Source organism: Sphaerisporangium sp. B11E5, from assembly GCF_039871875.1.
Taxonomy (GTDB): domain Bacteria; phylum Actinomycetota; class Actinomycetes; order Streptosporangiales; family Streptosporangiaceae; genus Sphaerisporangium.
This window is the reverse complement of the sequence record NZ_JBDPMD010000048.1, coordinates 1-57671: the sequence shown is the minus strand read 5'-3', so window position 1 is coordinate 57671 and position 57671 is coordinate 1. Positions and strand designations below refer to the sequence as shown.

The window sequence follows — 57671 nt, the reverse complement described above, 5'->3', positions numbered from 1 at the left end:
CATGGTGTACGCCGACGTGGACGGCAACATCGGCTACCAGGCGCCCGGCCGCATCCCGATCCGGTCGAGGGGCGACGGCACGTGGCCCGCCAAGGGCTGGACCGGCGAGGCCGAGTGGACCGGTTTCATCCCCTTCGACGAGCTGCCGACGGCGTACAACCCGCCCGAGGGGTACATCGTCACCGCCAACAACGCGGCCACCGGCCCCGGGTACGACCACTTCCTCACCGCCGACTGGGCGTACGGCCACCGCTCCGAGCGCATCGGGCAGCGGCTGCGCCAGGCCATCGCCGGCGGGAAGATGACGGCGGCCACCATGGGGGACATCCAGATGGACTCCGCCAACACCTTCGCCCCCACGCTGGTGCCGCACCTGCTGCGCGCCGGGGTCCCGGACGGCGGCGAGATCCAGAAGCTGCTGGGCGCCTGGGACTTCTCGCAGGGCCGCGACTCGGCCGCCGCGGCGTACTTCAACGCCGTGTGGCGCCACCTGCTGCGGCGCACGTTCGACGACGAGCTGCCCGAGAGCGGGCGCCCCGGCGGCGGCGACCGGTGGTACGAGGTGGTGCGCACCCTGCTGGACCGTCCCGCCGACCCCTTCTGGGACGACGTGCGCACCAAGGGGAGGACCGAGACCAGGGAAGACACGCTGCGGGCCGCGATGGCCGACGCGCGGGCCGAGCTGCGCGAACGGCTCGGCGACCGGCCGGGGGAGTGGCGCTGGGGCGATCTGCACACCCTGGAGCTGACCAACGAGAGCTTCGGCACCTCGGGCATCGGCCCGGTCGAGTGGCTGTTCAACCGGGGCCCGCTGCGTCTCGCCGGCGGCAAGGACTCGGTGGACGCCACCGGCTGGAACGCCGCCGAGGGGTACGAGGTGGACTGGGTGCCGTCCATGCGGATGGTCGTGGACCTCGCCGACCTGGACCGCTCACGCTGGGTCAACCTCACCGGCGCCTCCGGCCACGCCTTCCACGCCGCGTACGCCGACCAGGCCGAGCTGTGGGCGGACGGCGCCACCACCCCGATGCGCCAGACCGAGCGCGCCGTCCGCGCGGACACCGTGGACACGCTGACGCTGGTGCCCTGACGCGGGGGACGCCCGCCGCTCACGGCGGCGGGCGGGGACGGCGGGGGAGCGGGGTCAGCCGCTGGTGACCGACGAGATCTCGGCGAGGGGGAACTCCAGGTAGTCCCCGGCCTCCTCGCACCAGGCGTCAAGCACGCCGCGGCGCAGCTCGCCGTGGCTGATGGTGGCGGTGAGGCCGTCGGACAGGGTGATCAGCGCACGCACGCCGCGGTCCACCACGAACCCGAGCAGGGACTGCTGCGCGGTGGGCAGCCGGGTGGCGAGGCGCCCGATGACGGCCCAGGTCTGCCCGGCGGCGTGCTCGTCGGGGCCGGTGCGCACCAGCCGCTGGGCGTGCTCGCGCGGGTCCGGCGGCGGGTCGGCGATGGACGGCGGCGGTTCCTCCAGCTCGGCCACCCGCCCGCCGGGCAGCAGGATCAGCCGCCCGCCCGCGGGCTCGCGCCGCACCGCGATCTCGCCGGTGTCGTCCACCGGCACCGGGGCGTACCCGGCCTCGCGCAGCGCCGCGAGCGTGCGGTCGGCCGCGGCCGCCGCGGCGAGAACGGTCGGCGCGAGCAGCCGCAGGCCGAGGCGGGACAGGCGGCGGTGCGCGGCGATCTCGGCGAGCAGCCCCGGGTCGGAGCCCTGGATGATGCAGCCCACCGTGGTGACCGTCACCTCGCCGTGGCGCCGCGCGACGTCCCTGACGAGGTACGCCAGCGGCTGCGGCACCGTGCCCGCGGCGCGCAGCTCCTCGAGCAGCGACTCGGCGGAGTACCCGGCGTCCAGTGCCCGGCGCACGCTCGCCGCGCTGAACCGCCACACCGACGCCGCGCCCTTGGTCTCGCGGTCGGCGGCGCGGTCCAGCAGCGACGACAGCTCGGCGGCGGGCGGCCCGGTGACGACGGCCGTGAGGTCGGCGCCGAACAGCGCGGTGCGCTGGGCCCCGGCCAGGGCGTGCACCGAGCTCTCGACCAGCCCGGGGTCGCGCTCCACCTCGGGCACCGACTCGTCCTGCTCGTCGCCCGCGACGGAAGGCCCGAGTGCGGCGAGGGCCCGGCCGAGGTCGGTGAGGGCGTCGCCGGCCATCAGGCCGAGCAGGCGGGCCTCGGCGAGGACCGCGGGGCAGCACTCGGTGAGCAGCTCGCGGTCCAGCAGCGGGGCGCGCCAGTGCACCGCCTGCACCAGCTCGGGAAGGCTGGCGAACGCGGCGTCGCGCGGCAGCGTGGCGAGCGTGGTGAGCACCGCCCAGCGCACCCGGGCGACGGTCTCGCCGGCCGGGTCGTCACCGAGGACGGTCGGGTAGCGGCCCGAGACCCGGCGCAGCGACGAGCGCTCCATGCGCCACCAGGCGGCCAGCAGCGTGCGCAGCCGGGCCGGGGCGTCCTCCAGCCGCCACGCGTCGAAACGCTTGGTGGGGACCAGGCCGCTCGCGGCGTCGTCGAAGGCCAGCAGCCGGGCGACGGCGCAGACCTCGAGCAGCAGCCGGGTCTCGTCCTCGGCGCAGCCGGTCTCCTTGACGACGCGGCGCACCTCGCGCACGCCGACGCCGCCGCCCTTGAGCAGCGGCAGCGGAGTCTTGTCGGTGTTCTCCAGCAGCGCGGCGGCGCGGTCCACGGCGTGCGGCGCGGCCAGGCACATCGTGTGGTCGACCATGGCGGGGTCGGCGGGCACGGTGCCGAGCGCGGGCGGGTCGGGGGTGAACGGCGCGTGGTAGTCGGGGCCGCGCAGCGCGAGGGCGACCTCGCGCGGCATCTCGGCGATGTCCCACTGCGTGCGGTACAGCAGGCCGCGGTCGGCGGCCCACCTCTCCGGGCTGCCCTGCGCGACGAAGCGGTTGCCGTCCACGCCGCGCACCGGCCCGTCCCAGGCGAACTCGTCGAGCAGGCTGACCGTGCCGTCGGGGGCCTCGCGCAGCAGCTCGGCGAGCCGCTCGGCGTCGCCGAGCACCGCGGTGACGCGTGCCATGAGCTGGCGCCTGCCGCCCTGTGAGGACACACCGAGTGCGCGGCTGATGCGGCGCAGGCCCTCGGAGTTGAGGGTCCAGGAGTCGAGGTAGGAGACCAGGGGCTCGCCGAGCCCGCACGGGGCGGTCCACCAGCGGGCGACGGCCTCGGCGAGGTGGAGGCCTCCGCCGGGCTCCGGCCACGCGAGCGCCTTGTCGTACAGCCCGTCCAGCCAGGGCAGGACCTCGGCCGTGGTCACCCCGAGGAAGCGGGCCAGCTCGTCGGGGGTCGCGCGCTCGCCGATGACCAGGCAGGCCTGCAGGATCTCCAGCGGGGGGAGAGGGAGGCCGCGCATGACCTCCATGACGGCGAAGTTGTCACTCAGGCGCCGGGCGAGCGTGTCCAGCCGGCGCGGCCAGGGCGCGGCGATGGCGTCCGGGCGGTTGGCCAGGACACGCGCGAGCCGGTCTTCATCAAGGGTTGTCAACCAGGCGAGCAGGTGATCGTCCATCACAGCTCTTTCAAAGGTCTCGCGGAAGTCACCAAGATGCCACCGTAATGCAGAGCACCCGTCCGACGGGATCGACGTAGCAGAATAGGCCCGGATTCGTTGACCGCGCATCGTCGCCCGCTGTGCTGCCGCTCGGTACGTTCCCGGCGGCGTCCGTCGCGTTCCCCCAGCTCAGGCGGATCCGGGCCCGCCGCGGACGGTGGACGTCCCCTCCCCGAGCGGGTGGGTGTCATCCGGTGTCAGCTCTTCAGCACGGCCCAGACGACCTTGCCGTACGGCGGCAGGGGGTCGAAACCCCAGCGCAGGCTCATCGATTCCACGATGTGCAGTCCCATGCCGCCCGTCGACAGGTCCTCGGTGTGGCGTAAGACGGGGACGGCGGAGCCCGGGTCGGCGAAGGCGCAGGTGACCAGCGGGCCCATGCGGATCATCGACATGCGGACCAGGTCGGCGCGGGGGCACGGCGGGCGCGGGTCTCCCGAGGCCAGCCCGTGCCGCAGCGCGTTGGTGGCGAGCTCGGAGACGACCAGTTCCATGTCGGCCACCAGGTCGCACATGGCCCAGCCGGTCAGGCTCCCCGAGGCGAAGCACCGCGCGGCGTGCACCGACCGCGCGTGCGGGGTCAGGACGAACGTGGCGCTGGACGTGCCGGCCCCGGAGGGCGCCATGTCGCGCGCGGGCTCGGGCCACCAGCCGATGGGGGGCCACCAGTCGAAGGCCGACCACTGGTTTTGCCCACGTGTCAGGTCCGTGGAGTGCACCAGATCATGATGGTCCAAACTCCTGTGCAGGTGCAAGAGCGAATGCACGTGCAGAAGCTACGTGCAAGCGCTACCGTTGGTACAAGAGGTCACGAAAGGGGACTACACGCGCGATCTTTGACAGACTGTGATCCAGTCCACAACCGGAGGAAAGCACGTGTCGATCGACCCCCCGGGTACCGGCTCAACGGTCCGGCGAATCATGCTGGGCGCCAGCCTGCGCAAGCTGCGCGAGGATCGCGGACTCAGTAGGGAGGAAGCGGGTTTCCACATCCGCGCCTCGGAGTCCAAGATCAGCCGGATGGAGCTCGGCCGGGTGGGGTTCAAGACGCGTGACGTCGAGGACCTGCTCACGCTCTACGGCGTCAACGACGACGCCGCCCGCCGCGGGCTGCTCGAAATGGTCCGCGAAGCCAACACGCCCGGATGGTGGCACAAATACAGCGATCTGCTGCCCACATGGTTCACCACGTACATCGGTCTCGAAGAGGCGGCGCAGACCATCCGCACGTATGAGGTGCAGTTCATCCCGGGTCTTCTCCAGACGGCGGCGTACGCCCGCACGGTGATCAGGCTCGGGTGGCCGGACGAACCCGAGGAAGAGATCGATCGGCGTGTGCACATGCGCCTGGAACGGCAGGAGCGTCTCACCCGGAAGGACGGTCCGAAGCTCTGGGCGGTCATCGACGAGGCCGCGCTGCGGCGGCCGATCGGTGGCAAGGAGATCATGTACGAGCAGATCCAGCACCTGATGGCGGTGGCGAGCCTGCCGGCCATCACCCTGCAAGTGATGCCGTTCCAGTTCGGCATGCACGCGGCCGAGGGTGGAGCGTTCAGCATCCTGCGTTTTCCGGAGTCCGACCTGTCGGACGTGGTCTACGTCGAGCAGCTATGGGGTGCCCTCTACCTGGACAAACGTGAGGACGTCGATCCGTACCTCACCGCCATGGAACAACTGTGCGTGGAAAGCACAACGCCTGGGGGCACCGCCGAGATCCTCGGCGACATACTCAGAGAGATCTAGATGACCCAGCCCTATAACGGAATGCCGGCCACCAACCTCACCGGCGTGGCCTGGCGGAAGAGCCTGTACAGCAACTCGCAGGGGAACTGCGTCGAGCTTGCCGAGCTCCCCGATGGAGGCGTCGCCGTCCGCAACTCTCGCTACCCGGACGGTCCCGCCCTCATCTACACCCGCGCCGAGATCGCGGCACTCGTCCTCGGTGTCAAGGACGGGGAGTTCGACAATCTGGTCGCGTAACGTCCTGTTCACATATCGCGAGTCCGGTTAACCGGAGAGCGCGCATCGCGTAACCGGGGTCGTTCATCCGATCCGGCACACTGGTGGCTTCCGCCGCGCTTGATGTTCCTGGGGGCCCGATGCTGGACCAGATGACGCTCTACCCCGTCGCCGATGACGTGTTGTTCGCACCGGGGGGCCGCGTCGTGATCCGTACCTACGGCGTCGCGTCCGCGGCCTCCACAGAGGGCGGCAGCCGTCCGGTCGCCTACCGCACCTGGGTCACGGGAGTCCGCGACCAGCCCCGATACTGGCGCTGGGGTCATTTCGAGGACGCCCGCCGGGGCCACCGCAAGGTCCTGGAGTGGCTGACCGGCCGCGGCCCGCAGCCGCAGGCGCCGGCCGCGTGACCGGTCCTCGCGGCCAGGTCAGATCGGTGCGTTCCACCGGCTGACGGCCCGCTCGCCGTGCTCGAAGCCGAGCACGGACACCGTGCCCGTGTCCAGCTTGAACAGTTTCCCGTCGTGCGGCGGCAGCCCCAGCCAGCGCGCGGTCAGCACCCGCAGGAAATGGCCGTGCGCGACCAGCGCCGCGGTGCCCTCGACCGGCAGCACCCTCGCGATCACCCGGTCGGCGCGCTCCCCGACCTGCTCCACGGTCTCGCCCGGGTGGGCGGCGTCCCCCGGGATCACGCCGTCGCGCCACAGGTACCAGCCGGGCCGGCTTTCGCGGATCTCGGCGGTTGTGATGCCCTCGTAACCTCCGTAGTCCCATTCCCACATGTCCGTGTCGGTCCGGAAGTCCGTCAGACCGGCCAGTTCGGCCGTGCGCCGGGCCCGTTCCGCGGGACTGGTCAGCACCAGGGAGATCGTCCTGCCCTTGAGCGCGCCGGTCAGCGCGCGTGCCTGTTCCTCGCCCTCCGGCGTGAGGGGGATATCGGTGCGCCCCGTGTGCCGCAGCGCGCGGCTCCACTCGGTCGCGCCGTGCCGCAGAAGTATGAGCTCGTCCATCGCGCCATCATCCCCGACCGGGCCCCCACGCGGGTCGCCGGGTGCGGTGGGCGTTGCGCGGTCGCCGTGGTCAGGTCGCTGCGGGGTGGCGGGCGCGCATGGCGTGTTCCACCAGGGTGACCAGCACGTTCTTGCTCGACTCGCGGCGACGGGCGTCGCACAGCACCACCGGGATGCGCGCGTTCAGGTCCAGCGCCAGCCTGATCTCGTCCAGCTCGTAGGTGCGGGCGCCCTCGAAGCAGTTGACCGCCACCACGAACGGCGTGCGGCGCCGCTCGAAGTAGTCCACCGACGGGAAGCAGCCGTCCAGCCGGCGGGTGTCGGCGACCACCACCGCGCCCATCGCGCCGAGCGCCAGCTCGTCCCACACGAACCAGAACCGCTCCTGGCCCGGCGTGCCGAACAGGTACAGCACGTGGTCGGGGCCGATGGTGATGCGCCCGAAGTCCATCGCCACCGTGGTGGTGGTCTTGCTCTCCACACCCGAGATGTCGTCGATGCCGGTGCCGCGGTCGCTCAGCGTCTCCTCGGTGCGCAGCGGGCGGGTCTCCGACACCGAGCCGACCATGGTGGTCTTGCCCGCGCCGAACCCGCCCGCGATGAGGATCTTCACCGCGGTCGGCGCTCTCATGGGCCCGCCGGGGCGCCCCTCAGAGCGCCCGTAGGCCATTGAGCACCGCCTTGTAGGTGTCCAGGCTCAGCACCTCGTTGTCCCGGTGCGGCTCCTGGACGGCGACGAGGCGCCGGTCGACCAGGTCGCCGAGCAGCACGCGCACCGTGCCCGCGGGCAGGTCCAGGTGGGCGGCGATCTCGGCCACCGACACCGGGCGCTCCTCGCACATGCCCACGATGGTGAGGTGCTCGGGCCCGAGGCCCGGCTGGCCCGGCGTGGGGGCGCCGGTGGTCATGACAAGGGTGATGAGGTCGAACTTGCCGCGGCTCGGCTTGGTCCTGCCACGGGTCATCACGTAGGGCCGGACGATCCGCCCGGCCTCCTCGTCCAGCCACTGCTCCTGCCCTGGGTCGTCGGAGAGGCTGGTCATCACGCTCCTTCCCCCGGATCGCCGTGATCTGGGTGGGGTGGGCGGGCGGCCTCGGCGCGGCCGCGTTCGGTACCGGACTGGAAGGCCGCCAGCATGCGGCGGGTCTCCTCGGGCGTGCGTTCCCCGGCGGGCTCCGCCGGGGCGGCCGGGCGCGCGGGCGGTTCCGCGCGCAGGCCAGGGGCCAGATGCGACTGCGCCACCCGGCGTGGCAGGCCGGACGGCGTGGTGGGCGCCGGCGGCTGCGGGGCGGCATGCCGGGGGCGCTCGGGGCCGTTGCTCTGGGACGGGGGGAGAGGTTGGGCGGCCTGCGGGAAGGGCGGGGCGGCGTCGTGGGACCGTACGGCCCGCACGGCCCGCACGGCCCGTTCCCCGCCGGCCTCCTCCTGGCGGGGCTCCTCGGGGCCCTCAGGGGTGATGTCGGGCTCCGGCTGCCGCCCGGGGCCGCGAGGGAGGTCGGGCCGCGGCTCCCGGCCGCGGCCGCTGCGCTCGTCCTGCAGCCGCCACGGGTCGGCCCTGCGGGACCCGCCGGGCGCGTCGCCCCGGTCCTGCCGGGGGGGCGCCTGGTCGCCGGCGGGCACGCCGGGGCCGTCCGGGGCGTCGGGGTCCGGGCCGATCAGCTCACGGGGGAGCAGCACGATGACGGTGGTGCCGCCGTACGGCGAGGACTTCAGCGTCACCTGGATGCGGTGCCGTGCCGCGAGGCGGCTGACCACGAACAGGCCGAGGCGCGGGGTGTCGGTGAGCTTGAACTCCGGGGGGTCGGCGATGCGCTGGTTGGCCGCGGCGAGGTCCTCCTGGCTCATGCCGAGCCCGCGGTCCTCGATCTCGACGACGTAGCCCTTGCCGACGACCTGGCCGCTCACCCGCACCGTCGCGTACGGCGGTGAGAACGACACGGCGTTCTCGATCAGCTCGGCCAGCAGGTGGATCACGTCGCCGATGGCGCGCCCGGCCAGGTCGGCGTCGTCCATGGGGCTCAGCTCGACCTGGGTGTAGTCCTCGATCTCGGCGAGCGCGCCGCGCACCACGTCGACCATCGGCACCGAGCGGCGCCAGGCGCGGCCGGGGGAGGCGCCGGAGAGCACGATGAGGTTCTCGGCGTTGCGCCGCATGCGGGTGGCCAGGTGGTCCACCCGGAACAGGTCGGCCAGCTCGGCGGGGTCGGACTCGCGCTTCTCCATGGTGTCCAGCACGGTGAGCTGCCGGTGCACCAGCGACTGGGTGCGCCGCGCCAGGCTGAGCAGGATGGCGCGGTAGCCGCGCCGCATCTCCGCCTGCTGCACCGCGACCCGCACCGCGGTCTCCTGCACGGTGTTGAACGCCTGGCCCACCTGGCCGATCGCGTCGCTGCCGACCGCCAGGGGCGGCGCCTCGGCCGCCACGTCCACGTCCTCGCCCCGGCCGAGGCGGTCCACCACCGAGGGCAGCCGCCGGGCGGCGAGGTCCAGGGCGGCGGCGCGCAGCTCCTCAAGGCGCCGCACCAGGGCGCGGGCCGTCGTGATGGCCAGCACGATGGACGCGATGACGGCGATCAGGCCGAGGCCGCCGGCGAGGGCGAGCCGTACGATGACGCCGATCGCGATGGGGGTGGCCCGCTCGACCAGCCGGTCGCCGCCGACGGTGATGAGCCGGTCGAGCTGGGCGAGCACGTCGGTGGTGGCGGCTTCCCAGGTCTCGGCGTCCACCGCGGGCGACTCGGCCCGCGGCGACTCGATGATCCGCTCCTCCAGGCGGCGCAGGCGTTCGTACGCCTCGCCGCTGGTGAACCGGTCGTAGTCGGCGCGGTCCAGAGGGGGCAGCTCCCCCGCGGCGGTGTTCATCAGGAACCGCTGCGCGCCGACGTTCCCCGCGAACCGTGCGCGCTCGCCGTCGGTGAAGCCACCCGCGATCAGCGCGCCGGCCGCGATGGCGTCCTCCTGGGCGAGCAGTTCCAGGGCGCGGCTGAGCTGGATGAACGTGCGGGTGTCCTTGGCGAACCCGGCGTCGTCCAGCGTCGCCATCGAGTCGTAGATCTTGTAGAGGGCCTCGATGACCGCGGTGATCGTCTGGGCGGCCTTCGCGCGGTCCACCGCGCCCGCGTCCACGAGCTTCCTGAGGCCCGGCAGGACGGCGGCCTGGCGGTTGGCCTGGTCGATGCGGCGGAGCAGCGTCTCGCCCGCCGCGGCGCGGGTGCCGTCGCTCGTGGTGAGGCGGCCGAACTCGGCGACGGCGTTGTCGGTGCGGCGGCGCTGGGCGCTCAGCGCGGCGCGGCGGGCACCGGAGCCGGGGTCGGCCAGCAGGACGACGGTGAGGCGGCGCTCGCGCTGGAGCTCGTCGCGCAGGCGCTCGCCGGGCACGGCGACGCCGGAGTCCAGGGCGGAGACCCACAGGACGTTCAGGCCTTCCCGGGTGGTGACCCAGGCGGCGAAGCCCCAGAGGGCGATGAGCGACACCAGCAGCGCGGTGACCTTGACCCGGACACGCGAGTTACGCAAGCGCACGGCTCCACCCCAGGCGGTTATTCGGGATCCCGTGGTACGGCACCCCGGCGAACATCCCTACGTGTATGGTCTTGTCGGAATATAGCGGTGAATCAAAGGCACTAGGGGGATATCACCGCTTACGTCGGGAGACCCTAGCACGCGGGAAAACGGCTTCACGACAGCCTGCTGTGATTTTTGTAAAGATGTCGAGTTAATTCCGTCCTACCCTGATCCGTGGCTCCGTTGTGCGCGGCCGTGTGCCCGTTCCGCGCACGTGCCTGGTACCACGCAGTGATCACGGGCTCGCGCTGGGCGAGATGCAGGGCCGCCGTCACCACGGCCTGGACGATGGTTCTCGGGAGGTACAGGTCTTTGTCATGCCACATAGGTGGAAAAACCTCCCAAGTCTCCCGTCCGTTGCTTTTTACCCCGATTTCTCGCTCCGTGCGCATTAGGTACGCGTAGCCGCGGGCCGCCGCGGCGAGCGATTCACCTGCGGTGTCGCCGGGCCGCCCGGCGAGCAGCAGCAGGTGCATCGCGTACGCGGTCTCCTCGGCCGTGCCGCGCCAGAGCCCCCAGGAACCGTCCGCCCGCTGCGTCTCGAGCACCCACCGCACCGCCCGCCGCACCGCGGCGTCCGAAGCCTCGCCGCCGAACGCGCCGAGCGCCAGCGCGCAGCACGCCGTGGCGTAGTACGGCGAGGCGTGCCACCGGTCGCTCCAGCTCCCCACCTCGTCCTGCCGTCCTGCGAGCCACTCCGCGAGGCCCGCCATCACGGCCCCGTACCGCGGCCGTGCCTGCGGGCAGACCGCGACGTACTGCCCGAACGCGTCAAGAACATGCGCGTTCACCGTCGTGGAGACCCCGTCCTCGCCCCGCCACGTGCAGAAGTACGGCCCCACGTGGTAGTCCCAGAGGCTCTCCGGCGCCCGCGGCGACCCGAGCAGCGCCAGCGCGTAGAGCGCCACCGAGGTGGTGTCCGCGTCCGCGGGCAGCCCCGCCCCGGCCGCCACGCCCCCCGGCTCCGCCGCGCCGAGCAGGCTCAGGCCGAGCTCCTCCGGCACCACGACCGAGATCCCGGCCCGCACCAGCCAGCTCAGCGCCCACCCCCGCTCGAACACCGTGATCGGCACCCCGCACGGCACCGGCCCCCCGTGCGCCGCGACCACCTCGTCCAGGAACGCCCACGCCGCCCCCTCGGCCCCCTCGTCCGCGTGGCCCGCCTCGCCGAGCCAGGCGGCGGTGGCGGCGGGGGAGGCGCCGATGACGCCGGCCGGGGTGGGGCGCACGCCGGGGGCGCGGGTGGCGGCGTCGCCGGCCACCTCCAGGGCGTGCAGCAGCTTCTCGGGGACCGGTTTGCCGGACAGCAGGCGGGCGCGGACGGCGGCGAGGCGGGTGCCGTCGGCGCCGTCCGGCAGCGGGAGGGGGGCGACGCCGGGCGGGCCGAGCTGGTGGAGGCGCTGGTTTATCGAGATGACCAGGGCCGGCACGATCAGCTCGATGGCCGGGGTGTCGGGCAGTGCCCCGTCGCCGCAGGGGGAGGAGGCGTCGCCGAGCCTCCACAACGCGCGCAACGCCCGCCGTACGGCGAAGGCCACCGTCTCGGCGTCCGGCCGGTCGCCGTAGCCCGCCTCCGCTCGCCGTTCGGGCCCGAGCTCGGCCAGCAGCCCGTCCGCGGCGCTCAGCGTGGGGACCAGGGCGTACCGCGCGTGGGGCCCCCAGGTGCCGTCCGTGCCCTGCGTGGAGGTGAGGTACGCGACGCGTTCGCGGTGGCCGGACAACCAGGGGGCCAGGGCCACCATTCGGCCGGTCTCGTACACCGACGGGGAGACCTCGCCGCCGGGGCGGGTGAGCAGGCCCCCCACCACCTCGCGGGCCCGGGCCGCGACGTCCGCGCGGTCGAGCCCCGTCACAGGCTTCCCCAGTAGTCGCCGAGCGCGTAGAAGCCCGCACAGAAGTCCATCTGGCGCTCCAGGTAGTCGGCGACGCGGGGAAGCTCGGGCCGCAGCAGGGCGATCAGGTCGCGGGCGCGGGAGGCCAGCGCGGCGATGTGCCGCTCCACCTCCGCGCGGGACACCCCGAGGAGCAGCACGTTGAGGTCGTCCCACTCGACGTCCCGCTCGTAGGTGCCGAGGTCGTTGAGCAGCCGGATCACGCGCTGCACCTCGCGCGCCGCGTCCAGCACCCGCCCGAGGTGCGTGTCGTCCCCCGGCTCCCCGGTGTGCAGCAGATGGGCGGTGAAGGCGAACGTGAACCCGAGGTTGTCGGCGTTGCCGAGGTACTCGTAGAACGACGGCGCCGTCCCGGCGTCCCGCCAGGCCCGCTCGCGGCCCATCGCCTCCAGCATGGCCCGCAGCTCCTCGTGCCACACCGGCCCGAGCCACGGGTACGACGGCGTGGCCAGCAGCTCGCCGCGGATGTCGGCGAGGAAGAGGCTCAGCTCGTCCCCCTCGGCGGGCGGCGCGCCCCCGGCGACGGCCAGGCAGCGCCCCACGATGTGGTCCACCTCGTCGGCGGTCGTGGCCGCGTAGTCCACCAGCCAGTCCAGGCCGAACGCCCACAGCGACGTCTTGTTCGCCATGCGCAGCTCGCCGGCGGTGAGCCACGGCCCGCTGAACGCCATCGCCATGCCGAGCGTCCCGGCGAGCCCGGCGTCGAACGGCGCGGCCCGGAACAGGCGGGGGTAGGCGGCCATCCACCCGAGCAGGTCGCGCTGGCACCGCCCCGCCACCGCGCACACCGAACCGGCCTCCGCGGCGGAGGTCCACCCGCGAACCGTCATCAGACCGCCCCGGCCGCGGCCACCTGGCGCAGCCGCAGGCGCACCCTGCGGGCCGGGCGCAGCAGCGCGGTCGGCGCCGGCGTGTAGGGGCCCTCGCCGAGCAGCACCGGGCGGTACCTGCTGAGCAGCGCCGCGACGATGAGCGGGGCGTCCATGGTGAACAGGTGCTGGCCGAGGCACTGGTGTGCACCGCCGCCGAACGGGAAGTAGCTGTAGCGGTGGCGCCGCTCGGCCCGCTCGGGCGCGAACCGCCCGGGGTCGAACTCCAGCGGGCGCTCCCAGAACTCCTCAAGGCGATGGGTGACGTACGGGCTGATCAGCACCATCGACCCGGCGCGCACGGGGGTGCCGCCGATGACGTCGTCGCGCACCGCCATGCGGGGGAACAGCCAGCCCGCCGGGTACAGCCGCATCACCTCGCGCAGCACCATCATGGTGTAGCGCAGCTCGGGGACGTGCTCGGGCCGGGCGGGGCCGGTCCCGACCACCCGCTCGATCTCGTCGCACAACGCGGCCGCCACCTCGGGGTGGGCGTCGAGCACGGGCCACAACCAGGTCAGGGTGGTCGCGGTGGTCTCGGAGGCGGCGGCGTAGACGCTGACCAGGTCGTCGCGCACGCGGCGCTCGTCCACCGGCCCGCCGTCCGGCGCGTGCGCGCGGCACAGCGCCGACACCACGTCGTCCCCGGAGGCGTCCGGCGCGGCGGCCCTGCGGCGGATCACCGGCAGCACCACGTCGTCCACGGTGCGCACCGCGGCGAGGAACGCGCGGTCGCCGGGGACCCGGATGCCGTACGGCAGGAACGGCAGCAGCAGGCGGAACGACACCGCGGCGTCGGCCGCGTGGTAGGCGGTGATCAGGCGCTCGCTGTCCTCGCGCGAGACGGCGTCGCCGAACAGCACCCGGACCACGCTCTGGTTGACGATGGCGGCCATCTCGCGGGCGGCGTCCACGGGGCGCCCGGTGCGCGCGTGCCGGTCCAGCTCGGCGACCCGCGTGTCGATGGTGGCCGCGATGGCGCCGGCCAGCGAGGTGACGTACTTGGCGGTGAACACCTGCTGCAGGATCTTGCGGCTGGACGCCCACGTGTCGCCGTCGCCGAGGATGCCGTCGCCGAGCAGGCGGTTCAGCGGACGCCAGAACATGCCCTGGCGCACGTAGTTGGTCCAGTTGCCGCGCAACACGTGCTGCACGTGGTCGGGATGGGTCACCAGATAGGGACGGAACGGCCCGAGCCGCAGACGGACGACGTCCCCACCCGCCTCCACGCCCAGCGCGGCCAGCCCGTCGGCCGGTTCACGGGCCAGGCGCGGCATCGCGCGGGTGAGAGTGCCTCGTACGGCGCGCCGGATCCGCGGCACGCCACCAACGACCGGCATCGCGATGAATCTCCCACTTCGTTCTACCCGGTAGAGCGCATACGGTGACAGCGCTCCCTCGCACACCGGGCGCCGCAAGAGCCACGAAGAAGACAAACCTGCTCTTACGGCGAAATGCACGTGATGCATGACCTATCACGATCTCTTACGTCGATCAACCCATCTAGTCAGAGCTGTATGGATCCCGCAATCAGCGAGAAACCGCACAAGTTCCGGCCTCACGCGGTGAACCGGGAGGCCCTGCCGACCGTACGAACCGGGTGACGACGGCCCGCCGCGCTACCATCTCCGCACGTTTCCGCTGGGCCGCCGGTGCCGTGGCCTCATCGCGCCCCCGTGGGACGGCGATGGTCTACCCTCGGCACGTCATCGCCAGATTTTCAGTTATCAGGACATTTCTGGAATGGAGCGCTGTGGAGCCGGTTTCTGTGGGCCTGGTCGGAGCGGGGCAGTGGGCGGAGGCGGTGCACGCGCCCACACTGGCCAAAGGACCGCACACCCGGCTGGTCGGGGTGTGGGCCCGCCGCCCGAGGTCGGCGGCCAGGCTCGGCGTGCCGGTGTACGAGCGCGTCGAGGAGCTGTTCGACGTCTGCGAGGCCGTCGCCTTCTGCGTGCCGCCCGCGGTGCAGGCCGAGCTGGCCGTGCAGGCCGCCAAGGCGGGCAAGGCGCTGCTGCTGGAGAAGCCGCTCGCCGCGGACCTGGACGGCGCCCGCCGCCTCGCCGACGCCGTCGCCACCGCCGGCGTGCCGAGCCAGATGGTGCTCACCTTCCGGTACTCCGCCGCCACCCGCGCGTTCCTGGAGCGGGTCCGCGCCATCGCGCCGTTCGGCGGCCACGCCGTGAACATCTCAGGCGCTCTGCACACCATCGACTCGCCATGGCGGCGCCAGCGCGGCGCCATCCTCGACCTCGGCCCTCACATGATCGACATGCTCGACGCCGCACTCGGCCGCGTGGTGGCGATCCGCGCCCACGGCCACCCGCTCGGCTGGACGGGCCTGCTGCTCGACCACGCGACCGGCGCGATGAGCGAGGCCTCCCTGACCATGGCCGCCTCGGTGGACCGCGGCACCTCCCGTGTCGCCGTCTACGGTCAGCACGGCAGCGAGGTCCTGGACGGCGGCGACCTCGGCTACGACGTCTTCCCCGAGATGGCCGCCGACTTCGCCGCCACCGTCCGCGCCCGCCGCGTGGACCACCCGCTGAACGCCGCCCACGGCCTCCACCTGCAGGAACTCATCGCCGCGGCCGAGTCCCAGCTCGTGTGACCCCGGTGCCCGGCCGGGGGGGCCGGAGGATCACGGGCACCGGCCCCGGCGGACCGGGAGCGGATTGGTACGGTTCGGGGGACGCGTGGCGTGCAGCGAAGTCCGGTGCGATTCCGGCGCTGTCCCGCAACTGTGAGGCCCCCGGGCCGAGCCAGGTCGCCTGCCCGCCGCGTGGACGCCGTCAACCCTCGTGGAAAAGGGTGATCCGTCGCCCGCGCCGGGTCCCCTGATCCGCGGTGATCAGGAGGAACCCCCATGAGGCTGCTTCGCACGGCTGCGGCGTGCCTGGTGCTCGGACTGCCGGCGCTGGCCGGATGCGGACAGAGCGACCCCGGCGCCGCCCCCGGCGCCTCCGCGTCCGCCTCCCCGGCGGCCGCGCCCGGGTTCCCGGTGACCGTCCAGGCGGGCAACGGCGCGGTGACCGTCCCCGCCCGCCCGGCCCGCATCGTGTCGCTGTCGCCGAGCGCGACCGAAGGGCTGTTCGCCATCGGCGCCGGGCCGCAGGTCGTCGCGGTGGACGACCAGTCCACCTACCCCGCCGAGGCGCCGAAGACCGGCCTGTCGGGGTTCAAGCCGAACGCCGAGGCGATCATCGCCCAGAAACCCGACCTGGTGGTGCTGGCCAACGACACCGGCGGCATCGTCGCCGCGCTCGCCAAGGTCGGCGTGCCGGTGCTGCTGGAACCCGCGGCGGTGAAGCTGGACGACAGCTACGACCAGATCGCCGACCTCGGCGCCGCCACCGGCAACACCGCCAAGGCGGGCGAGGTGGTCGCCACGATGCGCCAGCGCATCGAACGGCTCACCGCCGCCGCGCCCAAGGACAACAAGCTCAGCTTCTACCACGAGCTGGACAGCACGCCGTACTCGGTGACGTCCAGCACCTTCATCGGGCAGATCTACGGGCTGTTCGGGCTCACCAACATCGCCGACGAGGCGCCCGACCCGGCGGGCGGCTACCCCAAGCTGTCCGGCGAGTTCGTGGTCGAGGCCGACCCCGACCTGATCTTCCTGGCCGACACCAAGTGCTGCGGCCAGACCAAGGAGACCCTCGCGAAACGCCCCGGCTGGGCGGGTCTGTCGGCCCTCGCCAAGGACCAGGTGATCCTCCTGGACGACGACATCGCCTCCCGCTGGGGCCCCCGGGTCGCCGACCTCGTCGAGACGGTCGGCGCGGCCGTCGAGAAGGCCGCCTCCTGAAACCGCCGCGCCTCTCGAAACCGCTGCGCCGGGAGGGCCGCCTCCTGAAGCCGCCGCTCCCCGACGACGGGGGCGGCCGTCCGGAGGGCCGCCGCCTGGACGCGCGGCCCGCCTGGACGCGGCCGGTGGGGTACGTCCTCGCCTCGGCCGTGCTGGCGGTGTGCCTGCTGGCCGGGCTGGTCGTGGGGGCGGCGGGCATCCCGGTCAGGGGGGTGCTGCTCGCGCTGCTCGACCGGCTGCCGTTCGTGTCGGCGGACTCGGGGTTGTCGCCCGTCGAGTACGGGCTGCTGTTCCAGCTCAGGCTGCCGCGCGTGCTGCTGGCCGCCCTCGTCGGCGGGCTGCTCGCGATGGCGGGGGCCGGGTACCAGGGGGTGTTCCGCAACCCGCTCGCCGACCCCTACCTGCTCGGGGCGGCGGCCGGCGCGGGCTTCACCGCCACGCTGATGATCGTGCTGATCGAGGTGGACGCGCTGGTGCCCCTGGCGGCGTTCGCCGGGGCGGCCGGCGGGGTGATGCTGGCGTACGCACTCGGGCGCACGGCCGGGCGCGGCGGCGGTACGGCGACACTGCTGCTCGCCGGGGTCGCGGTGGCGTCGTTCCTGTCGGCGTTGCAGGCCTTCGTGCAGCAGATCAAGGTGGACCGGCTCCAGCGCATCTACTCCTGGATCCTCGGCGGCGTCGGCTCCGACTGGGCGCAGGTCCGCTTGATCGCCCCGTACGCCCTGGTCTCGGCCGCCGTCCTGCTCGCCCACGGCCGCGTGCTCGACGTGCTGTCCGTCGGCGACGACGAGGCCTCCGGCCTCGGGGTGAACGCCGGCCGGGCCCGCCTGGCGATCCTGTGCGCCGCGTCCCTCGCCACCGCGTCGGCCGTCGCGGTCGGCGGGCTGATCGGTTTCGTCGGCGTGGTCGTGCCGCACGCCGTACGGCGCCTCGCGGGCGGCTCGTACCGCGTGGTGCTGCCCCTGTCCCTGCTGGCGGGTGCGTCGTTCCTGGTGCTCGCCGACCTGGTGTCCCGCACCGCCCTCGCCCCCGCCGAACTGCCCATCGGCGTGGTGACCGCCTTCATCGGCGCCCCGTTCTTCGTCGCCGTCCTGCGCGCCACCAGATCGGCCGACCCGTGACCGGCGGCGTCGTCGTGCGTGGCCTGTCGGCGGACCTCGACGGGCGTGCGGTGCTGTCCGAAGTCGATCTCGCCGCCGCACCGGGGGAGTGGGTCGCCGTGATCGGCCCCAACGGCGCGGGCAAGACCACGCTGCTGCGCGCGATCAGCGGCCTGCTCGACGTCCGCGGTGAGGTGCTGGTGGGCGGCACTCCTGTGCGCGGCCTACCGGCGCGGCGGCGCGCCAGGCTCATGGCGTACGCGCCGCAGAACCCGCTGCTGCCCGCCGGCCTCACCGTGCGCGAGTACACCCTGCTCGGCCGCACCCCGTACATCCCCTACCTCGGCCGGGAGGGCAGGCACGACCGCGAGGTCACCTGGTCGGTCCTGGAACGGCTCGACCTGACGGAACTGGCGTCCCGGCCGCTCGGGCACCTGTCCGGGGGAGAACGGCAGCGCGTCGTGCTGGCCCGCGCGCTGGTGCAGCAGGCCCCGGTGCTGCTGCTCGACGAGCCCACCACCGCGCTCGACCTCGGCCACCAGCAGCAGGTGCTCGAACTCCTGGACGGCCTGCGCCTGGCCGACGGGCTCACCGTGGTCACGACCATCCACGACCTCGGCCTCGCCGGGCAGTACGCCGACACGATGCTGCTCCTGGCGGCCGGGCGGACGGTGGCGTCCGGCCCGGTCGGTCACGTGCTGACCGAGCCCCTGCTGGCCCGCCACTTCGGCGCCCGGGTGACCGTCACGCCCGGCCCCGACGGGCGCCCCCAGGTCCACCTCGTGCGGCCCGCCCACCGGTAGGATTCCGGATCCCCGGGCGCGAGGAGAGCCGATGTTGTCGCTGAGTCATCGGCACGAGGACGGCACCCGGCTGGCGTCGCTGCTGTGGCGGTTCGGGCCCGGCTGGCGCATGATCTCGTCCGCGGTGCTCGGGGGCGGCATCGGCCCCGGCGAGTGGGTGCTGAACGCGCAGGTGGACGCGGGGTACTCCCGCACCGACCCGGTGGAGCACCTGCGCGAGATGGCCCCGCCGGGCCCCGGCGTCGGCATGCTGACCGCGGCGTCCGTCGAGCGGTACACCCGGGCCGCCGACCGCGGCGCCGAGGCGGTCGCCACCGTCGGCCTGCGCGTCCCCACCTGGGCCGCCGCCCCCGAGGGCGCCGAGGACCCCGAGCTGCGCCCCCCGGTGCCGCGTCCCGGCACCGTCAACATCATCGTGGCCGTCCCCGTGGCGATGAGCGACGCCGCCCTCGTCAACGCCGTCATGACCGTCACCGAGGCCAAGACCCAGGCCCTCATCGAGGCCGGCTACGCCTGCACCGGCACCGCCTCGGACGCCGTCTGCGTCGCCGCGCCCGCCCACGGCCCGTCCGAGGCCTTCGGCGGCCCCCGTTCCCTGTGGGGCGCCCGCGTCGCCCGCGCCGTCCACGCGGCCGTCTCGACGGCGCCCGCGCCTGGGCCGAGACGCCCCAGGTGCCCTAGGTGCCCTAGGTGCCCCAGGTGCCCTAGGTGAACTTCAGCGTGCCGATCAGGTGGTCCATCGTCGTGGCGCTGCACTTGGCGGGCGGGCAGAAGAACGCGATCAGCGCCACCGGCTGCCCCTCGCCGCGGCTGACGATGTAGACCACCAGGTCCAGCCGCCCCTGCTGGGACGGGTCGTTGACCACACCGGTGAGCCTGAACGCCGGCCGGCCCCCCACCGTGGCGGTGGACGGCGCCGAGGCGAAGTCCGCCGGGCCCGGCAGGACGAAGCTCAGGCTGCGCTTCAGGGTGTCGGGGGAGTCCGAGGTGGTGATGGTGTCGCTGACCCGCGCGAACATTCCCGTCGCCTGGTCCGGGCTGCTCGCCAGCAACTGGTTGACGGCCGACCAGTCCGAGGCGATCGGCACCGAGAACAACGCGTCGAACTGCGGCGCCGCCGGGGAGACCACCACGTACTCGTCCGCGTGCGTCACCGCACCCCACACCCCCGGGTACTCGAAGGAGAACGGCGCCGCCGTCGTCCCTGGATACCGCTTGTCGGCCACGGCGAGCGGCGTCCCGTCCCTGAACAGCAGCCACCCCGCGACCGCCAGCGCCAGCACGACGACCCCCACCCCGGCGATCACCCCGACGGGCGCCCCGCGCCTCCTGCGAGCGGGTTCCGCACCGGGATGGGTGAGCTGCGCCGGATCACCGCCACCGTACCGGTCGTACCCGGCGGGCCCGTGCTCCCCGTAGCCGGCGGCGACCTGCCCGCCCCGCCCCGCCGGCACGTGCCGGGCCTGCTCGGCGCCGCGCTCTCCACGCCTCGCGGGGACGTGCCCTGCGTGGCCGGGAGAGGCGCGGCCCCCGTGCTCGGCGGGGGCATGCCCTGCGTGGCCGGGGGAGGCGTACCCGTCGTGGCCGGCGGGGGTGACGTCCCGGCCTCCGCCGGGGTGCTCGGCCGGTCCCTGCGGGTACGCCGGGGGGCGGCCCGCGGGCGCGCCGGCCGGGTGGCCCTGGGCCGGGCCCCAGGCGGGGCGGCCGTCCGGAGGCGTCCTGGCCGGGTGGTCTTCCACCGGTGTCCTCGCCGCCTGACCGTCGGGAGGCGACCAGGCGCGGCGGCCCTCGGGCGGGCTGGGGGCCTCGTCCTCGCCGCTGATCGCGTCGCGCAGCGCGGTGACGAACTCCCCGCAGGTGGAGAACCGCTCGCCGGGGGTCTTGGCCAGTGCCCGCGCCATGACCCGGTTCACCGGGTGCGGCAGGTCCTGCCGGTAGGGCGTCAGCGGCGGCGGTTCGTGCGACACGTGCGCGTACAGCAGCGCCAGCTCGGTCTCCCGCTGGAAGGGCGGCTGCCCGGCCAGCGCCTCGTACACCACGCACGCGAACGCGTACAGGTCGCTGCGCCCGTCCACCGCGAGGCCGCGGATCTGCTCGGGCGCCACGTACCGCGGGGTGCCCATGAAGTGCCCGTGGCTCGTCAGCCCCGCCTCGGAGAACGTGCTCTTGGTCAGCCCGAAGTCGGTGAGGTAGATGTGCTCGGGGTCCCGCTCCGACCCCTCCGTCACCAGGATGTTCGCCGGCTTGACGTCCCGGTGCACCAGCCCGCTCTGGTGGGCCGCGTCCAGCGCCGAGGCGATCTGCGTGAACAGCCGGTACGCCCGCGCCACCGGCAGCGGCCCCGCGGACTGGATCACCTTGCGGAGGTCGGCCCCCTCGACGTACCGCATCGCGATGAACAGCAGATCGTCGCGTTCCCCCGCCTCGTAGATCGGGATGATGTTGGGATGGTCCACCGCCGCCACCAGCCGCGACTCCCGCACGAACCGCTCCCGGAACCGGGGGTCCTGCGTGAGCTGCGGCGCCAGCACCTTCAGCGCCACCGCCCGCCCCAGCCTCCGGTCCCGCGCCCGGTACACCGTGGCCATCCCGCCCCGCCCGACCACGGCCTCGACGTCGTAGTCCCCCACCCGTGCCCCGACCAGCGGCGGCATCGGGAACCCCTGCTCGCTCATCGCTCCACCGCATGCCCGCAGAACCCGCAGAACCGATGCGCCTTCCCGAGCCGCATCCCACACTGTGTGCAGAATTGCACCTGACCGGCCGCCCCGTCACCGGCCGATCCGTCACCGGACCGCGCCGCGCCTGAGTGCGCCGCGCCTGAGTGCGCCGCGCCTGAGTGCGCCGCGCCTGAGTGCGCCGCGCCTGAGTGCGCCGCGCCTGAGTGCGCCGCGCCTGAGTGCGCCGCGCCGGCGGGTGCCCCGCCGGCGGACGTGGCGCCGGACGGTGCCTGGCCGGATTGCGCGCCGAGGTGGGCCTGGGCGGCGCGGGAGCCGACCGCGGGCTGGGGGGCGGTGCCGGGGCCGTCGGCGTCGTCCGTCCCGCTGCCGGGGCGGGCGGGGCCGGCCACCCAGGTGTCCGGCGGGCCGCCTGCCTCCGGTGTGCCGGCGCGTGACCTCGCGCCTGACGGGACGGGCCCGGCGGGTGGGCCCGCGGGTGGTGTGCCCTCGGAGGGGGCCGCGCCGGAGGGGAGGCCGGGTGGTTCCGGTGAACGGGGGACCGGGGGGTAGGAGCCGCCGGTGGTGACGGCGGGGAACTCGATGGTGTGGCTTCCCTGCGGGGGCCAGGTGGCGGCGGCGCCCACGGGCTCCAGCGGAGGCGGGGCGGCGGCGCGGCGCCGGCGGCGGATGGTCAGGGGGACGGCGACGGCCACCAGGGCGGCGGCGAGGATCACCCCCGCCGCGGCGAGCGTCAGCGGGGAGAGGATGGCGCGGCCCGGCACGGGTGCCCCGGCGGCGGCCGGGGTGCGGGACGCCGTGGGGGCGGCGGCGCGGTTGGCGCGGGCGAAGCGGAGGTGGTCCTGGGCGACGGCGTGGTCGGGTCGCTGGCGGAGCACCTGCTCCAGGATCGGGACCGCGTTGGCGTAGTACTTGTTGTGGTACGGCGCGAGCGCGGTCTCGTACAGCGAGTCCAGCGGCCCGCGGCGGGCCGTCACGTTCGCGGCGACCAGGGCCGCGCGGATGTCCTCCACGGGGATGAGGGTCTGCGCCGCGCCGCCGCCCCCGGCGAGCAGGCCGATGACCTCGCTCCTGCCGTCGTCGATCACGGCGCCGCCCTGCCCGTCGTCGTCGAGGAAGTCGTCCAGCTTGGCGCGCTCGGACTTCTTGAACGTCCGGCCGCCGGGCGGGTCGAGGTGCGCGGTCACCACCTTGGGCGGCGCCTTGGCGCTCGGCCGCGCGGGCAGCCCGATCACGTCCACCGACTCGATGCCGCTGCCGAGCGAGGCGCCGAGCGGCACGGTGGGCAGCGTGCCGTCCTCGCCGCCCTCGGTCATCTTGAGCACGGCCGGCGCTCCGGCGGAGGCCCCGGTGTGCAGCAGCTCGGCGGCGTACCCCTGCGGCGCCGGCGGGTCGGCGTACGGGAACACGGTGACCTTGGTGGACGCGGTGGCGATGCAGGTGGAGTTGCGCCCCTGCGGCGGGTAGCAGGCCTGGAGCCGCCGGTTGAGGCCGGGGTCGTCCAGCTTGTGCCGGGAGAAGTCGGCGGGGATGTCGACGTCGAAGTACTCGGCGAACGCCCGGTTCGCGGCGTACACCGCGGGGTCCTTGCCGGACTGCACGACCCCGGTCGCGGTGACGACGACCCCGTCGGGCGCCACCACGAAGCCGCTCCCCGTCCCCACCGGGGTGTCGTACTCGCGCACCACCTGCTGGATGACCCCCCGGTCGTCGAGCAGGTTGATCGTCACGTGGGACCGCGCCTCGACCCGGACCGTTCCAGGAGTCACGCGGTCGGTCGACCCGCTGGGGTGGGGGTGCACGCCGAGGGCGAGCGTTCCGAGAGCGCCTAACCCCGCGACGAGATGGTACAGGCGGGGCATCTCCGCCTCCTGTTCCCGATCAAGTGTGCTTCCAGCGTCGCAGCGCGCACGGGCCTCGACAAGCCTCGACAGGCCGCCGTCACGCAGTTGCAATCCGTCGTTGAGCGCCTTGCGACCGGCGCGGACGGCACGCCGATGTGCGCCCGCCGGCGCGGCGGGCGGGGGATCTCGCGCCCCAGGGCCCAGAGGCGACACGAGTTCCCGTAGCATGCTTGTCCCTGTGTATATTTTCCGTATATATCCCGGCGATGCCGAAGATTTTCTTTACTGAGGGACGGAGGATGACGACGATGACGGCTTTCCCGCGGGTGCTGTTCGACGAAGCGCACAGCGAGTCGTGGACGATCCGCCGCGAGGTCGCCGAGGCCATCAACCCGGCGCACCCCGACGACAACAGCTACGCCCGCGCGGCCGACGCGCTGCGCCGCCTCGGCCACACCGTCACCGCCCACACCGAGGGCCCCCTCACCCCCGCGCTGCTCGCCGCGCACGACGTCTTCGTCGTCGCCCACCCGGCCGGCGTGCGCTGGGAGCGCACCACCGGCCAGGGCAGCCCGGCGTTCCCCGCCGAGGAGATCGACGCCGTCGAGCGGTACGTCGCGGACGGCGGCGGCCTGCTCGTGCTGGCCGAGCACGAGCAGGACAAGTACGGCAACAACCTCGGCGAGCTGCTCGCGCGGTTCGGTGTGGGCGTCGAGCACACCACCGTCCAGGACCCCGCCGCCTGCTACAACGGCGTCGCCACCTGGGTGCTCGGCACCCCCGCCCTCGGCGGCGCCGGTGAGGACGTCACCGCGGGCGCCCGCGAGGCCTGCTTCTACCGCGCCGGCGTGCTCACCGCCCCCGACGACGCCATCGTCCTGTTCCGCACCTCGCCCACCGCCGACCCCGCGGGCCGGCCCCTCGCCGTGGCGCTGCGGCACGGCCGCGGCCGCGTCGTGGTGTTCGCCGACTCCGACCTGTTCGGCGACGACTCCATCGGCGACCTGCGCCACACCCGCCTGTGGGCCGACGTCGTCACCTGGGTGGCCCGCGTGCCCGAGGACGGCGCCGACCGCCGCCGCGACGACGACCCGGACTTCGCCGCGCTCGCCGCGGCCGTCGAGGAGCTGCGCCCCTTGACCGCCAAGGACGGCTCCATCGAGGACGTCCTCGCCGCCGGGCCGATCCTTTCGCGCGTGCTGGCCGGCGTGGAGCGCCTCGCGCCGCGGTTCCCCCACGACGCCGAGTACCTCGCCGCCGTCCGGACCGACCTGCGCAAGTGGCAGGCCGGCGGCTTCGGCGTGCCCGACTTCCTGGACTCCCTGAACGCCTTCCACCCCGACAGCCGGCGCGAGGACGGCCTGGAGCACCTGGTGGTGTTCCCGATGTACACCCAGAACGGCAACCCGTCCCGCCACCTGGAGGCCGTCTGGATCCGCACCGTGTGGCCGGAGTGGCTGGCCGCCCTGGAGCGGGACCGCTACGACAACCCGATGTTCGTGCCCATCGCCTTCGCCGGGTTCACCGCCGGGTACGACACCAACTCCGCCGTGCTGTTCCCCGAGACCGTCGCGGTGCGGGAGACCCCGCCCCGCTTCACCTGGGGCGCGATCTTCTGCGACCGCGAGGCCGCGCGGTTCCGCAGCGTGAGCCGCGCCGCCGCCGAGACGCTCAAGCTGGCGCTGCCGCCGGACGCCGCCCGCCTGCTGGACAGCCAGGAGCTCGCGCAGGACACCTTCGTGCTCTGGGACCTGGTGCACGACCGCACCCACAGCCACGGCGACCTGCCGTTCGACCCCTTCATGATCAAGCAGCGCATGCCGTACTGGCTGTACTCGCTGGAGGAGCTGCGCTGCGACCTCACCGCGTTCGGCGAGGCGGTCGAGCTGGAGGCCGAGGGCGTGCCGCAGGCCCGCTACGTGCAGTACGCCATCCTGTTCGACCGCCTGTTCCGCTTCCCGATCACCGGTGAGCGGGTGCGCAACTACGACGGTCTCGGCGGCCAGCTCCTGTTCGCGTACCTGCACCGCAACGACGTGGTGCGGTGGACCGACAACCGCCTCAGCATCGACTGGGACCGGGTGGCGCCCTGCGTGGCGGACCTGCGCGGCGAGGTCGAGAAGCTGTACCGCGACGGCATCGACCGCTCCAAGCTGGCCCACTGGCTCGCCGCGCACCGCCTGGTCGCCGCCTACGTCGCGCCGCACCCGGCGTCGGTGTGGGCGCGCGGCGTGGAGGCCCTGCCGGTGGACGGTTTCCCCAAGGCCGTGGTGGACGCCGTGCTGCCCGACGAGTTCCCGCTGAGCATGTTCTACGAGGCCCTGCGCCGTAAGCTGACCGCCGTGATCGAGGCGACGAAGGGAATCCGTCCATGACTTCCGTGCCCCAGCCCCGTGTGGTCGTCGTCGCCGGGGCCGGCGGCCCCACCGGGCAGGCCGTCGCCGGCCGCCTCGCGGCGCGCGGCGACATCGTGATCGGCGCCGGCCGGCACGCCGCCGAGGGGGTCGAGGCCGTCGACCTGACCGACCTCGCCGCCGTGCGGGCCTTCGCCGGGCGCATCGAGCGGGACCACGGCCGGGTGGACGGCGTCGTGCACCTGGTGGGCGGCTGGCGGGGGTCCAAGACCTTCGCCGAGACCGACCTCGCCGACTGGGACGCCCTGCACGCCCAGTTGATCCGCACCCTGCAGCACGTCTCGCTGGCCTTCGAGCCGCTGCTGCGCCGCAGCGGCCAGGGCCGGTTCGCCGTCGTCTCGGCCAAGGCCGCACAGAACCCCACCCAGGGCAACGCCGCGTACGCCGCCGCCAAGGCCGCCGCCGAGGCGTGGACCCTCGCCCTGGCCGACGCGCTGCGCGGCACCGATGCCGCCGCCACCATCCTCGTGGTGAAGGCCCTGGTCAACGACGCCATGCGCGCCGCGAGCCCCGAGAGGACCTTCCCCGGCTTCACCGACGTGACCGCGCTCGGCGACGCCGTGGCCGGGCTGTGGGACCGCCCGGCGGGTGAGATCAACGGCGAACGATTGGACCTGACCCCATGACCGACGCCCGACGACGCCACGACCCCCGGGTGCGCTGGTTCGCCAGCGACAACTACGCCGGGGCGCACCCGGAGATCATCGAGGCCGTGGCCCTGGCCAACGGCGGCCACCAGGTGGCGTACGGCGAGGACGTCTACACCGAGGCGCTCGGCGACGTCTTCCGCCGCCACTTCGGCCCCGACGCCGAGGTGTGGCCCGTCTTCAACGGCACCGGCGCCAACGTGGTCGCGCTGCGCGCCATGACCGCGCCGTGGGAGGCCGTCGTCTGCGCGTACTCCTCCCACCTCAACACCGACGAGGGCGGCGCCCCCGAGCAGAGCGGCGGCCTCAAGCTGCGCATGGTGCACACCCCCGACGGCAAGCTCACGCCCGATCTGGTCGACCAGGAGGCGTGGGGCTTCGGCGACGAGCACCGGGCCCAGCCGAAGGTCGTGTCGATCTCGCAGAGCACCGAGCTCGGCTCGCTGTACACGCCCGAGCAGATCGCCGCGGTCACCGCGCACGCCCACGAGCTCGGCATGGTCGTGCACCTCGACGGCTCCCGGCTCGCCAACGCCGCCGCGGCGCTGGACCTGCCGCTGCGGGCCCTCACCACCGACGTCGGCGTGGACGTGTTGTCGTTCGGCGGCACCAAGAGCGGCCTGATGTTCGGCGAGGCCATCGTCGTGCTGAACCGCGACGCCGCCCGCGGGCTGATCTACCTGCGCAAGAGCTCCATGCAGCTCGCGTCCAAGATGCGGTTCGTGTCGGCGCAGTTCGAGGCGCTGCTCGCCGGCGATCTGTGGCTGCGGGGTGCCCGCCAGGCCAACGCCATGGCGGCCCGGCTCGCCGAGGCCGTGCAAGGCATCCCCGGGGTCACCCTGACCAGGCCCGTGCAGGCCAACGCGGTGTTCGCCACCCTGCCGCGCGACGTCACCGAGCGGGTGCGCAAGCGGTACCGGTTCTACATCTGGGACGAGGCCACCGGCGAGGTGCGCTGGATGACGTCCTTCGACACCACCGAGGCCGACGTCGAGGCGTTCGCCGCCGCCATCGCCGAGGAGACGGCGGCGAGCTGATCCCGCCCCCTGCTAGCCGGTCGAGATGGACGGGTAGGGCTTGGCGCCGCGTGCCGTGAGCATCTCGGTCATCAACCCGATCTCGCCGTCCTGGGTGTTCACGATGTGCTGCGCCATCGTGCGGACCTCCGGGCGGTCCGACAGCCTCAGCAGGCCCTTCGCCATGTCGACCCCGCCTTGGTGGTGGCGGATCATGAGCTGCAGGAAAAGGATCTCGCCGTCCTTGCCCTTGGTCTCGTTCAGGCGTCGCATCTCGGCGTCGCTCGCCATGCCCGGCATACGCGGCGCGCCGCCGCCGGGCGCCGGGGACGCCGCGCCGTGCCCCCCGTGACCGGCCATCCACGCCATCGGGGGACGGTCGCCCGCCTGGGTCAGGCCCCACTGCTGCAACCACCCGCCGAACATGCCGCGCTGGGCCGTCTGCGTGGTGATGATGTCGTACGCCAGGTTCCTGACCGCCTGGTCCTGGCTGTTGTCCCGCACCGCGAAGCCCATCTCGGCCGCCTGCGCGTGGTGCACCGCCATGTCCCGGGCGAACCCCGCCTCCGGCGAGTCGTCCCCCGGCGGGCCCGCCGCCCGTGTGACGAACAGCGTGACCACCGCGGTCAGGGCGCACGCCACGAGCACGACCAGGATCATGCGGGTCCGTGAAAGATTCATGGCAGAGTGTGTCCAGAGGTGGGGATGTCAGGAGCGATAGACGCAAACCTTATTACGTACCCACTATCCTCCACATAAGCCAGGCAGCTTGAGAAAACGAAAACCTGACGCGGGTGGTGGAGGACCGGATGGCCAAGGAGAGGACGCAGGCTCGGCGGGAGCAGCTTGCCAAGATGCGCGCCGCGCAGCAGCGCAAGGAGCGACGCACGGCACTGCTCATGTGGGGTGCGGGCGGACTGGTCATCGCGGTGCTGGTCGGTCTGGTCGGCTACTACGTGATCAATGAGCGCGCCCGCTCGTCCCTGGACGGCGTCACCAGCTTCAAGTACGACGCCGGCGGGCACACCGCCGCCAGGGTCGCCTACAAGGAGAACCCGCCGGTCGGCGGGGAGCACAACCCCACCTGGCAGCTCTGCCAGGTGTACGACGAGCCGATCAACAGCGAGAACGCCGTGCACTCCATGGAGCACGGCGCGGTGTGGATCACCTACCGGCCGGACCTGCCGAAGGCCCAGGTGGACAAGCTCAAGGCGCTCGTCACCGGCGACTACCTCCTGCTCAGCCCGTACCCCGGCCTGTCCGCGCCTGTCGTGGTCAGCTCGTGGAACCACCAGTTGAAGCTGAACAACGCCGACGACCCGCGCCTGCCGAAGTACATCACCAAGTACAAGCAGAACCCGTCCACCACGCCTGAGTACGGCGCGACCTGCGGCGGCCAGGGCAGCACCAACCTGCCGGCCTCGCAGAACCCGCTGCCCACCGTGGCGCCCACCCCGGAGCCGAGCTCCACGGGCACCGCGCCGGTGCCGGACCCGACGCCGTCGGCCTCGGCGAGCGCCACGCCGTCGTCCTGACGCGGCGCTCAGCGCAGCAGTTCCTCCGGATCGACCGCCTCCAGTCCATGTGCCTGGCCGACGGGGCGGTTGGTGAGCCGGCCCGCGTGCACGTTCAGCCCGCGGGCCAGCGCCGGGTCGTCCGCCAGCGCCGCCCGCCATCCCTTGTCGGCGATGGCGGTGGCGTAGGGCAGCGTCACGTTGGTCAGCGCGTACGTCGAGGTGTGCGGCACCGCGCCGGGCATGTTGGCCACGCAGTAGAAGACCGAGCCGTGGACCCTGTACGTCGGGTGCGCGTGCGTCGTGGGCCGGGAGTCCTCGAACGCGCCACCCTGGTCGATCGAGATGTCCACCAGCACCGAGCCCTCCTTCATGCGGGAGACCAGCTCGTTGGAGATCAGCTTGGGCGCCTTGGCGCCGGGCACCAGCACCGCGCCGATCACCAGGTCGGCGTCGAGCACCGCCCGCTCGATCTCGTACGCGTTGGACGCCACGGTCTGCAGGTGGCCCCGGTAGATCGTGTCGGCCTGGCGCAGCCGGTCGATGTTCATGTCCAGGATCAGCACCTCGGCCTGCATGCCGAGGGCGATCGCGGCGGCGTTCATGCCGGACACCCCGGCGCCGAGCACCACGACCTTGGCCGGGTACACGCCCGACACCCCGCCCATCAGCACGCCCCTGCCGCCGCCCTGCCGCATCAGGTGGTAGGCGCCGACCTGCGGGGCGAGACGGCCCGCCACCTCCGACATGGGGGCCAGCAGGGGGAGCGCGCCGAGGGACGTCTGCACGGTCTCGTACGCGATCCCGGTGACGCCGGACTCCAGCATCGCCACGGTGAGCTTGCGGGACGCGGCCAGGTGGAGGTACGTGAACAGCACCTGGCCCTCGCGCATCAGGGCGTACTCCGCCGCGATGGGCTCCTTGACCTTCAAGACCAGCTCCCCCTCACGCCACACCTCCTCCGCCGAGTCGGCGATGGTGGCGCCCGCCCGCTGGAACTGCTCGTCCGGGATCGACGACCCCGCGCCCGCGCCCCGTTCCACGAGCACCTCGTGCCCGCGGGACGTGAACTCGTGCGCGCCCGCAGGGGTCAGCGCGACGCGGTACTCGTTGTCCTTGACCTCTCGGGGTACTCCGACCTTCATGTGGAAACTCCTCCGTCGACCCTGACCGGCGGGCCGCGGCTCGCCGTGACCCGCCGCGCCGCCCGTCGCTCTCCGGGCCGCCCGCGTGGCCGTTTCCCGGCGCCGGGGGTGAGGGCGCCGGACCCTGTTACCACTGTGCGTTCCCAGAAAAACCCTGGCCAAGGAGCATGTCGTCAGGAATTACCCTCTGGACGCAGCAAAATGTCCGGACATCTTCCGTCAGCCCGGTACCTGCCCGGCGTTCACGCGGTTAGCCCGATCACGTGACTCCTCGATAGGCTCACCGGAGCGCTTATCGGTCACAGGGGTGAGGATGCGTAACGATCCGGCGGTCCACGGCCACTCCGGCCCGCCACGCGATCAGGCCGGTCCACCGGCCGCGCCTCCCGCGTCCCTCGGCACCCACACCGACGACCCCGAGGTCCTCACCGGCCGCCCCATGGAGCCGGGCGAGGTCCCGCCCGCGGTCCGCCCGGAGGACCCGGAGGGCTGGTCCTCCGGCTGGCACGGCACCCCCACCTCGGACGGGACCGCGGCGGACCCGGCCTTCGACCGCCGCGCCGAGGCCGCGGGCCAGGACCAGGGCTCCCCGTGGGCGACCGACCGGCATACGGACCCTGACATGTTCCGCCGGCCCGCGGACCGGCACGGCGGCACGGATCCGGACATGTTCCGCCGGCCCACAGAGGGAGCGCCGTGGCCCGCGGACCGGCACGGCGGCACGGACCCTGACATGTTCCGCCGGCCAGCCGAAGGCACGCCGTGGCCCGCGGACCGGCTCAGTGGCACGGATGCGGATGTGTACGGCCGGCGTGCCGACGGATCGCCGTGGGCGGGGGATCGGCCCGGCGCGACGGACGCTGATGTGTACGGCCGGCGTGCCGACGGGCCGCCGCGGCCAGCGGACGCGGACGCCTTCGGCCGGCCCGCCGCAGGGGCGCCGTGGGCAGGGGCCGGTGGCGTGGGCCTGGATGACGGGCCCGTCACGGATCCGGCCGGGTTCGGCTGGAGTCCCGAGGGGCAGCCCGGGGCGGCCGGATGGCGGCACGGGGAGCAGTCGTTCGGCGCGGAGCGGCCGGGTGGGCTGAGCGAGCCTGAGGAGCTCTCGGGGCCGGGAGGTCCCGCGCCGGGGGAGCCGCGTCAGCCTGAGGGGCCGTTCGGGCCGGAAGGGCCGGGCGGGCCCGGCGGGCCGCCGCCGGGGCCGGGGGAGCCCGGAGGGGCCGGAGGGGCGCCCCCGGGGCCGCCGCGTGCGGCGCGGGCGACGACGATCGCGCTCGTGACGGCGCTGGTGGTCGTGGTGCTCGTGACGGGTGTGCTCGGCACGATCGCCGTCCTGATGACCCGCCAGCCGGACGTGCCGCTCGGCGCGGCCCCACCCCGCCGCCTGGCCACCACGATCCACTTCGCCCCGGTCACCGGCGTGCGCGCCGCGCCCTGCCCGGGCGCCGAGGCCGTCCTCGACGACGCCGGCACGACCTGCTACCAGGTCGCCCCCGGCGTCACCGTCACGTCCGTCCTGAAGGTCGAGGCGATCCCCGAGCAGGACCAGGCGTTCGCCGTCCGCGTCGTCCTGGCCCCCGAGAGCCGCGACCGCCTGGCCGACCTCACCCGTGACTCCATCGACCAGCAACTGGCCGTGGTCGTGGCCGACCGCGTCGTGGCCGCCCCCCGGGTGGCCCAGCCCCTGACCGTGGACAGCCTGAGCATCTCCGGCTTCACCAAGGACCAGGCCGACACCCTGGTCGCCCGCCTCCTCGGCACCGGTGCCGCCCCCTCGGTCTCCTCCGGCCCCGGCACCTGCCCGCCCACCGCCCCCGGCCAGGGCCAGCCGGGCGCCCCCACCGGCCAGCCCGGCGCACCGACCGCGTCAGGCCAGCCCGGCGCACCGACCGCGTCAGGCCAGCCCGGCGCGCCGACCGCCTCGGGCCAGCCCGGCGCCCCCACGTCCCAGGGCCAGCCGGGCGCCCCCACATCTCAGGGTCAGCCGGGCGCCCCCACATCTCAGGGGCAGCCGGGCGCCCCCACGTCCCAGGGCCAGCCCGGGGCGCCGACCTCCCAGGGCCAGCCGGGCAACCTCACGTCTCAGGGGCAACCCGGTGCGCCGACCGCCTCGGGCCAGCCCGGCGCCCCCACGTCCCAGGGTCAGCCGGGCGCCCCCACGTCGCAGGACCTCCCGGGCGCGCCCCTCTCCCCGGGCGGCACGAACACCTGCCCTCCGTCCACCGCGCCGTCCACCGGCCCCACCGCCCCCGGCGGCGTCCCGTCCACCGGCGGTTCCGTCGGCGCCCCCTCCACCGCCCCCACCGGTGCCGGAGCCGGCGGTGCCGTGCCGCTGGCGCCGCCGACCGGCTCGTCCACCCCGCCGAGTTCGGCGGGCCGGACCGACCCCGCCGCCCGCACACCCAGCGCGTCGGCTTCCCGCCCCACCGGCACCGCCACCCGCAAACCCGACACCCGCTTCGCCAGTTGCAAGCAGGCCAACGCCGCCGGCTACGGCCCGTACACCAAGGGCGTGCACCCCGAGTACCACTGGTATATCGACGGCGACCAGGACGGCGTCGCCTGCGAACGCGGCGACCTCACCTGACCCCGTCCGCGGCGGGCACCGCGATGTCGGACGGGCGGACCGGGATCCTCGGCAGGGCGAGCCCGGTTGCGTCGCGGACGGCGGCCGCGATGGCCGGCGTGGAGGACAGGGTGGGCGGCTCGCCGGCCCCGCGCAGCCCGTACGGCGCGTCCGGGTCCGGGTTCTCCAGGATGGAGATGGTCATGGGGGGCATGTCGAGAATGGTGGGGATCAGGTAGTCGGTGAAGGACGGGTTGAGCACCCGCCCGTCGCGGACCTGGATCTCCTCCATCAGCGCCAGCCCCAGCCCCTGGGCGGTGCCGCCGTGGATCTGGCCCTCCAGCGCGAGCGGGTTGAGGATCTTCCCGACGTCCTGCACCGCGGACAGCTCCACGACCTTCACCAGGCCGAGTTCCACGTCCACGTCCACCACGGCGCGGTGCACGCACAGGGCGAGCTGCACGTGCGAGTCGCCCTGCCCGGTCACCGGGTCCATGGGGTACGTGGGCCGGTGCCGGTACTCGCGGGTCTCCTCGACGGGCCCCGAACGTTCGAGGACCTCGGCCAGGGACAGGCCGGGGTACGCGGCCAGCAGGTCGTCCAGGCGCTTGCGCACCGCCAAGCATGCCTCGCGGACCGCGCCGCCGGTGACGTACGACTGGCGGGACGCGGACGTGGAGCCGGCGGAGCCGACGGTGGTGTCGGCCGGGGCCACTGTGACCCGTTCGACGCCGAGCTCGGTGCGCGCGATCTGGGCCTGCACCATCACCAGGCCCTGGCCCACCTCGGCGGCGGCGGTGTGCACCAGCACGTGGGGCTCCCCGCCGAGCAGCTCGATCCGCACCCGGGCCGTGGAGTGGTCGTCGAACCCCTCCGAGTAACAGATGTTCTTGATCCCGACGCCGTACCCGACCCCGCGCCGCACCCCCTCGCCGTGCGTGGTCTGCGCCACCCCGCCGGGCAGCGACCGCAGGTCGGTCCCGGGCCCGTCCGCGGGCAGCGGCGTCGCGGCGAGCTCCCGCAGCATCCCGGCCAGCGGCGCGGGCGACTCGATGACCTGCCCGGTGGCGAGGCGTGACCCCTGCGACACCGCGTTGCGCACCCGGACCTCCACCGGGTCGAGCCCGCATGCCTGCGCCACCCGGTCCATCTGCGACTCGTACGCGTAGCAGGCCTGCACCGCACCGAACCCGCGCATCGCCCCGCACGGCGGGTTGTTGGTGTACACCCCGTACGCGTCGATCTCGATGTTGGCGACCTCGTACGGCCCCACGCCGAGCGACGCCGCGTTGCCGACCACCGCCGGCGTGGAGGAGCAGTACGCCCCGCCGTCCAGCACGATCTCGGCCTTCACGTACACCAGCCGCCCGTCCCGCGTGGCCCCGTGCTCGTACCGCATGCGCGCCGGATGCCGGTGGACGTGCCCGTGGAACGACTCCTGCCTGCCGTACACGATCTTGACGGGCCGGCCGGTGCGCAGCGCCAGCATGCACGCGTGCACCTGCATCGACAGGTCCTCCCGGGCGCCGAACGCGCCGCCGACCCCGGCCAGCGTCAGCCGCACCTTCTCCGGGGGCAGCCCGAGGCACGGCGCGATCTGCTCGCGGTCCACGTGGAGCCACTGCGTCGCCACGTACAGGTCGACGCCGCCGTCCTCGGCCGGCACCGCGAGCCCCGACTCCGGCCCGAGGAACGCCTGGTCCTGCATGCCGACCTCGTACTCGCCCCGCACCACGACGTCGGCGGTGAACTCCCCGCCGACCCGCACCGGCTGGTACCGCACGACGTTCCCGCCGGGGTGCACCTTGGGGCAGTCCGCGTCGAACACCGCACGCCGCGGGTCGGTGACCGGCTCACGCGGCTCGTACTCCACCACGACGGCCGCCGCGGCGCGCCGCGCGATCTCCGGGTGGTCGGCCGCCACGATCGCCACCGGCTCGCCCTGGTAGCGGACCTGGTCGACGGCGAGCACCGGCTGGTCCTGCAGATCGAGGCCGTAGAACCGCTCCCCGGGCACGTCCTCGTGGGTCAGCACGGCGTGGACGCCGGGCATGGCGAGCGCCGGGCCCACGTTGAGGGACCGGATCCACGCCGAGGGGTGGGGGCTGCGCAGGGTGGCGCCCCACACCATGCCGTCGAGGTACAGGTCGGAGGAGTAGGCGAACTCGCCCGTCACCTTCAGATTGCCGTCCGGGCGGGGCGCGCTCGCCCCGACGCCCAGGCCGCTCGGCCTGGTCCGGCTCTGGCCGCTCGCGGTGTGGCTCACACCGGCAGTACATCAGCCCCTGGTGAGCCGGCCTATTGACGCCGCCGCGAAACGCGGCGACCCGCCGCGGCGGCCGGTTGTAGGTTCGTCCAAACCGCCCCACTTAGCCTGTACATGTGCGGATACGTGAGCTGATCGGGACGGAAGGCCTGGGCGCCGTGACCCTGCTGACCGGGGACCGGCACCTGGACCGCCGGGTGACCGGCGTCTACATCACCGACCTGCCCGACCCCGGCCGTTACCTGGCGGGCGGCGAGCTGGTGATGACGGGCCTGATGTGGCACAGGGACCCCGGCGACTCGCGGCGCTTCGTCGAGATCCTCGCCGCGGCCGGCGTGGGCGCGCTCGCCGCGGGCCGGGCGTGGCTCGGGCACGTGCCCGGCGACCTGGTGGAGGCGTGCCGTGAGCACGACCTGCCGTTGCTCGACGTGCCGGAGGAGGTGTCGTTCCGCACACTCAGCGACGTGGTGGAGACCCGCACGTCCGGCGTGGACGCCCTCGACCTGCGCGGCGAGCTCGGCCGGCACCGCAGGATCGTCGCCGCGGTCGCCGAGGGCGCGGACCTGGAGGAACTGTGCGCGCTGATCTCCGGGGAACTCGGCATGACCGGCGCGGTGATCTCCGCGGTCGGCACCGTCGTGGCCGGGGCCCTCGACGAGGGGACGGCGGCCCTGCTGGCCCGCGAGTACCTGGCGGCGACCCGGCTGCCCCACCTGGTGCGCACCCCGGGGGGTCCGTTCACGCTTTTCGCGGTGGACCGGGCGCACCGGGCGGCGGGCTGGGCGCTGGTCTGCGGCGGCGACCTGCTGGACCGCGCGGACACCGGGTACGAGCTCGCGGCGTGCGCCGCGCTGGAGCGCAGCCGCCGCGAGGAGGGCCGCCGGGTGGAGCGGCGGCTGGCCGAGCAGTTGATCGGCGCCGCGTCGTCGGGGGCCGCCGACACCGCCGAACTGGCCGCCCGCCTGCGCACATGCGGCGTCGATCCGACAGAATCGTATGCGGTGGTGATGGCGTCGGTGGTGCGCCCGGGCGCGACCGACGGGCCCGATCCGGCGGTGCTCGGCGGGCGGGTGATCGAGGAGATGCTGGAGCGCCGGGTGGTCGCGGCGGCGGGAGCGGACGGGGCTGTAGCCCTCGTGCCATTGCGCACGCTCGGTACTGATGAGATCGTGCATTTGCAACATTCTCAGCCCGTGCATGTGCAAGGACGGAATCGCGTGCAGATGCAAGTGCAGCGTAGCGTGCGAGCGTTGTCAGACCTGCTGAGCCGGCGGGTGGCGACGCTCCAGGCGGGCCTGCCCGCGAGCCGGGTGTCGGTCGGCGTCAGCGCCGTGTTGACCGGACCCGGCGCCGTCCGCGGCGGTGCCGAGGAGGCGGGTCATGCGCTTCGACTGGCTGAGGCGCGTGGCGGGGGAGTGGTGACCAGCGACGAGATCTACACACATGCTCTGTTGCTGGCCACCGTTCCCGACGATGTGCGGAGGTCCTTCGCGGACCGAATCCTTGCTCCGCTTTTCGTCTACGACCGTCGCCACCAGTCAGAGCTGGTCCGAACCCTCGGGACGTTCCTGGACTGCGCTGGGTCCTGGAACCTCTGCGCCGAGCGTTTGCACGTGCATGTGAACACTGTGCGGTACCGTATTCGACGCGTCGAGGAGTTGACCGGGCGAGATCTGTCCTCTATGGCGGACAGAGTGGATCTTTTCCTTGCGCTGAGGGCGGGTTGATTTTGATCAGCAGCAATAGTGCCAATCCGCGCGGACGTTGTACGTCGCTGACAAGGTGTTGGCGGACGCACCATTGCCAGCGAGGCCGAACATGGTTGTGAAGGTAACTACTAGGGCACATAGTGCGAGGCGGCGGCGACGCATGATGGACTCCCGTCTGTCGCAGTCTTCCGGGGCTTACATCTTCAAGGGGTACCGGTGAGCGGTCAAGATCTTATTGGACAGCGAATCAAGACGATCCGCCGCCAACGCGGCCTTTCGCAAGCGCAACTGGCACACCCTGAGTTGTCAGATAGTTATGTATCACTGATCGAGAGCGGGAAGCGAACTCCCACCGTGGCGGTGCTGGAACTGCTGGCGGCCAAGCTGGAGTGCTCGCTCACGTATCTGATCAATGGCGTTACCGCCGAGCAGATGCATGAGCTCGAACTGGGCCTGAACTACGCCGGCATGGCGCTGGAGAACGGCGAGGTCGCCGAGGCCAGGCGCCGCTACGCCGAGCTTCTCGACGACGGGAGCCTCGCCGGGCTCGCCCCCCTGCGGCAGCGGGCCGAGTACGGCTACGCGCTCGCCAGCGAGGCCTGCGGCGATCTGGACGAGGCGATCAGCGTGCTGTCGCGGCTGCACGACGCCGGCGACGGGCTCGGCGGCGAGCGGCCGGTGGCCGTGGCCGTCGCGTTGTCGCGCTGCCACCGCGAGCGCGGCGACCTCGCCGCGGCCGTGCGCGTCGGCGAGGACACGCTGCTCGGCGCCGGCCGTCCCGCCTGGAACGACGAGCTCGTGGAGCTCGGCGCCACCCTGCTCGCGGCGTACATCGTGCGCGGCGACCTGCTGCGCGCCAGCCAGTTCTCCCGCGAGCTGCTCACCGCGGCCGAGAACCTCAACACCCCGCGGGCCATCGTCGCCGCGTGCTGGAACGCGGCAGTGGTCGCCGACCAGACCGGACGCGGCGAGGAGGCCCTCAGCCTGGCCGAGCGGGCCCTCGCGGTGCAGTCCGAGACGGGCGAGCCGCGTAACCTCGCCCGGTTGCGCCAGGCCTACGCCCTGCTCCGGCTGCGTGTGCGTCCCGGCGACGCCCTCGCCTGCCGCGACCTGATGCTGCGCGGCGAGAGGGAGCTGCGCGAGTCCTCGGCCAGCACCGCGGACCTCGCCCGGTGCGTGGTGAACCTCGCCAAGGCCGAGATCGCTCTCGGCGACCCCGGCAAGGCGGTCGAGTACGCCCGCCGCGGCCGGGACATGCTCGACGAGCGCTCCGCGGTCCCGCTGGTGCAGGCGGAGGCCCACCTGGTGCTCGGCCACGCCCTGCTGCTGTTCCAGCGCAGCGAGGAGGCGTCCGCCGAGCTGGCCGAGGTGGAGCGCATGCTGGTCAACACGCCGCCGTCCCGCAGGGCCGCCGAGGGCTGGCTGACCGCGGCGGAGGCGCTGGAGCAACTCGGCGACGAGGAGGCCAGCGAGGACGCCTACCACCGCGCGCTGGCCTGCGCCGGCCTGTAGCACCGGGGGAGCCCGGCCCCCCGCGCGCCGGTCGTCCACAGGACGGCCACGCGCGGTGGGGACCGGGCTCCCGCGTGAGTAGCCTTAAGGGGTTATGAAGACTTCCCCGCTCGCCGCCGTGCTCGCGTTCGTGCTCGCCGCCGTGCTCGGCACGGCGCTCGCCACGCCTGCCCTGGCCCACACGGCTCTCAAGAGCAGCAGCCCCAAGAAGGGCGCCACGGTCGAGACCCTGGACGAGGTGAAGCTCACCTTCACCGAATCCGTGAAGTTTCCCGTGGTCCTCGTGCGCGACGCCGACGGAAAGCCCTACCACGACGGCAAGCCGCAGACCGACGGCCCCGTGATCACCCAGAAGGTCGCCGCCCCCCTCCCGTCGGGGAAGTACACCATCGCCTGGCGCGTCGTCTCCACCGACGGCCACCCCGTGGAGGGCGAGATCCCCTTCACCGTCTCCGCCCCCGCCCCGGCCATCGCCGAGACCACACCTGCCGCCACCCCGGCCCCCACCGACTCCGCCACCCCGGCGCCCGCGGGCTCCCCCGCCCCGGCCCCCACCGCCACCGCCACCGCCACTCCTCCGTCCGAGGTGACCGCCACCCCCGCCGCCGACTCCACCGAACAGCGCGGCGGCATCCCCGCCTGGGCCTGGATCGTCGTCTTCGGCATAGCGGGCATCGGCATCGGCCTGATGATCAGCATGCGAAAGAAGACATGACCACCCATACAGGCTGCGTGGACCACGGTACGGTGGCGGGGCGATGAGCAAGAGTTTCAGGCTGGCGCTGGCCGGTGCCTGTGTCGCGGCGGGCGCGCTCGCCGTGGCGTTGATCATGGGTGGGGCGGCCACGCCGCGCATCATCCCGGGGCTGCCCGACGAGGGTGCGCTGACCCGGTGGGCGCTGCCGCTCTCCAAGCTCGCCATGGACACCGCGGGCGTGCTGACCGTCGGCATGCTGCTCATGGCGTCGGTGCTGCTGCCGAACGACAAGGGGCTGCTCGGCAGGACGGCACTCACCTACACCCGGGCCGCGGCCTGGGGCGGCCTGGCCTGGGCGGCCGCCGCCGCGTCGACGCTGGTGTTCAGCCTGTCGGAGACGCTCGGCCTGCCCGTCACCGAGGTGCTCGGCGGGGACGAGCTGACCAGCTACGCCAGCCAGGTCTCCCAGGGCATCGCCCTGACCCTCGTCGTGCTGTTCGGCGCGGCCATCGCGCTGTTCAGCCGGGGCGCCATCACCGCCGGCGCCGCCGCGGGCCTGCTGCTGCTCTCCCTCGCCACCCTGCTGCCCCCCGCGCTCACCGGCCACTCCGCCTCCTCGCCCAACCACGGCCTCGCCACCACCGGCGTCGCCCTCCACCTGCTGGTGCTCGCCGTCTGGGTGGGCGGGCTCCTCGTCCTGTGCGGGCACGGCCTGCGCGGCGCCCCCGACCTCGGCGTGGCGGCCCGGCGCTTCTCCCGCGCCGCCACCTGGTGCTTCGTCGGCGTCGGCCTGTCCGGCCTGTTCAGCGCCGTCGCCCGCCTCACCACGCCCGCCGAGCTGTTCACCAGCTCCTACGGCCTGATCATGTCCGCCAAGATCGTCGCGTTCGCCGGCCTTGGCGTGTTCGGCTGGTGGCACCGCCGCCGCACGCTGCCCGGCCTGACGGCCGGGCGGTCCGGCGCGTTCGTGCGGCTGGCGGTGGGCGAGGCCATGGTCATGCTGGTCGCCGTCGGCCTCGCCGTCGCGCTGTCCCGCACCGCCCCGCCGCCGCTGGACCTGCCCGTGGACCGCGCGTTCGAGCTCCTCGGCTACCTGCTGCCGCCACCGATCACGGTGGCCGGCCTCGTGACCCTGTGGTGGTTCGACCTGTTCTTCGCGGCGCTCGCCGCCGTGCTGGCCGGCCTGTACGCCGCCGCCGTCGTGCGGCTCACCCGGCGCGGGGACCACTGGCCGGCAGGCCGCACCGTGAGCTGGGCCGTCGGCGTGCTGCTGCTGGTGCTCGCGACGCAGAGCGGCGTGGCGCGGTACGCCCCGGTGCTGTTCAGCGTGCACATGGCCGAGCACATGGTGCTTTCCATGATCGTGCCGATCTTCCTGGTGCTCGGCGCCCCGGTGACCATCGCCCTGCGGGCGCTCAAGCCCGCCGTCCGGCGCGGCGACCGCGGCCCGCGCGAGTGGCTCGTCACCATCCTGCACAGCAGGGCCGTCAAGGTGATCACCCACCCGGCCATCGCCACCGCGATCTTCATCACCTCGACCTACGCCCTGTACTTCACGCCGCTGTTCGGCGCGGCGATGGAGGAGCACCTCGGCCACATCGCGATGACCCTCCACTTCCTGGTCAGCGGCTCGCTGTTCTTCTGGGTGATCATCGGCGTGGATCCCGCGCCCACCAAGCTGCCGTACGTCGGGCGCCTGCTCCTGCTGTTCGTCACCATGCCGTTCCACGCGTTCTTCGGCATCGCCCTCATGAACATGGGCACGGTGATCGCCGCCGACTGGTACGACCAGCTCGGCCGCACCTGGGGCTCCTCCCCGCTGGCCGACCAGCGCGCCGGCGGCGGCATCGCCTGGGCCTTCGGCGAGATCCCCACCCTGATCGTGCTGATCGCGCTGGCCTTCCAGTGGTACCGCGACGACAACCGCAAGGCCACGCGCGCCGACCGCCGTGCCGACGCCCGCGCGGCCCGGGAGGGCGGCACCGGCGACGCCGAGCTGGACGCCTACAACGAGTACCTCGCGCGCCTGGACCGCGGCGGCCGGGGCCTCGACAAGGCCGACAAGGAGTAACCCCCGTCACGCTGCGCACCCGCGCATACCGGCGGGTAGCGTGGCAAGCGGTGTTAGCGGGCATAACCCTTCGGACGGGACTCAGCCGGTCCTTCCCGGTGAATGCCTCGTCCGCACCAAACCAATCTCAATCGCTCGTTGAGCACGCACCGGTAGCGTCGATCGTGGTTCCGCGGACCAGGGGTGGACGCGGTGGGGCCGGGGTCACGTCGCCTTGGAGCGGTGCTCCCAGGAGGGTTGGGGGACTTTGTACGAAGAACTGCGCATGCGCGGACGACGCGGTCTGTCGCAGGCGATCGAGGACTACCTCAGCGAGTGGTCCGACCGCACCGGCATCACGGTCGAAGTCTGGGCCCTGCCCACCGCCCGTGTCCCCACCCCCGTAGCCGACGCCGTCTACGCCGTGGTCCTGGAAGCCCTCTCCAACGTGGAACGCCACAGCGGCGCCCACACCCTGTCCCTGGCCCTGACGACCGGCCGCTCCGGCCTCAAGCTCACCATCAGCGACAACGGCGTGGGCTTCACCCCCGGCACCCGGACAGGCAGAGGCCTGGACGCCATGAAACGCCGCTTCAGCGACGTCGGCGGCACCCTCACCATCAACACAGTGGTCGGCGAAGGCACCACCATCACCGGCCAGATCTGATCGCTCCACACCACTCCCCTCGGGCCGACGTGACGGGGAGGTGGTGCGGTGGAGGCGTCGCTCAACCGCCGCACCTGAGGCCGGCCGTCTGCCGGCTGTACAGGCGACCGCAGAAGGCGATCGTTTTCTGGTTGCCCGCCGGGTCGATGGTGATCAGGAGGACGGGCCGGTCGAGGGCGTGCTGTCCGTCGCCGTGCAGTCTGAGTAGCCCACTGGCGCCGTAGACCTCGCCGGGGTTCTCCAGGGCGAGCAGGACTCCACCCCGGTCCACCACCCCGGGTTCCCCGTCCATGGACGCCGAACCGCCCTGGTCGTCGTAAGCGTCCTGTGCCGCTCCCATCAGCGCTCCCGCGGCGTCGTACGCCTGCACCGCGTACACCTCGGACGGCAGGTCGAGGGGTTTCTTCCCTAGTTCCAGCGACGCGACGAACTCGTCGAGATCGCCGTAGAAACTGGGGGGGTGCTGCTGGGCGAACGGCCACACGCTGGGTGACGCCAGCGCCACGTACACCACCCGCTGGCTGTTGCGCCCGATCCGCTGCGCGTTGTCGTTCACGTACTGTGTGACGTCGTCGCTGGCCATCACCGTGACCTGGTCGCACTGGAATGCCGCGAGCGCGTCGAGGAAGGGCCCGAACTCCCGGGAGCGGCCGGCGTAGTACGCGAGATCGGGCCGGCGGTCCGGGTCCGAGCACACATCCTTCACCTTCCGCCCCAGTTCCGCCGCGTCGGCGTACCCGACGGTCTCGGCCTTCTCCCCGAACGCCTTCGCGAACCGGTCGCCGAGGTCCTTCCCGAACAGGTCCTTGATCGACGTGTCGGCGAACACCGCCACCTTGTCCGCGGGAGCGATACCCGGCAGCGGGATGCCCTCTTTCGCCCACCGCGCCGCCGCGGTCGCCAAAGTGCTGTTGGGAGGCGCCAGGGGGAAGAACGACGGGATGTAGCTGTCCGGTCCCCGCGCCCCGAGGTCGTCGGACGTGGCCGTGGTTCCGACCACTGGCAGGGCCTTGCGCGCGAGGATCTGCAGTGCGTCCTTCACCTGCTGCCGGCTTTCCCCGAGCCCGACCACCCCCACGATCGTCGGGTCCTCGGTGACCCGCCGCAACACCTCACGCGCGACGTCCTCGGCGTACTCGTAGTCGGCCCCGGCGTTGGCGACGAGCACTCGCATCTGCAGTCTGCTGCCGTCGCCGCTGTGGCGGATGAGCTCCCGCTGCCGCACCGCGATGCCCGCCAGCTCGCCGTGGATGTCGGTGAGCGGGTCCTCGATGCCGCCGCTCGGGTTGGTCAGCTTGCCGAGGTACACCACCGTGGCGTACGGCCGCTTGGACGCGACGATCTCCCGGTTGGACTCGTCGATCGCCGCGAGCACCGGAGCCAGCCGCGGCGTGTACGCGAAGTTCTCGTGCCCGAGGCCGACGCACTCGCCGGTCGGCGTCCGCCAGATGGACGGCGCGCAGTTCGACGTGGCCGTGGAGACCACCCGCACCAGCGAGACCGCCAGCAACGCCACCACCGTCAGCACCGGCAGCAACGGGTGGGCGAGCAACGGCCGCCGCCGCGCACGCACCGGCACGCTGAGCTTCTGCAGCAGCGGCGTGTCCCCGGCCTCCATGTCGATCCGGATCAGCCGGTGCGAGCCGAGCGCCCGGTCCTTGGCCAGCTCGGCACGCCACTGCTCCCACAGCTCCTCGGCGCGCTCGGGCCGCCCCGCCAGCACCGCCGTGCCGTCCGCGGCCGGGCGCGGGGGCAGCGCCGGGCGGGCCACCGAGCCGGTGACCACGACGAGCAGCGGGTCGTGTTGCCGTGTCCCGGCCCGCACCTCCTCGATCAGCGTGACCAGCCGGGTGCCGCCGCCGCTGACCAGCAGCACCGGCAGCGACGTGCGCGCCCACGCGACCCGGCGCCAGAACTTCCACAGGCTGCGCTGGTACCCCTGCCGCAGGTCGTGCAGGAAGGCGTTCACCAGCAGATGCTCGATGCCCTGGACGGCCTGCAGCGCCTCCTGCCGCTTGCGTTCCTCCGCCGAGTCCCCGTCGTCCGCCCCGGTGATCGGGATGACCGAACGCCCGGGGGACGCCGCGGCCTCGGCCGCGGGCAGGGACAGCGCGCGGCGCCGCGCCTGGATCACCCGCACCGCGAACCGGATGAACTCGGTCGGCTGGTTGCGCCGCTGCCCCGGCATCAGGTACGGCTGCCGGCAGAACCACTTGTACCGGCGCCGTCCCGCCCAGCTCCGCGACAGCAGCAGCACGTGCAGCGCACCGATGACCGGGCCCGCGATGATGGCGCAGACGCCGAGCAGGGTGGTGAGCTGGTCGGCCCACGTGGCGCTGAGCAGGGCCGCCGCCGCCGCCCACGCGGGCAGCGGCCCCTCGGCGTACGCACGCACGTTGGCCCAGAAGTTGCGGCGGTCCTGGGCGTTGCCGGCCTTGATCTGCCGGCGTCGCTGCCGTACGGCCCGTTTGACGCCGTCGTGCAGGCGGTCCGGCTCGTCGTCGGCGATCTGCAGGTCCAGCAGCCACAGGACCTGCGCCAGCAGCGGGAACCGCAGGTGCGCCTCGCCGCGCGGCGCGATGGAGGCCAGGTCGCGGCTGGCCTCCCGTAACTGCGCCACCAGATCCGCGTACGGCGTGCCGCGTTCCCCGGGCGCCGGTGCGGCGGCCTCGGGGTCGGGGGAGGGGCCGAGGTGGGCGAACGGGGTGCCGTCACACCGTTCCTCCAGCGCCTGGGTGACGGCCGCCGTCGCCGTGTACGGCCCGGTCACCCACAACACCGGCACCGGCACGTCACCGCTCCGCCACGTCGGCCGGATGCGGATCTGGTCGAACACCCGCAGGAACTCACGCACGCCTTCGTAGGAGCGCCGGTAACTCTCCTCGGGGTCGCCGGGCCGCGCGGCCACGCCGGCCGTCTCCTCGGAGGACGGGAAGGACGGGGGGATCGACTTCACACAGCTCTCCTCCCGAAGCGACTGTGACGCTCCGATGTCAGGCGCTTACCACGCTATGGCGTTTTCGCGGAATGTGGCGGACACGATCCCATTCCGCGGACCACGACCCGTGCGGGCCGGGTCCTTCCGCACGCCGGCGTCTCCCGGAGACCGCGGCGGACACGGACCGTGTCCCCCGCGGGAACTCAGAGATCGCGCCGCATGCAGACCCTCGGCCACCGGTCCAGCCCGAGCTCCGCCTCGCGCCGCCGCCGGGCCCGCAGCCCCGGCGTCAGCTCCGCGTCGTCCAGCCCCCAGAACCCGCACCGCTCGTAGTACGGCGCGTTCCACGGCACCCGCGTGAACGTGATGAGCGTGAGCGCCGGCATGCCCGCGGCCTTGGCGTGATCGGCCGCGTGCTCGATCAGCGCACGCCCGAGCCTGCGCCGCGCCGCCGCCGGATGCACGGACACCTGCTCCAGGTGCAGGTTCCCGTCCACCTCCTCCGCGATCAGGTAGGCCACCGGCCGGTCGTCCTCGTCCACCGACACCCAGGCCCGCCCCTCGGCGTGGAACCTCGCCAGCACATCGAGGGGATACGGCTCGTCGTCCGCCACCGGCCCCATGCCGAAGCCACGGAAGGCCTCCCCCGCGGCCCGCTCGATCTCCTGCAACAGGGAAAGCTCCTCGGCGGTGGCGACTCGAATGCTCATCGGCACATTCTCACCCTGGGACCGGCCCATGAACAGTGCTTTACCCGCCTCAGCCCGCTGCTACGGCACCCCCGCCGCCCCGGTCAGGCGGACAGCTTGCAGTTGAAGATGAAACGTCCGACCTTGAGGTCGTCCAGGAACTGGGACCACCCCGCCGGCGTGGTCACCACCACCCTCGCGCTCGGCCGCTTGGAGTCACGGACCGCGACCACGCCGGCCAGATTGCTCGCCACCTCCACGCAGTGCCCCCCGTTGTCCCCGCTGAACTTGGATTTGTACCACTCTGCCGTGCTTAAATCCATTTGTCGGCAATTTCCTCGATTAATTTCAGCGAAAGCGACTGTGGCAGCGCCTCCGCTCGGATGGCGTCGTACCGGGCGGTGAGCAATGCGATCAAGCACCGTTCCGTCACCGTCCGCCCCTCGGGTATCGAATCCACATATACCGCGTAAGGCGCGCCACGCTGTTCCGCTATAACAAAAGCGGCAAGCAACCCGGGAACCGCTTCGGCCGCAAAAGGTACGATTTGTATGGTTACCTTGGGATGCCGTGCGATTTCCAGAAGATATGTCAATTGTTCACGCATCACGGCCGCCCCGCCGATGGGCCGCCGCAACACCCCTTCGTCGATCATGCTGAGGATGGCCGGCGGGTCCTCCTGACACAGCAGGTTCTTGCGCTGCATCCGCCCGTAGACCCGCTCCTCGACCTCCTCGGGCGCGATCCCCGGCGCCCGCTCGAACACCCGCCGCGCGTACGCCTCCGTCTGGAACACCCCCGGCACCAGCAGCGGATCCCAGATCTGCAGCGCCGACGCCCGCCGCTCCTCCAGCGTCCAGTTGCGGAAGTGCTCGGGAACGGGCGGAGGCGGAGGCCATCCCTCCAGGTGAAGGCCCGTGAACACCCCTTCGAGCCCGAACGCCTTGTCGCACCGCCGCGCGAAGTCGTCGCTCGGCGTCCGCTTGAGGTTCTCCACCGCCCCGATCAGGCTGCCCGAGAACCCGATGCGCCGCCCGAGTTGCCCCTGCGTGAGCTTGGCCAGCAGCCGATGCCGCTGCAACTCGTAGGCGAAGCGGGCCCGGGCGGAGTCCTCAGGGTCGATCCTCGTCATGTGCGGCATGCCCACTCCCGCGTCGTGCGGGGAGACGCCGTCGCCGTGGCCCGCCCACGCAGGCGTTACTCCCCGATGTGGTCGGACGGTTACCCAAGGTAGTGGATGCCGGTGGCCGGGCGGCGGCGAAATTCGCGGTCCCGCCCCGCCCGAATCGCCCCTGGTAAACACCCGATCGCCTTGACCGGGAGTTTTCGCCGCCTGGTCAACGCGTCCCGCGCGCCCGCCCCTGCCGCGCCAAGGCCTCGCCGCCGCCCCTGTTATAACCAACCCGCATCGCCGCAGGTGACACGTCCGCCCCTCAACTTTCCGCAGGCGGACGGTCGTTCCTATCAAGGATGAATGATCTCTAAACGACACCGAATCCGGAGAAATGGGTGACGAGGCCTGCTGTTGTCAGTAAAGCTCGCTGGTGGCCCCGTTCCGGGGCAGAGTCCGCAGACGTCACGGCAACTCCTGGAGGGCGAGTGTCCGTTCCCCGTTCGAGCATCGGCTTCTCACCCGAGACCGCCGCCGCGCTCAGCCAGGCCGACCGGGGAATCCGCAGCCGCATGGGCAACCACCACGCCCTGTTCGACTATTGGCGCTTCGCCATGAGCACCCTGTGCACGGTGAACGCGTTCTACGTCGGCTTCTACCGCGAGGGCAGGAAAATCGTCTATCCGTACACCTTCGACGACACCCTGCACACCGAGAAGTACATTTGGCCGGAGGTCTTCCCCTACGGCCCCAAAGGCCAGGCCGCCTGGATACTCCAGCACCGCCGCCCCTATGTGTACTCCTTCGACAACGGCCTCCTCCTCCGCCACGGCGTCGCCTTCGGCGACGAGAAACGCATGTCCGCCGACGCCGTCACCATCCCCGTCTACGAGACCCCCGAGGCCGGCTCCTCCGTGATCGGCCTGGCGTCCATCCAGGCGTACAAGCCCCACACCTACACCGACGAACACGTCCGCGCCTTCGAGTGGACCGCCCGCTCCGTCGCCACCGTCCTCAGCCGCGAACGCGAGGACGCCCTCAACCGCGCCGAACTGGCCACCCCCGACCCCGCCTCCGAGTCCGAACGCCTGTCCGTCGCCGACGTGGTGCAAGACGTCTCGGACCGCCTGCGCGCCCTCCACCGCGACATCTGCCGCGTGGAGGAAGCCCTCCCCGGGGACCGCCCCGACCTCGCCGCCCTGGTGACATCGCTCCGCCACCGCTGCGAACAGACCCAGACCGAGACCATGGACATCATCGCCAGGCCGTCCGTCCACGCCGAGACGCTGCTGAAGTCCCTCTCCAGCAAGGAACGCGAGATCGCCCTCCTCATCGCCCACGGCGGCATGACCAACAGGGAGATCGCCGCCCAGGTGTTCGTGACCGAGTCCACCATCAAAGGCCACGTCTCCAGAATTCTCCGCAAACTCGGAGTAGAACAACGCTCGGGTATCGCCGCCAAGCTCAGCCAATTCACCGAGTAGCCCCGGCGTGGTGAGCCCGGCCGATGTGTCACCAGAGGTTCACCTGTGTTCACCCTCCGACACAGGGTAGTACTAAGTACTGACGCCGCCTTCCGAAAACCCGTCCCGGACACCCCGGCCGACATCAATCAATCGCTATATCGTCCTATAGTCATAAGGGAGGGATTTGTCTGTAGCTGGCTGGCTTTTCGGGTCGCAAGACCCGGGGGGAAGCCCGTTCCAGGTACGGACGCGAGCCGAGGAGCTCGACATGGAAGGCCTGACGATAGCCATCCTCGCACTGACACTGTTTTCCACAGTGACATTCGGCTGGATGACCAGGAGGGGAAACCTGGCCCAGGCCCCGGTCACCGCCGAATTCCGACTGCCCCCGCAAACCGCGGCCCAGATCACTTGTCAAGCCGCCCTCACCACAAAGGAACGACTGACCCGAGACCCCGTCCCCATAATCCGAACCTCCGACGGATACCACGTGGAGATCGCCTGCCCCGCCGGCGTGATGACCTTCGACATCATCGGACCGATCGACTCCCAAACCTGCCGAGTGGTCGCCCGCGCCGACGACCTCACCCAAATAGGCCTCCCCGACATCGGCGGAATCGGCACCCCGTCAACCGACGTCCTCCACCTACGCATAGGAATGCCCCGCAACGCCGCCAAACTCATCCGCCGCCGCCACCGCGTCTTCCGGGCCCTCACTCTGGCGTCGTCGCGAGGCGCGATGTACGGCGACGTCCCGTGGGTCGCCCACGTGTGACCTGTAACCGCCGGCCGGCGCCGGATGCCGCACTCCGCCACGGCATCCGGCGCTCGCCCCTCTTGACGGCGATCACCGGTGGGTGTCCTCCTCGACAGGGAGCCGTTCGACCCCGTGACCGTCGAGTTCCCCCGGCTCGAACCTGCACAAGCCCGACACCCACCAGAAACGGCCGCTGCTGTTTCCGCGCATGCGGTACCGATGCTCACCGTAGATCGCCGCCCACCCCTGGTCGGGCAGGCCGATGAGGATCATTTCTGCATGGTGGTCGCGCACTTCGGTGAGGGCGTCCAAGCGGAGAATGAGCACGGTGCCGTCGTGGCTTGCGGTGGTGAGGTGGGTGCCGTCGGGAGAATAGGCCACGGCCCGGACCCAACTGGTGTGACCCGTGAGGGTGTGGAGCAGGGTGCCGGTGGCCGGGTCCCAGATTCGTACGGTCTGGTCGCCGCTTGCGGTGGCCAGGTGGGTGCCGTCGGGGGAGTAGGCCACGGCCAAGACTGCGTTGGTGTGGCCGGTGAGGGTGTGGATTGGGGTTCCGGTGGCCGGGTCCCAGATCCGTACGGTCTGGTCGTCGCTTGCGGTGGCCAGGTGGGTGCCGTCGGGGGAGTAGGCCACGGCGTTGACCCCGTTGGTGTGGCCGGTGAGGGTGTGGATTGGGGTGCCGGTGGCCGGGTCCCAGATCCGTACGGTCTGGTCGTCGCTTGCGGTGGCCAGGTGGGTGCCGTGGGGGGAGTAGGCCACGGCCCAGGCTGTGGCGGTGTGGCCGGTGAGGGTGTGGAGCAGGGTGCCGGTGGCCGGGTCCCAGATCCGCACGGTCTGGTCACTGCTCGCTGTGGCCAGGTGGGTGCCGTCGGGGGAGTAGGCCACGGCCCAGACTGTGGCGGTGTGGCCGGTGAGGGTGTGGATTGGGGTGCCGGTGGCTGGGTCCCAGATTCGTACGGTCTGGTCGTCGCTTGCGGTGGCCATACGGCTGCCGTGGGGGGAGTAGGCCACGGCGTTGACCCCGTTGGTGTGGCCGGTGAGGGTGTGGATTGGGCTGCCGGTGGCCGGGTCCCAGATTCGTACGGTCTGGTCGTCGCTTGCGGTGGCCAGGTGGGTGCCGTCGGGGGAGTAGGCCACGGCCCAGACTGTGGCGGTGTGGCCGGTGAGGGTGTGGATTGGGGTGCCGGTGGCTGGGTCCCAGATTCGTACGGTCTGGTCACTGCTTGCGGTGGCCAGGTGGGTGCCGTCGGGGGAGTAGGCCACGGCCAAGACTGCGTTGGTGTGCCCGGTGAGGATGTGGCCGGTGAGGGTGTGGATTGGGGTGCCGGTGGCCGGGTCCCAGATCCGTACGGTGTGGTCGTCGCTTGTGGTGGCCATACGGGTGCCGTGGGGGGAGTAGGCCACGGCCCAGGCTGTGGCGGTGTGGCCGGTGAGGGTGTGGATTGGGGTGCCGGTGGCCGGGTCCCAGATCCGTACGGTCTGGTCACTGCTTGCGGTGGCCAGGTGGGTGCCGTCGGGGGAGTAGGCCACGGCGTTGACCCCGTTGGTGTGGCCGGTGAGGGTGTGGAGCAGGGTGCCGGTGGCCGGGTCCCAGATCCGTACGGTGTGGTCGTCGCTTGCGGTGGCCATACGGCTGCCGTGGGGGGAGTAGGCCACGGCCCGGACCCAGTTGGTGTGGCCGGTGAGGGTGTGGAGCAGGGTGCCGGTGGCCGGGTCCCAGATCCGCACGGTCTGGTCACTGCTCGCTGTGGCCAGGTGGGTGCCGTCGGGGGAGTAGGCCACGGCCCGGACTGCGGCGGTGTGGCCGGTGAGGGTGTGGATTGGCGTGCCGGTGGCCGGGTCCCAGATCCGTACGGTTTGGTCCTCGCTTGCGGTGGCCAGATGGGTGCCGTCGGGGGAGTAGGCCACGGCCCAGACCCAGTTGCTGTGGCCGGTGAGGGTGCGCAGCACGGTGCCTGTGGCTAAATCCCATAGTTGTGCGTGGTTTCCGGCCGCTACGGCCAGGACCGCTCTCGTCGGATGCCATGCGACAGCGAGCGCGGCGGCCGCCCCAGTCTGAATTTGCAGACGAGGACGTTCATCAGGCAGCGCTGTGCCCCATCCCGTGAGGCTTACATGCTCGCTGGTGCGCATCGCTGTGGCCTTGGCGCGATGCCAGGTCGTTCCCGCTAAGGCGGCGTCCCGCAGGTCGGCGCCGATCAGGGACGCGCCGTCCAGTACCGCGCCGGTGAGGTCGGCGCCGGTGAGGTCGGCGCGGTCGAGAACCGCGCCGACCAGACGGGCCTGCGCGAGGTCGGCTCCCCGTAGGCGAGCTCCGGTTAGACGCGCTCCACTGAGATCCGCGCCGCGGAAGTTCGCGCCGTACAGATTCTCGTCCGGCAGGAAGACCTCACCACGTAGATTCTCCCCCGCGTAGTCGAGCAGTCGGGTGCCGAGGGCGAGGCCGTGGTCCTGGAACTCGCGTAGCAGCGCGCGCGCGTTCCGCTTACGCCAATCGCTCATCTATCCCCTTTTCGACGTTCCTCTTGGAGACGTTCCGTGTGCTGAGCCTGGACAGCCAAGCAGTGACGTGCTCCGGTGCGATGTCTCGGAGGAAGCGGGCGGTCAGGCCGGTGAGCTGCGCGTCGCCGAGCACCTCTTCGCCGGCCCGGAGCGACGCGGCGATGCGGACGGCGAGCAGGTACTCCCAGACGGACTGGTGGGCGAACTTCCACCGTTGCCCGTCCACCCGCAGCAAGGTCCGGCTGCCGGTGATCTGCGCGGCCTGGTCGACGGTCAGCTTGTGTGCAGGAAGGTCGATAACTTTCCGTGCGGCATCCTGGAGTGCGGTCTCGTTGACGTCCTGTTCCCCTGCTCGCCAGATCCGCAGGGCGATCTCCTCCAGCACCTCTCTCCGCTTCTCGTGGGAGACGTTGCTCTCACTCATCGGATCGAGTCGTACCGCCTCCTCGCCGAGCCAGCGGCCGACCAGCCGGTCGTAGAGGTCCGCGGCGGTCACCACCTCCTGTCCGGCAGCCGCCTTGATCTCGCGGAGGTCCAGGTCCTCGACGATGAAGGACAACATCCGAGGTGTTCTGGCCAACTCGGGCAGGTTGTCCACCGCGGCGAGTGCGGTCATCCACTCGTGGGCGAGCGCCGCCGGGTTCGCCTTGCCGCCCAGTTCGAAGTACCGGGCCAGGAAGGCTCGCTGCTGCTCGGTATCGAAGGGTTCGAGCAGGTGGACGCGCCGGTTGTGCACCGTCTGGAGGTCGGCGAAGAGCTTGCTGGTGACCTGGTCGGTACTGCGGAAGTGGCTCGGCCGCGTGGTGAGCAGGATCTTGGCCCGTCCCTCCATGGCGTTCAGGAACGTGTGGAGCTGGGCCGCCGCGTTGTCGTAACCGACCCGGACGGCGAACTCGTCGTAGCCGTCGATCAGCAGGGCCAGGGTGCCGGCCTCCAGGCTGTGCCGGAAATGGCGGAGGCGGAAGGTGGAACCGCTGGGGATGAGCACAGCCGACACCATCTCCTCCAGCGTCTGCCGTTTGTCGCGATCCCGCAGGTAGATCACGATCGGGGTGATACCGAGCCGGTCGTTGGCCAGCATCTCGTGCGCGAGCCGCCGGACCAGGAAGGACTTCCCGTAACCGGCGTCGCCGAGGATCAGGATGAACCGCCCGTCCTCGTGGAGCAGCTCCTGGTACACCGTGGCCCGCAGATCGCCGTGGACGTCGGGCTGGGCGCCGCCCCACCGGTCGATGTCGCGGTAGCGCTGGGCCTGGTAGAGCTCCTGCCGGTACAGCTTGTCCCCGGCGAGGGCTTGCCTGAGCCATTCCCGGTAGGCGCTCGCGTCGAGCAGGTCGGTGTACTCGGTCCACGTCTTGACCAGGATGCCGTTCTTGCGTGCCTCGTCACGCAGCGTCGGGTCGTCCGGGCCGCAGTGCACCACGATGCGTTCGGGCTGGTGATGACGGACGGGGTCGAACACGCGCCGGTCGAACTCGCCCAGGATCGCCGCGTCCACCGGGCCGTCCACGATGCCGATGTAGCGCAACGGCCGGCCGGCGGTGCTGGCCATCAGGTAGTGCAGCGGCGGATCGCCGATCGTGCGGACCTGGACCAGGGCCCCCTCGCCCAGGTCCCGGCGTGTGGTCAGCTCCACCTGGGCGACGAAGTCCGCCGTACGTCCGCCGTAGCCCTGGCGGATTTCGTGCCGTGCGTCCTTCTCCGGTTCCGGCCTGGGTTTACGCCAGCCTGGCACGCCGTGCCGGATCGTCACCTTGGTGCTGCGTCGCTCCGGGTCGGCCCGAAGGTCGGGGATCCACTCCCGCTGCCCGTCCCACTGCCGTGCCCAGCGGGTGACGGTCCGGGGCCCCACACGGAAGATCTGGTACTGGTTCGGCGTCTCCCCCGGCCGCCAGTCCGCGGTGACGGCGGCGGAACCGGTGGCCAGCACCAGCGTGCCGTCCGGTAACCGGTCCTCCTTGCCCTCGTGGGTGTGGCCGTGCAGCACCAGGTCGATCCTCCCGTGCAGGATGGCGCCGAGGCTCTCCTCGTCGCGGAGGTTCTCGTTGTCGGCGTCGGCTTTGCGGCGCGCGTTGTGGTGCAGTACCGCGATCCGCAGCATGCCCTCCAGCCCGCCGAGCTCTCTGGCGAACCAGCGGTACTGCTCGTCGCCGCACCAGCCGTAGTGGTCGTCGTCCCGGTGGCTCTCCATGATCGTGGAGTTCATCGCCGCGACGGCCACCCGCAGATCCTCGAAAAGATGCAGCCGATAGGGCCGCTCCTCGGTGAACGCCGTCGGGCCATGAAGCCGGGCGACGAAGTCCTGATAGTTCCGCCACTTCAGGCTGTAGGGGACGGATGGTTCCTTTTTGCGCGCCCGGCAGTCGAAGAAGTAGGACTCGCTCCACGGCCAGCTCACGTCGTGGTTCCCGGGCACGACCACCACGCGTTCGCGTGCCAGTCCGGTGACGGCCCTGATCTCGTCGATGAAGGCGAGTGCCTCGGCGAACTCGTCCTCGTCCGCCCGTTCGGTGATGTCGCCCGAAAGGATCATCAAGTCGGGCTTCGGTACCTTCTCGACGGACGTCAGCCGGTCCAGGTCGCGGATAAGACTCCGGGAGAGCGAATCCTCTGTCCCAAATCGGTGGTAATTCCCGAATTGCGTATCCGAGACATGAAGGATTGTCGCGCTTGGGGGGTTGTTTCCCGTTGGCACCGTTTTGTGTCCTACCTGGCCGACCGTTATTCCGTTGAGGAGCTACTGTGAGGCCATACTCGCATAAGGAGGGAAACGGGTGCCTGGTCATTCCCCCGACAAGCTGACTTCAGTCCCTCTCGCTCCCCGGCGCAGGCGCCGCTGGGGGCGGGGAGATCTCCCTCCGCTGCCACGGCCCGAGGTGGAGCAGTGGGTGGACCCGGGAATGGCGCTGGACGACCTGCGGGACTGGGCGGAGGGGCGTGCGCTTGAGCTGATCGACTGGTACGCGCGGGACAAGAAGGTGCGGCGGGTGGCGTCGCGGGCTCTGCGGGCGGGGGCCGTGATGCTGGCCGTGGCGGGTGGCGTGTCGCCGTTGGTGTTCCGGGAGGGGGCCGGGGCGAATCTCGGGTACGTGTTTCTGGCGTTGGCGGCGGGGTGTGTGGCGTTCGATCACTTCTTCGGGATCTCTTCAGGGTGGATGCGGGACATCGCGGCGCTCATGTCGCTGCGGGGACGGCTGACGCGTTTTCATCTGGACTGGGCGGCGTGGCAGGCGGAGGGAACCGGGCCTGATCGGACCGCGGGAGGGCTGGCGCTGATCGACGCGCTGGTCACGGACGTCGTGCGGATCTCGGAGAGAGAGACGGCGCAGTGGATCGCGGAGTTCGACAACTCCATGGCGTCGCTCCGGCAGCAGTCCACTCCGGCGGTCACGTCGACCTCCGATCTGATGACGTGGAGCCGCAAGGGTGATCTGTCGGCCTAGCGGTGGTGCGGGCGAAGACCCAGGTGCGCAGCAGGAGGAAGCGCAGGCAAGTGGTGGCGAGGTTGGCGGCCGTCAGTACGCCGAGCTCCAGGGTGCGGCTGGGGAGTGGGTGAGCGTGTGGAGCGGGGCGAGGACAGCCGCGCCACCAGTTCCTCCGAGCTGAACGGCTTGACCACGTAGTCGTCGCCCCCCCCGCCGTCAGCCCCGCGATGCGGTCCTCCACCGAGTCCCGCGCTGTCAGGAACAACACCGGCACGGCATTGTCACCGCCAGAGGATGCAGAAGGAGGACACTCGATCATTGAATGTGTTGTAACCGTAGAACGAGTTGTCCTGGTTGTAGATCGGCACGTAGTCGAGTCGGGAGAATCCTCCGCCGGTGGGCACGAGAACGTACTTCCCCAGCCAGTTGTAGTGCTGATACAAGACCAGAGTCATGTCGGTGTAATTAATCACCGATGACATCGTGTCGTTGATCGGCTTGTCCAGGTTCTCGCAGGTGGTTGCGTTATCCCTGGTCAGCTCCTTGAACGTGTACTCGAAGTTCTTGTAGAAGCAGGCGAATTTGTGGAAACAGTCGTCGGGGGCCGCGTTCGCCGGAGCCGCCGGGAGGAGTACGCCGCCGACGGCCAGAGCTGCGGCTGAAACGAGGTTGAGCAGGCGTGATCGCACGGCAGAACTTCCTCTCGTAGTTGGGGTCGTACGTTTCGACGAACTCGCGTGGCGCTTTGACGCCTGAAGAGAGGCGACGCCACGAGACGCCGCGATCCCGCGGAGGTCCTTCACGGTCGCGGACAAGGCGTCATGCGGGGCGCCCCGCCGACGGGGATCGGCGACGTCTCCGCCGATCGCGTCGTCACTTGCTCGCGGCCCTGTCCAAGAGCATCCTGCCCGGCGGCAGTGGACTTTCAGTAGATCGCGGGCCGGGGGGACGACGTGACCGGGAACTCCTCATCCACTGCGGTGACGAGTCAGGGCCGATGGCAGTGCTGAGAGGGCCGGCGATCACGTCGGAGGCCGTTCGCCGCCGTCCTTTCGCCTACCTGGACCTCGCTGCGAGTGCGGGACTTCAGCGCGGAGCGCCCGGACGGGAGACGGGCAGCTCGCACCAGACGGCTTTCCCGCCGCTCGGCGGGCGGCGGACTCCCCACCGGGAGGTGAGGGCGGTGACGATGTGGAGCCCTCGGCCGTTCTCGCCGTCCCAGGTCGCCGGAGCGAGGACCGGGCATCCGGGGTTTCCGTCCCAGACCTCGATGACGAGGGTGGCGAGCGTGCGGAACAGCCCCAGGTACACGACGTCCAGTCGGGGCGCGTCCCGGGAGTGGCGGGGCGGGGGGACGGTGGCCGCTTTGGTGGCGTTGGTGACCAGTTCGGAGACGATGAGCTGGGCGTCGTCGGAGTGGTGGGGCAGGTGCCATTCGGTGAGGGTTTGGTGGACGTGTCGCCGAGCGATACCGGGGGCGGTTGGCAAAACGGGCAATTCCCACCACATTGAATCTACTGCCGCCCGCATGACGTTTCCTTTCGACGTTTTATCGATCCGCCTCACCTGGGGGTATTCAGCGTCGTAAACTGCGGGGGAAGGCGTCGTCCGTACCCACGCAATGTGAGTGCGGAGTTTCCCCCGTGAGCGTCTGTGAGGAAAACGTGAGCGGTAATCGAATGACGGCCCTGGAATTCTTCGCAAGGGAGCTGCGCCGGGCCCGGGAGACGGCCGGGATGAGTCAGGCGCAACTCGCTACGGCGATCGTCGGCTACTCCGCCTCGTTCGTCGCGATGGTGGAAACCGCCCGCAGGGTCCCCAAGCCGGACTTCGCGCAGCGTTGCGACCAACTCTTCTCCACTGACGGCATCCTCGCTCGCCTGGCGGAGGATCTCGTGTGCCGGGACATGCCGCCGGAGTGGGTCGGACAGTGGCTGTCGATCGAGGGCAACGCGACATCGTTGCTGTCGTACCAGCCGCTTGTGGTGCCCGGATTGTTGCAAACCGAGTCATACGCGCGAGAGGTTATCGCGACCTCCGGTAGAGAGTTCGCGGTCGAAGAACAAGTCGAGGCACGGCTGGAACGGCAAGGCATATTGTCCCGGCTGAATCCGCCGATGCTGGTGGCCGTCATGGACGAGGGCGTCCTACGTCGTCCTGTCGGCGGCGCCAAGGTGATGGAGGAGCAAATCACGCGCCTTCTGGAAATGGCGGAGCATCCAAGGATTCTGATCCAGATTGTGCCTTTTGCGGCCGGTGCTTACGCTGGACTCGCCGGTCCGTTCGTCATCGCCACAACTGACGACAGGGACGTCGTCTATGTGGACAGTGCGTTCAGCGGGGACACCACGAAACGCTCCGAGGACGTCGCCACCATGAGGCGCCTGTGGGAGGCGGTGCGGGCTGAGGCGCTGCCCAAAAGGAAGTCGATCGACCTGATGGCGAAGGTGGCCGAGACATGGACATGACCGAGATGCACTGGCGCAAGTCGTCCCACAGCAGTGGCAATGGCGGGGACTGCGTCGAGGTCGCGGGAGCGCCTGGGGTCGTCGCCGTACGGGACAGCAAGGACCCAGGGCGCGGCATGCTTCGTGTCCCCCCTGGTGAGTGGCATCGATTCCTTGGCGCGGTGGGTCGCAGCAAGCTCGACGGCTGACGGCCACCGGCTGACCGCCGTACAAAGGCGCCGGATTCGCCGTACCACGTCCCGCCGCGTCGGCGCCGTTCGAGTGTCTGGAGAACGGGAGCGGTGGACGGGGCGCAGCCGCGCTTGGCGCGCTAGCCGTGCCGGGCCGCGTCGCGTCGGCCGTGCCGGGCCGCGTCGCGTCGGCCGTGCCGGGCCGCGTCGCGTCGGCCGTGCCGGGCCGCGTCGCGTCGGCCGTGCCGGGCCGCGTCGCGTCGGCCGTGCCGAGTCGGGCCGTGCCGAGTCGGGCCGTGCCGCGTTGCGTCGGCCGTGCGGGGCCGCCTCGCGTCGGCCGTGCCGTGCCTGGTCGTGTCGGGCCGGGCCGCGCCGGCCGGGTTCGCCGTACCCGTGCCGCCGATGGAGAAAGCGCTCCTGCGGCGGCGCTTCCCATGAGGCCGTAGCGCCCTGCGGACGGAGGGCGCGCCGCGCGAGTGACGCGCGGCGGCTGGGGGAGGCGCGTCTCGCGGGGAGGGGTGTCTGGCGGGCGGTACGCCCGCAGGGCGCGGGGTGGATGTTGCGTGCGGCCGTGGCTGGTGGGGGTTGAGTGGGCGGGTTCTGATGGAGTGGGCAAACTCAGGCGGGTGGGCAATGACCACAGCAGCCGAAGTCGGGGTTCAGAGGTGATTGGCCGGAAAGTTCCGGTTGGTGGGTACGCCGGTGGGCCGTCGTATGGTGGCGCCGGTTTCGGCGTACCACGTCCCGCCGCGTCGGAGCCAATCCCGAGAGACGGCTGGGAGAGGGGAGGGTGCCGGGAGTCGGGAGACGCTGGGAGGGGGAGACGGCTGGGAGAGGGGAGGGGGG

General features: G+C 72.1%; 46 protein-coding genes, 1 pseudogene and 1 riboswitch (1 of these 48 running past the window's edge). Of the genes and pseudogenes, 24 read left to right on the top strand and 23 right to left on the bottom strand.

Annotation, left to right across the window (positions count from 1 at the left end):
* Positions 1 to 1090, top strand: partial view of a penicillin acylase family protein gene (locus ABGB17_RS31465; RefSeq protein WP_347636432.1) — the final stretch only. It extends 1496 nt beyond the left edge of the window; the window shows 1090 of its 2586 coding nt (coding positions 1497–2586); its start codon lies off the left edge, out of view; it ends in the stop codon at positions 1088 to 1090.
* A 54-nt stretch (positions 1091 to 1144) separates the two neighbouring features.
* Here ABGB17_RS31465 and ABGB17_RS31460 read toward each other — a convergent pair whose 3' ends face one another.
* The gene (locus ABGB17_RS31460; RefSeq protein ID WP_347636428.1) at positions 1145 to 3526 is read right to left on the bottom strand and encodes a helicase-associated domain-containing protein; all 2382 of its coding nucleotides are present in this window, start codon (positions 3524 to 3526) and stop codon (positions 1145 to 1147) included.
* A gap of 239 nt (positions 3527 to 3765) precedes the next feature.
* On the bottom strand, positions 3766 to 4287 hold the full coding sequence (locus ABGB17_RS31455) for an ATP-binding protein (RefSeq protein WP_347636424.1): 522 nt from the start codon (positions 4285 to 4287) through the stop codon (positions 3766 to 3768).
* A 202-nt stretch (positions 4288 to 4489) separates the two neighbouring features.
* Between ABGB17_RS31455 and ABGB17_RS31450 the strand changes: the two genes are divergently transcribed.
* From ABGB17_RS31450 to ABGB17_RS31440, 3 genes are all read left to right on the top strand, one after another.
* The gene (locus ABGB17_RS31450) at positions 4490 to 5311 is read left to right on the top strand and encodes a helix-turn-helix transcriptional regulator (RefSeq protein WP_347636421.1); all 822 of its coding nucleotides are present in this window, start codon (positions 4490 to 4492) and stop codon (positions 5309 to 5311) included.
* Entirely contained in the window at positions 5312 to 5548 is a 237-nt protein-coding gene (locus ABGB17_RS31445; protein ID WP_347636418.1) for a DUF397 domain-containing protein, read from the top strand.
* 131 nt (positions 5549 to 5679) lie between these two features.
* On the top strand, positions 5680 to 5937 hold the full coding sequence (locus ABGB17_RS31440; RefSeq protein WP_347636415.1) for a hypothetical protein: 258 nt from the start codon (positions 5680 to 5682) through the stop codon (positions 5935 to 5937).
* 18 nt (positions 5938 to 5955) lie between these two features.
* Here ABGB17_RS31440 and ABGB17_RS31435 read toward each other — a convergent pair whose 3' ends face one another.
* The 7 genes from ABGB17_RS31435 to ABGB17_RS31405 all read right to left on the bottom strand — a co-directional run bounded on the left by ABGB17_RS31435 (position 5956) and on the right by ABGB17_RS31405 (position 14203).
* A complete protein-coding gene (locus ABGB17_RS31435; protein ID WP_347636412.1) occupies positions 5956 to 6537 on the bottom strand; it encodes a histidine phosphatase family protein in 582 nt (193 codons plus the stop codon).
* 70 nt (positions 6538 to 6607) lie between these two features.
* Positions 6608 to 7168, bottom strand: coding sequence for an ATP/GTP-binding protein (locus ABGB17_RS31430; RefSeq protein ID WP_347636408.1), 561 nt, complete (start codon positions 7166 to 7168; stop codon positions 6608 to 6610).
* Positions 7169 to 7187: 19 nt separating this feature from the next.
* The gene (locus tag ABGB17_RS31425; protein WP_347636404.1) at positions 7188 to 7580 is read right to left on the bottom strand and encodes a DUF742 domain-containing protein; all 393 of its coding nucleotides are present in this window, start codon (positions 7578 to 7580) and stop codon (positions 7188 to 7190) included.
* Positions 7580 to 10060 carry a nitrate- and nitrite sensing domain-containing protein gene (locus ABGB17_RS31420; protein ID WP_347636400.1) on the bottom strand — a complete coding sequence of 827 codons (2481 nt, stop codon included), beginning with the start codon at positions 10058 to 10060 and terminating at the stop codon, positions 7580 to 7582. The genes ABGB17_RS31425 and ABGB17_RS31420 overlap by 1 nt, the downstream gene beginning before the upstream one ends.
* Before the next feature lie 155 nt (positions 10061 to 10215).
* Positions 10216 to 11955: a prenyltransferase/squalene oxidase repeat-containing protein gene (locus ABGB17_RS31415; RefSeq protein ID WP_347636396.1), complete on the bottom strand. Its 1740-nt coding sequence runs from the start codon at positions 11953 to 11955 to the stop codon at positions 10216 to 10218.
* Complete coding sequence (locus ABGB17_RS31410; RefSeq protein ID WP_347636393.1) at positions 11952 to 12824, bottom strand: terpene synthase family protein; 873 nt, start codon at positions 12822 to 12824, stop codon at positions 11952 to 11954. Before ABGB17_RS31410 ends, ABGB17_RS31415 begins: the two co-directional genes overlap by 4 nt.
* Positions 12824 to 14203: a cytochrome P450 gene (locus ABGB17_RS31405; RefSeq protein WP_347636388.1), complete on the bottom strand. Its 1380-nt coding sequence runs from the start codon at positions 14201 to 14203 to the stop codon at positions 12824 to 12826. The genes ABGB17_RS31410 and ABGB17_RS31405 overlap by 1 nt, the downstream gene beginning before the upstream one ends.
* 413 nt (positions 14204 to 14616) lie before the next feature.
* Between ABGB17_RS31405 and ABGB17_RS31400 the strand changes: the two genes are divergently transcribed.
* The 5 genes from ABGB17_RS31400 to ABGB17_RS31380 all read left to right on the top strand — a co-directional run bounded on the left by ABGB17_RS31400 (position 14617) and on the right by ABGB17_RS31380 (position 19286).
* Positions 14617 to 15471 (top strand): Gfo/Idh/MocA family oxidoreductase, encoded by an 855-nt coding sequence (locus ABGB17_RS31400; protein WP_347636385.1) that lies wholly within the window; start codon positions 14617 to 14619, stop codon positions 15469 to 15471.
* A 100-nt stretch (positions 15472 to 15571) separates the two neighbouring features.
* Positions 15572 to 15627: riboswitch (cobalamin riboswitch) on the top strand.
* A 99-nt stretch (positions 15628 to 15726) separates the two neighbouring features.
* Positions 15727 to 16671 carry an ABC transporter substrate-binding protein gene (locus tag ABGB17_RS31395; RefSeq protein ID WP_347636381.1) on the top strand — a complete coding sequence of 315 codons (945 nt, stop codon included), beginning with the start codon at positions 15727 to 15729 and terminating at the stop codon, positions 16669 to 16671.
* Between the two features lie 125 nt (positions 16672 to 16796).
* Positions 16797 to 17792, top strand: a complete 996-nt coding sequence (locus ABGB17_RS31390; RefSeq protein ID WP_347636377.1) for an iron ABC transporter permease — start codon at positions 16797 to 16799, stop codon at positions 17790 to 17792.
* Positions 17789 to 18574 (top strand): ABC transporter ATP-binding protein, encoded by a 786-nt coding sequence (locus tag ABGB17_RS31385; RefSeq protein ID WP_347636374.1) that lies wholly within the window; start codon positions 17789 to 17791, stop codon positions 18572 to 18574. Before ABGB17_RS31390 ends, ABGB17_RS31385 begins: the two co-directional genes overlap by 4 nt.
* Before the next feature lie 31 nt (positions 18575 to 18605).
* Positions 18606 to 19286: an adenosylcobinamide amidohydrolase gene (locus ABGB17_RS31380; protein WP_347636370.1), complete on the top strand. Its 681-nt coding sequence runs from the start codon at positions 18606 to 18608 to the stop codon at positions 19284 to 19286.
* Here the strand turns inward: ABGB17_RS31380 and ABGB17_RS31375 are convergent.
* Positions 19279 to 21249 (bottom strand): protein kinase, encoded by a 1971-nt coding sequence (locus tag ABGB17_RS31375; RefSeq protein WP_347636365.1) that lies wholly within the window; start codon positions 21247 to 21249, stop codon positions 19279 to 19281. The two genes, ABGB17_RS31380 and ABGB17_RS31375, sit on opposite strands and share 8 nt — an antisense overlap.
* Positions 21246 to 23114 (bottom strand): hypothetical protein, encoded by a 1869-nt coding sequence (locus ABGB17_RS31370; RefSeq protein ID WP_347636362.1) that lies wholly within the window; start codon positions 23112 to 23114, stop codon positions 21246 to 21248. The genes ABGB17_RS31375 and ABGB17_RS31370 overlap by 4 nt, the downstream gene beginning before the upstream one ends.
* Before the next feature lie 290 nt (positions 23115 to 23404).
* Between ABGB17_RS31370 and ABGB17_RS31365 the strand changes: the two genes are divergently transcribed.
* Genes ABGB17_RS31365 through ABGB17_RS31355 form a run of 3 tightly spaced genes read left to right on the top strand, consistent with a single transcriptional unit; the run spans position 23405 to position 27194 of the window.
* Positions 23405 to 25471 carry a DUF6421 family protein gene (locus ABGB17_RS31365; RefSeq protein WP_347636359.1) on the top strand — a complete coding sequence of 689 codons (2067 nt, stop codon included), beginning with the start codon at positions 23405 to 23407 and terminating at the stop codon, positions 25469 to 25471.
* A complete protein-coding gene (locus tag ABGB17_RS31360; RefSeq protein ID WP_347636355.1) occupies positions 25468 to 26136 on the top strand; it encodes an SDR family NAD(P)-dependent oxidoreductase in 669 nt (222 codons plus the stop codon). Before ABGB17_RS31365 ends, ABGB17_RS31360 begins: the two co-directional genes overlap by 4 nt.
* Positions 26133 to 27194, top strand: coding sequence for a low specificity L-threonine aldolase (locus ABGB17_RS31355; protein ID WP_347636352.1), 1062 nt, complete (start codon positions 26133 to 26135; stop codon positions 27192 to 27194). Before ABGB17_RS31360 ends, ABGB17_RS31355 begins: the two co-directional genes overlap by 4 nt.
* A gap of 12 nt (positions 27195 to 27206) precedes the next feature.
* On the opposite strand, the gene ABGB17_RS31350 is transcribed toward ABGB17_RS31355, so the two are convergent.
* Positions 27207 to 27854: a DUF305 domain-containing protein gene (locus tag ABGB17_RS31350; protein ID WP_347636348.1), complete on the bottom strand. Its 648-nt coding sequence runs from the start codon at positions 27852 to 27854 to the stop codon at positions 27207 to 27209.
* A 128-nt stretch (positions 27855 to 27982) separates the two neighbouring features.
* On the opposite strand from ABGB17_RS31350, the gene ABGB17_RS31345 reads away from it, so the two are divergent.
* Positions 27983 to 28708 carry a DUF3105 domain-containing protein gene (locus tag ABGB17_RS31345; protein WP_347636345.1) on the top strand — a complete coding sequence of 242 codons (726 nt, stop codon included), beginning with the start codon at positions 27983 to 27985 and terminating at the stop codon, positions 28706 to 28708.
* Positions 28709 to 28716: 8 nt separating this feature from the next.
* Here the strand turns inward: ABGB17_RS31345 and ald are convergent, their stop codons facing one another.
* Entirely contained in the window at positions 28717 to 29832 is a 1116-nt protein-coding gene (gene ald / locus ABGB17_RS31340) for an alanine dehydrogenase (protein WP_347636342.1), read from the bottom strand.
* A 313-nt stretch (positions 29833 to 30145) separates the two neighbouring features.
* On the opposite strand from ald, the gene ABGB17_RS31335 reads away from it, so the two are divergent.
* A complete protein-coding gene (locus ABGB17_RS31335; protein WP_347636339.1) occupies positions 30146 to 32419 on the top strand; it encodes an excalibur calcium-binding domain-containing protein in 2274 nt (757 codons plus the stop codon).
* On the opposite strand, the gene ABGB17_RS31330 is transcribed toward ABGB17_RS31335, so the two are convergent.
* Positions 32412 to 34664 (bottom strand): molybdopterin cofactor-binding domain-containing protein, encoded by a 2253-nt coding sequence (locus tag ABGB17_RS31330; protein ID WP_347636335.1) that lies wholly within the window; start codon positions 34662 to 34664, stop codon positions 32412 to 32414. The genes ABGB17_RS31335 and ABGB17_RS31330 overlap by 8 nt on opposite strands.
* Before the next feature lie 116 nt (positions 34665 to 34780).
* On the opposite strand from ABGB17_RS31330, the gene ABGB17_RS31325 reads away from it, so the two are divergent.
* From ABGB17_RS31325 to ABGB17_RS31305, 5 genes are all read left to right on the top strand, one after another.
* Positions 34781 to 36391, top strand: a complete 1611-nt coding sequence (locus ABGB17_RS31325; RefSeq protein WP_347636331.1) for a PucR family transcriptional regulator ligand-binding domain-containing protein — start codon at positions 34781 to 34783, stop codon at positions 36389 to 36391.
* Between the two features lie 198 nt (positions 36392 to 36589).
* Positions 36590 to 37885, top strand: a complete 1296-nt coding sequence (locus ABGB17_RS31320) for a helix-turn-helix domain-containing protein (RefSeq protein WP_347636327.1) — start codon at positions 36590 to 36592, stop codon at positions 37883 to 37885.
* A gap of 94 nt (positions 37886 to 37979) precedes the next feature.
* Positions 37980 to 38600 carry a copper resistance CopC family protein gene (locus ABGB17_RS31315; protein WP_347636323.1) on the top strand — a complete coding sequence of 207 codons (621 nt, stop codon included), beginning with the start codon at positions 37980 to 37982 and terminating at the stop codon, positions 38598 to 38600.
* A 43-nt stretch (positions 38601 to 38643) separates the two neighbouring features.
* Positions 38644 to 40653: a bifunctional copper resistance protein CopD/cytochrome c oxidase assembly protein gene (locus tag ABGB17_RS31310; RefSeq protein ID WP_347636320.1), complete on the top strand. Its 2010-nt coding sequence runs from the start codon at positions 38644 to 38646 to the stop codon at positions 40651 to 40653.
* 265 nt (positions 40654 to 40918) lie between these two features.
* Entirely contained in the window at positions 40919 to 41299 is a 381-nt protein-coding gene (locus tag ABGB17_RS31305; protein WP_347636316.1) for an ATP-binding protein, read from the top strand.
* A gap of 61 nt (positions 41300 to 41360) precedes the next feature.
* Here ABGB17_RS31305 and ABGB17_RS31300 read toward each other — a convergent pair whose 3' ends face one another.
* From ABGB17_RS31300 to ABGB17_RS31285, 4 genes are all read right to left on the bottom strand, one after another.
* A complete protein-coding gene (locus tag ABGB17_RS31300; RefSeq protein ID WP_347636312.1) occupies positions 41361 to 44255 on the bottom strand; it encodes a hypothetical protein in 2895 nt (964 codons plus the stop codon).
* Positions 44256 to 44440: 185 nt separating this feature from the next.
* A complete protein-coding gene (locus ABGB17_RS31295; RefSeq protein WP_347636308.1) occupies positions 44441 to 44947 on the bottom strand; it encodes a GNAT family N-acetyltransferase in 507 nt (168 codons plus the stop codon).
* Between the two features lie 83 nt (positions 44948 to 45030).
* Complete coding sequence (locus ABGB17_RS31290) at positions 45031 to 45249, bottom strand: DUF397 domain-containing protein (protein WP_347636303.1); 219 nt, start codon at positions 45247 to 45249, stop codon at positions 45031 to 45033.
* Positions 45240 to 46067, bottom strand: coding sequence for a helix-turn-helix transcriptional regulator (locus ABGB17_RS31285; protein WP_347636299.1), 828 nt, complete (start codon positions 46065 to 46067; stop codon positions 45240 to 45242). Before ABGB17_RS31285 ends, ABGB17_RS31290 begins: the two co-directional genes overlap by 10 nt.
* Positions 46068 to 46525: 458 nt before the next feature.
* Between ABGB17_RS31285 and ABGB17_RS31280 the strand changes: the two genes are divergently transcribed.
* Positions 46526 to 47521: a LuxR C-terminal-related transcriptional regulator gene (locus ABGB17_RS31280; RefSeq protein WP_347636295.1), complete on the top strand. Its 996-nt coding sequence runs from the start codon at positions 46526 to 46528 to the stop codon at positions 47519 to 47521.
* Between the two features lie 250 nt (positions 47522 to 47771).
* Positions 47772 to 48278 carry a hypothetical protein gene (locus ABGB17_RS31275; protein WP_347636291.1) on the top strand — a complete coding sequence of 169 codons (507 nt, stop codon included), beginning with the start codon at positions 47772 to 47774 and terminating at the stop codon, positions 48276 to 48278.
* A 72-nt stretch (positions 48279 to 48350) separates the two neighbouring features.
* Here the strand turns inward: ABGB17_RS31275 and ABGB17_RS31270 are convergent, their stop codons facing one another.
* Together ABGB17_RS31270 and ABGB17_RS31265 are read right to left on the bottom strand one after the other, a co-directional pair.
* On the bottom strand, positions 48351 to 50762 hold the full coding sequence (locus tag ABGB17_RS31270; protein ID WP_347636287.1) for a pentapeptide repeat-containing protein: 2412 nt from the start codon (positions 50760 to 50762) through the stop codon (positions 48351 to 48353).
* A complete protein-coding gene (locus ABGB17_RS31265) occupies positions 50746 to 53457 on the bottom strand; it encodes a metallophosphoesterase (protein ID WP_347636283.1) in 2712 nt (903 codons plus the stop codon). Before ABGB17_RS31265 ends, ABGB17_RS31270 begins: the two co-directional genes overlap by 17 nt.
* A 79-nt stretch (positions 53458 to 53536) precedes the next feature.
* Between ABGB17_RS31265 and ABGB17_RS31260 the strand changes: the two genes are divergently transcribed.
* A complete protein-coding gene (locus ABGB17_RS31260) occupies positions 53537 to 54205 on the top strand; it encodes an SLATT domain-containing protein (protein WP_347636279.1) in 669 nt (222 codons plus the stop codon).
* A 128-nt stretch (positions 54206 to 54333) separates the two neighbouring features.
* Here ABGB17_RS31260 and ABGB17_RS31255 read toward each other — a convergent pair.
* The 3 genes and pseudogenes from ABGB17_RS31255 to ABGB17_RS31245 all read right to left on the bottom strand — a co-directional run.
* Positions 54334 to 54467 (bottom strand): annotated as a pseudogene (locus ABGB17_RS31255) (response regulator); the annotation flags it as partial.
* Position 54468: 1 nt separating this feature from the next.
* Complete coding sequence (locus ABGB17_RS31250; RefSeq protein WP_347636275.1) at positions 54469 to 54876, bottom strand: peptidase inhibitor family I36 protein; 408 nt, start codon at positions 54874 to 54876, stop codon at positions 54469 to 54471.
* Between the two features lie 397 nt (positions 54877 to 55273).
* The gene (locus tag ABGB17_RS31245; protein WP_347636271.1) at positions 55274 to 55684 is read right to left on the bottom strand and encodes an ATP-binding protein; all 411 of its coding nucleotides are present in this window, start codon (positions 55682 to 55684) and stop codon (positions 55274 to 55276) included.
* 146 nt (positions 55685 to 55830) lie between these two features.
* On the opposite strand from ABGB17_RS31245, the gene ABGB17_RS31240 reads away from it, so the two are divergent.
* Both ABGB17_RS31240 and ABGB17_RS31235 read left to right on the top strand, forming a co-directional pair.
* On the top strand, positions 55831 to 56655 hold the full coding sequence (locus tag ABGB17_RS31240; RefSeq protein ID WP_347636269.1) for a helix-turn-helix transcriptional regulator: 825 nt from the start codon (positions 55831 to 55833) through the stop codon (positions 56653 to 56655).
* Positions 56646 to 56843, top strand: coding sequence for a DUF397 domain-containing protein (locus ABGB17_RS31235; RefSeq protein WP_347636266.1), 198 nt, complete (start codon positions 56646 to 56648; stop codon positions 56841 to 56843). The genes ABGB17_RS31240 and ABGB17_RS31235 overlap by 10 nt, the downstream gene beginning before the upstream one ends.
* Positions 56844 to 57671: the final 828 nt, after the last annotated feature.

Bases quoted from the DNA above. Each gene is read 5' to 3' on its own strand.
- ABGB17_RS31460 (WP_347636428.1), bottom strand. From the start codon at position 3,526: ATGGACGATCACCTGCTCGCCTGGTTGACAACCCTTGATGAAGACCGG.
- ABGB17_RS31450 (WP_347636421.1), top strand. From the start codon at position 4,490: ATGCTGGGCGCCAGCCTGCGCAAGCTGCGCGAGGATCGCGGACTCAGT.
- ABGB17_RS31445 (WP_347636418.1), top strand. From the start codon at position 5,312: ATGACCCAGCCCTATAACGGAATGCCGGCCACCAACCTCACCGGCGTG.
- ABGB17_RS31440 (WP_347636415.1), top strand. From the start codon at position 5,680: ATGACGCTCTACCCCGTCGCCGATGACGTGTTGTTCGCACCGGGGGGC.
- ABGB17_RS31435 (WP_347636412.1), bottom strand. From the start codon at position 6,537: ATGGACGAGCTCATACTTCTGCGGCACGGCGCGACCGAGTGGAGCCGC.
- ABGB17_RS31430 (WP_347636408.1), bottom strand. From the start codon at position 7,168: ATGAGAGCGCCGACCGCGGTGAAGATCCTCATCGCGGGCGGGTTCGGC.
- ABGB17_RS31425 (WP_347636404.1), bottom strand. From the start codon at position 7,580: ATGACCAGCCTCTCCGACGACCCAGGGCAGGAGCAGTGGCTGGACGAG.
- ABGB17_RS31410 (WP_347636393.1), bottom strand. From the start codon at position 12,824: ATGACGGTTCGCGGGTGGACCTCCGCCGCGGAGGCCGGTTCGGTGTGC.
- ABGB17_RS31405 (WP_347636388.1), bottom strand. From the start codon at position 14,203: ATGCCGGTCGTTGGTGGCGTGCCGCGGATCCGGCGCGCCGTACGAGGC.
- ABGB17_RS31395 (WP_347636381.1), top strand. From the start codon at position 15,727: ATGAGGCTGCTTCGCACGGCTGCGGCGTGCCTGGTGCTCGGACTGCCG.
- ABGB17_RS31380 (WP_347636370.1), top strand. From the start codon at position 18,606: ATGTTGTCGCTGAGTCATCGGCACGAGGACGGCACCCGGCTGGCGTCG.
- ABGB17_RS31375 (WP_347636365.1), bottom strand. From the start codon at position 21,249: ATGAGCGAGCAGGGGTTCCCGATGCCGCCGCTGGTCGGGGCACGGGTG.
- ABGB17_RS31370 (WP_347636362.1), bottom strand. From the start codon at position 23,114: ATGCCCCGCCTGTACCATCTCGTCGCGGGGTTAGGCGCTCTCGGAACG.
- ABGB17_RS31365 (WP_347636359.1), top strand. From the start codon at position 23,405: ATGACGGCTTTCCCGCGGGTGCTGTTCGACGAAGCGCACAGCGAGTCG.
- ABGB17_RS31360 (WP_347636355.1), top strand. From the start codon at position 25,468: ATGACTTCCGTGCCCCAGCCCCGTGTGGTCGTCGTCGCCGGGGCCGGC.
- ABGB17_RS31355 (WP_347636352.1), top strand. From the start codon at position 26,133: ATGACCGACGCCCGACGACGCCACGACCCCCGGGTGCGCTGGTTCGCC.
- ABGB17_RS31350 (WP_347636348.1), bottom strand. From the start codon at position 27,854: ATGAATCTTTCACGGACCCGCATGATCCTGGTCGTGCTCGTGGCGTGC.
- ABGB17_RS31345 (WP_347636345.1), top strand. From the start codon at position 27,983: ATGGCCAAGGAGAGGACGCAGGCTCGGCGGGAGCAGCTTGCCAAGATG.
- ald (WP_347636342.1), bottom strand. From the start codon at position 29,832: ATGAAGGTCGGAGTACCCCGAGAGGTCAAGGACAACGAGTACCGCGTC.
- ABGB17_RS31335 (WP_347636339.1), top strand. From the start codon at position 30,146: ATGCGTAACGATCCGGCGGTCCACGGCCACTCCGGCCCGCCACGCGAT.
- ABGB17_RS31315 (WP_347636323.1), top strand. From the start codon at position 37,980: ATGAAGACTTCCCCGCTCGCCGCCGTGCTCGCGTTCGTGCTCGCCGCC.
- ABGB17_RS31310 (WP_347636320.1), top strand. From the start codon at position 38,644: ATGAGCAAGAGTTTCAGGCTGGCGCTGGCCGGTGCCTGTGTCGCGGCG.
- ABGB17_RS31305 (WP_347636316.1), top strand. From the start codon at position 40,919: ATGCGCGGACGACGCGGTCTGTCGCAGGCGATCGAGGACTACCTCAGC.
- ABGB17_RS31295 (WP_347636308.1), bottom strand. From the start codon at position 44,947: ATGAGCATTCGAGTCGCCACCGCCGAGGAGCTTTCCCTGTTGCAGGAG.
- ABGB17_RS31290 (WP_347636303.1), bottom strand. From the start codon at position 45,249: ATGGATTTAAGCACGGCAGAGTGGTACAAATCCAAGTTCAGCGGGGAC.
- ABGB17_RS31285 (WP_347636299.1), bottom strand. From the start codon at position 46,067: ATGCCGCACATGACGAGGATCGACCCTGAGGACTCCGCCCGGGCCCGC.
- ABGB17_RS31275 (WP_347636291.1), top strand. From the start codon at position 47,772: ATGGAAGGCCTGACGATAGCCATCCTCGCACTGACACTGTTTTCCACA.
- ABGB17_RS31270 (WP_347636287.1), bottom strand. From the start codon at position 50,762: ATGAGCGATTGGCGTAAGCGGAACGCGCGCGCGCTGCTACGCGAGTTC.
- ABGB17_RS31235 (WP_347636266.1), top strand. From the start codon at position 56,646: ATGGACATGACCGAGATGCACTGGCGCAAGTCGTCCCACAGCAGTGGC.